This is a genomic window from Bradyrhizobium sp. 521_C7_N1_3 (assembly GCF_052075975.1).
GTDB classification, from domain to species: Bacteria; Pseudomonadota; Alphaproteobacteria; order Rhizobiales; family Xanthobacteraceae; genus Bradyrhizobium; species Bradyrhizobium japonicum.
Genome location: NZ_CP197232.1, coordinates 4,911,536 through 4,967,282, shown reverse-complemented (window position 1 = coordinate 4,967,282; position 55,747 = coordinate 4,911,536). Strand labels below are relative to the sequence as shown.

55 protein-coding genes (2 of these 55 cut by a window edge) are annotated in these 55,747 nt (G+C 64.2%); 25 read left to right on the top strand and 30 right to left on the bottom strand.

Annotated features, from left to right (window positions below):
* From AB7008_RS22820 to AB7008_RS22805, 4 genes are all read right to left on the bottom strand, one after another.
* Window positions 1-153, bottom strand: the start of a protein-coding gene (locus AB7008_RS22820; RefSeq protein ID WP_028157690.1) for a TadE/TadG family type IV pilus assembly protein. The gene continues 501 nt to the left of window position 1, outside the view; the window shows 153 of its 654 coding nt (coding positions 1-153); its start codon is at window positions 151-153; the stop codon falls past the left edge of the window.
* Window positions 153-710, bottom strand: coding sequence for a TadE/TadG family type IV pilus assembly protein (locus tag AB7008_RS22815; RefSeq protein ID WP_028157691.1), 558 nt, complete (start codon window positions 708-710; stop codon window positions 153-155). The genes AB7008_RS22820 and AB7008_RS22815 overlap by 1 nt, the downstream gene beginning before the upstream one ends.
* Before the next feature lie 10 nt (window positions 711-720).
* Window positions 721-2,148 carry a TadE/TadG family type IV pilus assembly protein gene (locus tag AB7008_RS22810; RefSeq protein WP_304493922.1) on the bottom strand — a complete coding sequence of 476 codons (1,428 nt, stop codon included), beginning with the start codon at window positions 2,146-2,148 and terminating at the stop codon, window positions 721-723.
* Between the two features lie 379 nt (window positions 2,149-2,527).
* Window positions 2,528-3,322 carry an IclR family transcriptional regulator gene (locus AB7008_RS22805; RefSeq protein ID WP_304493921.1) on the bottom strand — a complete coding sequence of 265 codons (795 nt, stop codon included), beginning with the start codon at window positions 3,320-3,322 and terminating at the stop codon, window positions 2,528-2,530.
* Between the two features lie 237 nt (window positions 3,323-3,559).
* Here AB7008_RS22805 and AB7008_RS22800 point away from each other — a divergent pair, with 237 nt between their 5' ends.
* From AB7008_RS22800 to AB7008_RS22770, 7 genes are all read left to right on the top strand, one after another.
* Window positions 3,560-4,720: an aminotransferase class V-fold PLP-dependent enzyme gene (locus AB7008_RS22800; protein WP_304493920.1), complete on the top strand. Its 1,161-nt coding sequence runs from the start codon at window positions 3,560-3,562 to the stop codon at window positions 4,718-4,720.
* A 29-nt stretch (window positions 4,721-4,749) separates the two neighbouring features.
* Window positions 4,750-5,646, top strand: a complete 897-nt coding sequence (locus AB7008_RS22795) for an amino acid ABC transporter substrate-binding protein (RefSeq protein WP_304493919.1) — start codon at window positions 4,750-4,752, stop codon at window positions 5,644-5,646.
* 61 nt (window positions 5,647-5,707) lie between these two features.
* Window positions 5,708-6,502 (top strand): amino acid ABC transporter permease, encoded by a 795-nt coding sequence (locus AB7008_RS22790; RefSeq protein ID WP_304493918.1) that lies wholly within the window; start codon window positions 5,708-5,710, stop codon window positions 6,500-6,502.
* The gene (locus AB7008_RS22785) at window positions 6,499-7,191 is read left to right on the top strand and encodes an amino acid ABC transporter permease (protein ID WP_248882864.1); all 693 of its coding nucleotides are present in this window, start codon (window positions 6,499-6,501) and stop codon (window positions 7,189-7,191) included. Before AB7008_RS22790 ends, AB7008_RS22785 begins: the two co-directional genes overlap by 4 nt.
* A 40-nt stretch (window positions 7,192-7,231) precedes the next feature.
* Window positions 7,232-7,999: an amino acid ABC transporter ATP-binding protein gene (locus tag AB7008_RS22780; RefSeq protein WP_028157698.1), complete on the top strand. Its 768-nt coding sequence runs from the start codon at window positions 7,232-7,234 to the stop codon at window positions 7,997-7,999.
* 163 nt (window positions 8,000-8,162) lie between these two features.
* On the top strand, window positions 8,163-9,638 hold the full coding sequence (locus AB7008_RS22775) for an FAD-binding oxidoreductase (protein WP_248882862.1): 1,476 nt from the start codon (window positions 8,163-8,165) through the stop codon (window positions 9,636-9,638).
* 219 nt (window positions 9,639-9,857) lie between these two features.
* The gene (locus AB7008_RS22770; protein ID WP_014495965.1) at window positions 9,858-10,133 is read left to right on the top strand and encodes a DUF3303 domain-containing protein; all 276 of its coding nucleotides are present in this window, start codon (window positions 9,858-9,860) and stop codon (window positions 10,131-10,133) included.
* Window positions 10,134-10,265: 132 nt separating this feature from the next.
* Here AB7008_RS22770 and AB7008_RS22765 read toward each other — a convergent pair whose 3' ends face one another.
* From AB7008_RS22765 to AB7008_RS22755, 3 genes are all read right to left on the bottom strand, one after another.
* On the bottom strand, window positions 10,266-10,442 hold the full coding sequence (locus tag AB7008_RS22765) for a hypothetical protein (protein WP_304493916.1): 177 nt from the start codon (window positions 10,440-10,442) through the stop codon (window positions 10,266-10,268).
* A 143-nt stretch (window positions 10,443-10,585) separates the two neighbouring features.
* Window positions 10,586-12,145 (bottom strand): acyl-CoA carboxylase subunit beta, encoded by a 1,560-nt coding sequence (locus tag AB7008_RS22760; protein ID WP_441259564.1) that lies wholly within the window; start codon window positions 12,143-12,145, stop codon window positions 10,586-10,588.
* On the bottom strand, window positions 12,075-13,049 hold the full coding sequence (locus AB7008_RS22755; RefSeq protein WP_014495967.1) for an IclR family transcriptional regulator: 975 nt from the start codon (window positions 13,047-13,049) through the stop codon (window positions 12,075-12,077). Before AB7008_RS22755 ends, AB7008_RS22760 begins: the two co-directional genes overlap by 71 nt.
* A 94-nt stretch (window positions 13,050-13,143) precedes the next feature.
* Here AB7008_RS22755 and AB7008_RS22750 point away from each other — a divergent pair, with 94 nt between their 5' ends.
* From AB7008_RS22750 to glsA, 4 genes are all read left to right on the top strand, one after another.
* Window positions 13,144-13,365, top strand: a complete 222-nt coding sequence (locus AB7008_RS22750; RefSeq protein ID WP_028157702.1) for an acetyl-CoA carboxylase biotin carboxyl carrier protein subunit — start codon at window positions 13,144-13,146, stop codon at window positions 13,363-13,365.
* Between the two features lie 167 nt (window positions 13,366-13,532).
* Window positions 13,533-14,699 carry a TAXI family TRAP transporter solute-binding subunit gene (locus AB7008_RS22745; protein WP_028157703.1) on the top strand — a complete coding sequence of 389 codons (1,167 nt, stop codon included), beginning with the start codon at window positions 13,533-13,535 and terminating at the stop codon, window positions 14,697-14,699.
* Between the two features lie 36 nt (window positions 14,700-14,735).
* Window positions 14,736-16,808 (top strand): TRAP transporter permease, encoded by a 2,073-nt coding sequence (locus tag AB7008_RS22740; RefSeq protein ID WP_304493915.1) that lies wholly within the window; start codon window positions 14,736-14,738, stop codon window positions 16,806-16,808.
* Between the two features lie 21 nt (window positions 16,809-16,829).
* Window positions 16,830-18,677: a glutaminase A gene (gene glsA, locus AB7008_RS22735; RefSeq protein WP_441259563.1), complete on the top strand. Its 1,848-nt coding sequence runs from the start codon at window positions 16,830-16,832 to the stop codon at window positions 18,675-18,677.
* A 155-nt stretch (window positions 18,678-18,832) separates the two neighbouring features.
* Here glsA and AB7008_RS22730 read toward each other — a convergent pair whose 3' ends face one another.
* Entirely contained in the window at window positions 18,833-19,135 is a 303-nt protein-coding gene (locus AB7008_RS22730; protein ID WP_014495972.1) for a nucleoside triphosphate pyrophosphohydrolase family protein, read from the bottom strand.
* Between the two features lie 26 nt (window positions 19,136-19,161).
* Window positions 19,162-19,689, bottom strand: coding sequence for a carboxymuconolactone decarboxylase family protein (locus AB7008_RS22725; RefSeq protein WP_028157706.1), 528 nt, complete (start codon window positions 19,687-19,689; stop codon window positions 19,162-19,164).
* A 42-nt stretch (window positions 19,690-19,731) separates the two neighbouring features.
* On the opposite strand from AB7008_RS22725, the gene AB7008_RS22720 reads away from it, so the two are divergent.
* The gene (locus AB7008_RS22720; protein WP_152621283.1) at window positions 19,732-19,929 is read left to right on the top strand and encodes a hypothetical protein; all 198 of its coding nucleotides are present in this window, start codon (window positions 19,732-19,734) and stop codon (window positions 19,927-19,929) included.
* A gap of 253 nt (window positions 19,930-20,182) precedes the next feature.
* On the opposite strand, the gene AB7008_RS22715 is transcribed toward AB7008_RS22720, so the two are convergent.
* From AB7008_RS22715 to AB7008_RS22660, 12 genes are all read right to left on the bottom strand, one after another.
* Complete coding sequence (locus AB7008_RS22715) at window positions 20,183-20,545, bottom strand: Zn-ribbon domain-containing OB-fold protein (protein ID WP_028157707.1); 363 nt, start codon at window positions 20,543-20,545, stop codon at window positions 20,183-20,185.
* Complete coding sequence (locus tag AB7008_RS22710) at window positions 20,542-21,678, bottom strand: thiolase family protein (protein WP_304493912.1); 1,137 nt, start codon at window positions 21,676-21,678, stop codon at window positions 20,542-20,544. The genes AB7008_RS22715 and AB7008_RS22710 overlap by 4 nt, the downstream gene beginning before the upstream one ends.
* 150 nt (window positions 21,679-21,828) lie before the next feature.
* Window positions 21,829-23,028 (bottom strand): CaiB/BaiF CoA transferase family protein, encoded by a 1,200-nt coding sequence (locus tag AB7008_RS22705; RefSeq protein WP_304494631.1) that lies wholly within the window; start codon window positions 23,026-23,028, stop codon window positions 21,829-21,831.
* A 119-nt stretch (window positions 23,029-23,147) separates the two neighbouring features.
* Window positions 23,148-23,354 (bottom strand): hypothetical protein, encoded by a 207-nt coding sequence (locus tag AB7008_RS22700; protein ID WP_014495977.1) that lies wholly within the window; start codon window positions 23,352-23,354, stop codon window positions 23,148-23,150.
* Between the two features lie 123 nt (window positions 23,355-23,477).
* On the bottom strand, window positions 23,478-24,647 hold the full coding sequence (locus AB7008_RS22695) for an acetyl-CoA acetyltransferase (RefSeq protein WP_028169791.1): 1,170 nt from the start codon (window positions 24,645-24,647) through the stop codon (window positions 23,478-23,480).
* Window positions 24,648-24,704: 57 nt separating this feature from the next.
* Window positions 24,705-25,355: a bifunctional 4-hydroxy-2-oxoglutarate aldolase/2-dehydro-3-deoxy-phosphogluconate aldolase gene (gene eda, locus AB7008_RS22690; RefSeq protein WP_028157711.1), complete on the bottom strand. Its 651-nt coding sequence runs from the start codon at window positions 25,353-25,355 to the stop codon at window positions 24,705-24,707.
* Window positions 25,356-25,368: 13 nt separating this feature from the next.
* Entirely contained in the window at window positions 25,369-26,355 is a 987-nt protein-coding gene (locus tag AB7008_RS22685; protein WP_248882846.1) for a sugar kinase, read from the bottom strand.
* A gap of 29 nt (window positions 26,356-26,384) precedes the next feature.
* Entirely contained in the window at window positions 26,385-27,371 is a 987-nt protein-coding gene (gene denD / locus AB7008_RS22680; RefSeq protein WP_014495981.1) for a D-erythronate dehydrogenase, read from the bottom strand.
* A gap of 66 nt (window positions 27,372-27,437) precedes the next feature.
* Window positions 27,438-28,313 (bottom strand): carbohydrate ABC transporter permease, encoded by an 876-nt coding sequence (locus AB7008_RS22675; RefSeq protein ID WP_014495982.1) that lies wholly within the window; start codon window positions 28,311-28,313, stop codon window positions 27,438-27,440.
* Between the two features lie 2 nt (window positions 28,314-28,315).
* Window positions 28,316-29,263 (bottom strand): carbohydrate ABC transporter permease, encoded by a 948-nt coding sequence (locus tag AB7008_RS22670; protein ID WP_014495983.1) that lies wholly within the window; start codon window positions 29,261-29,263, stop codon window positions 28,316-28,318.
* Window positions 29,264-29,330: 67 nt separating this feature from the next.
* The gene (locus AB7008_RS22665; protein ID WP_028157714.1) at window positions 29,331-30,644 is read right to left on the bottom strand and encodes an ABC transporter substrate-binding protein; all 1,314 of its coding nucleotides are present in this window, start codon (window positions 30,642-30,644) and stop codon (window positions 29,331-29,333) included.
* A gap of 71 nt (window positions 30,645-30,715) precedes the next feature.
* Window positions 30,716-31,777: an ABC transporter ATP-binding protein gene (locus tag AB7008_RS22660; protein ID WP_014495985.1), complete on the bottom strand. Its 1,062-nt coding sequence runs from the start codon at window positions 31,775-31,777 to the stop codon at window positions 30,716-30,718.
* A 201-nt stretch (window positions 31,778-31,978) separates the two neighbouring features.
* On the opposite strand from AB7008_RS22660, the gene AB7008_RS22655 reads away from it, so the two are divergent.
* The 6 genes from AB7008_RS22655 (at window position 31,979) to AB7008_RS22630 (ending at window position 38,347) form a co-directional block, all read left to right on the top strand.
* A complete protein-coding gene (locus AB7008_RS22655) occupies window positions 31,979-33,079 on the top strand; it encodes a LacI family DNA-binding transcriptional regulator (RefSeq protein ID WP_304493910.1) in 1,101 nt (366 codons plus the stop codon).
* Between the two features lie 122 nt (window positions 33,080-33,201).
* Window positions 33,202-35,031 carry an IlvD/Edd family dehydratase gene (locus AB7008_RS22650; protein ID WP_248882843.1) on the top strand — a complete coding sequence of 610 codons (1,830 nt, stop codon included), beginning with the start codon at window positions 33,202-33,204 and terminating at the stop codon, window positions 35,029-35,031.
* A 135-nt stretch (window positions 35,032-35,166) separates the two neighbouring features.
* The gene (locus tag AB7008_RS22645; RefSeq protein WP_014495988.1) at window positions 35,167-35,898 is read left to right on the top strand and encodes an SDR family oxidoreductase; all 732 of its coding nucleotides are present in this window, start codon (window positions 35,167-35,169) and stop codon (window positions 35,896-35,898) included.
* Window positions 35,899-36,016: 118 nt separating this feature from the next.
* Window positions 36,017-36,763, top strand: a complete 747-nt coding sequence (locus AB7008_RS22640; protein ID WP_014495989.1) for an SDR family NAD(P)-dependent oxidoreductase — start codon at window positions 36,017-36,019, stop codon at window positions 36,761-36,763.
* 30 nt (window positions 36,764-36,793) lie between these two features.
* The gene (locus AB7008_RS22635; protein ID WP_304493909.1) at window positions 36,794-37,951 is read left to right on the top strand and encodes a serine hydrolase domain-containing protein; all 1,158 of its coding nucleotides are present in this window, start codon (window positions 36,794-36,796) and stop codon (window positions 37,949-37,951) included.
* A 3-nt stretch (window positions 37,952-37,954) separates the two neighbouring features.
* Complete coding sequence (locus AB7008_RS22630; RefSeq protein WP_014495990.1) at window positions 37,955-38,347, top strand: GFA family protein; 393 nt, start codon at window positions 37,955-37,957, stop codon at window positions 38,345-38,347.
* A 2-nt stretch (window positions 38,348-38,349) separates the two neighbouring features.
* On the opposite strand, the gene AB7008_RS22625 is transcribed toward AB7008_RS22630, so the two are convergent.
* Window positions 38,350-39,261, bottom strand: a complete 912-nt coding sequence (locus tag AB7008_RS22625) for a DMT family transporter (RefSeq protein WP_304493907.1) — start codon at window positions 39,259-39,261, stop codon at window positions 38,350-38,352.
* Between the two features lie 87 nt (window positions 39,262-39,348).
* Between AB7008_RS22625 and AB7008_RS22620 the strand changes: the two genes are divergently transcribed.
* From AB7008_RS22620 to AB7008_RS22610, 3 genes are all read left to right on the top strand, one after another.
* Entirely contained in the window at window positions 39,349-40,221 is an 873-nt protein-coding gene (locus tag AB7008_RS22620) for a LysR substrate-binding domain-containing protein (RefSeq protein WP_441259562.1), read from the top strand.
* 70 nt (window positions 40,222-40,291) lie between these two features.
* Window positions 40,292-40,972, top strand: a complete 681-nt coding sequence (locus AB7008_RS22615) for a site-2 protease family protein (protein WP_028157720.1) — start codon at window positions 40,292-40,294, stop codon at window positions 40,970-40,972.
* A 62-nt stretch (window positions 40,973-41,034) separates the two neighbouring features.
* Window positions 41,035-41,454 (top strand): hypothetical protein, encoded by a 420-nt coding sequence (locus tag AB7008_RS22610; RefSeq protein WP_441261234.1) that lies wholly within the window; start codon window positions 41,035-41,037, stop codon window positions 41,452-41,454.
* Here the strand turns inward: AB7008_RS22610 and AB7008_RS22605 are convergent.
* The 6 genes from AB7008_RS22605 to AB7008_RS22580 form a co-directional block, all read right to left on the bottom strand.
* Window positions 41,442-42,257, bottom strand: coding sequence for an energy transducer TonB family protein (locus AB7008_RS22605; protein WP_028157722.1), 816 nt, complete (start codon window positions 42,255-42,257; stop codon window positions 41,442-41,444). The two genes, AB7008_RS22610 and AB7008_RS22605, sit on opposite strands and share 13 nt — an antisense overlap.
* Before the next feature lie 9 nt (window positions 42,258-42,266).
* Complete coding sequence (gene exbD, locus AB7008_RS22600; protein ID WP_014495997.1) at window positions 42,267-42,722, bottom strand: TonB system transport protein ExbD; 456 nt, start codon at window positions 42,720-42,722, stop codon at window positions 42,267-42,269.
* 3 nt (window positions 42,723-42,725) lie between these two features.
* Window positions 42,726-43,619 carry a tonB-system energizer ExbB gene (gene exbB, locus AB7008_RS22595; RefSeq protein ID WP_441259561.1) on the bottom strand — a complete coding sequence of 298 codons (894 nt, stop codon included), beginning with the start codon at window positions 43,617-43,619 and terminating at the stop codon, window positions 42,726-42,728.
* Complete coding sequence (locus tag AB7008_RS22590) at window positions 43,616-44,305, bottom strand: Fe2+-dependent dioxygenase (protein WP_028157724.1); 690 nt, start codon at window positions 44,303-44,305, stop codon at window positions 43,616-43,618. Before AB7008_RS22590 ends, exbB begins: the two co-directional genes overlap by 4 nt.
* Window positions 44,306-44,307: 2 nt before the next feature.
* Window positions 44,308-46,710, bottom strand: coding sequence for a TonB-dependent receptor (locus AB7008_RS22585; RefSeq protein WP_441261233.1), 2,403 nt, complete (start codon window positions 46,708-46,710; stop codon window positions 44,308-44,310).
* Window positions 46,711-46,934: 224 nt separating this feature from the next.
* Window positions 46,935-47,174, bottom strand: coding sequence for a hypothetical protein (locus tag AB7008_RS22580; protein WP_028146580.1), 240 nt, complete (start codon window positions 47,172-47,174; stop codon window positions 46,935-46,937).
* A gap of 397 nt (window positions 47,175-47,571) precedes the next feature.
* Between AB7008_RS22580 and AB7008_RS22575 the strand changes: the two genes are divergently transcribed.
* The 3 genes from AB7008_RS22575 to AB7008_RS22565 all read left to right on the top strand — a co-directional run bounded on the left by AB7008_RS22575 (window position 47,572) and on the right by AB7008_RS22565 (window position 52,515).
* Window positions 47,572-48,744: an efflux RND transporter periplasmic adaptor subunit gene (locus AB7008_RS22575; RefSeq protein ID WP_041957731.1), complete on the top strand. Its 1,173-nt coding sequence runs from the start codon at window positions 47,572-47,574 to the stop codon at window positions 48,742-48,744.
* The gene (locus tag AB7008_RS22570; protein WP_248882830.1) at window positions 48,741-51,887 is read left to right on the top strand and encodes a multidrug efflux RND transporter permease subunit; all 3,147 of its coding nucleotides are present in this window, start codon (window positions 48,741-48,743) and stop codon (window positions 51,885-51,887) included. The genes AB7008_RS22575 and AB7008_RS22570 overlap by 4 nt, the downstream gene beginning before the upstream one ends.
* A 64-nt stretch (window positions 51,888-51,951) precedes the next feature.
* The gene (locus tag AB7008_RS22565) at window positions 51,952-52,515 is read left to right on the top strand and encodes an invasion associated locus B family protein (RefSeq protein WP_441259560.1); all 564 of its coding nucleotides are present in this window, start codon (window positions 51,952-51,954) and stop codon (window positions 52,513-52,515) included.
* 148 nt (window positions 52,516-52,663) lie between these two features.
* Here AB7008_RS22565 and AB7008_RS22560 read toward each other — a convergent pair whose 3' ends face one another.
* Window positions 52,664-54,952: an arylsulfatase gene (locus tag AB7008_RS22560; protein WP_441259559.1), complete on the bottom strand. Its 2,289-nt coding sequence runs from the start codon at window positions 54,950-54,952 to the stop codon at window positions 52,664-52,666.
* 93 nt (window positions 54,953-55,045) lie between these two features.
* Between AB7008_RS22560 and AB7008_RS22555 the strand changes: the two genes are divergently transcribed.
* Window positions 55,046-55,723, top strand: coding sequence for a TetR/AcrR family transcriptional regulator (locus AB7008_RS22555; protein ID WP_441261232.1), 678 nt, complete (start codon window positions 55,046-55,048; stop codon window positions 55,721-55,723).
* Here the strand turns inward: AB7008_RS22555 and AB7008_RS22550 are convergent.
* On the bottom strand, window positions 55,705-55,747 hold the 3' end of the coding sequence (locus AB7008_RS22550; RefSeq protein ID WP_014496007.1) for an ABC transporter ATP-binding protein. The gene runs 677 nt beyond the window's last position; 43 of the gene's 720 nt are visible here — the last part of the coding sequence; its start codon lies beyond the right edge, outside the window; it ends in the stop codon at window positions 55,705-55,707. The genes AB7008_RS22555 and AB7008_RS22550 overlap by 19 nt on opposite strands.

Sequence of the window (55,747 nt, the reverse complement as noted above, 5' to 3'; positions counted from 1 at the left end):
GACCTTGACGTTCATGGCGAGCCCGTTGCCGAGCTCGACGCCGCCGACATAGAGCACCAGCATGAACGGCGTCACGATGGCGAATTCCGTCGCTGCAACGGCGCGTACATCGGTCAACATCTGCCGAGCGCGAGACGACAGGGCGGAGATCATCAGGTGGCTCCTGGCTCGTTCTGGAACGCGGCGGACGACATGAGCAGCCGGTTGCCATTGCTAAGGTTCGAGAGATTGAAGCCGAGCGGCCCGAGCACGACCGGCCAGACATACATGACGCGGAGAACGACGATATCGCCGGAATCGCCAGGATTGTATTGCCAGCTGTTGGTCACATTGCCCGAGCCGTCGAAGGTCAGCGTGGGCGTCGCCGTGTTCGCGGAAGACCAGGACGTTGCGACCTGCATGTCGACCATCAGGCCGCTGCAATTGAACAGGATTACGATCTGATCGCAGACCTTCTGCTTGAAAACCGCCTGGTTCATCTGCGCCGACTGAACCTGCCCCGTCATGACGAGACGCGCCGACTGGCGCACCACGGTTTCAAGCATCTGCTGGGCAAAGAAAACCAGAAACGTCTGGATGAGCGCGATGACGAGCGCGAGAAACGGCGCGGCAACGAGCGCGAATTCGACGGCCGTGGCTCCGCTTCTATCGCCGGCGAAGGCGGCGCAGCGGTTGCGGCGTCTCTTCGTTGTCGTGACCTGTCGGGTCATGGCCCCTTCCCTACTGCACGAGGCTGGCCGTGCTGGACGCAACCTTGATGAAGAGGTTGGTCAGCGCCGCGGAAATGTCGCCACCGGTCTGCACGCTCGCATACAGCCCGGGCGACGCGCACGATTGCAGCCGTGTCGCAATCGTGCCGGTCGACGAGGTCGGGCTGTTGAACTGCGCGATGCGGGTGTTGTACCAGCTCTCGGTCGGCAGCGGCAGATACTCGGTGTAGAGGACCGCAATGCGAATGCCGCGATTCTTGATCGTCGTGCAGATCGCCGTGTCGAGCGGTTGCTGGCATCGCAAGGTCGTCGAGTTGGCCGCCGGAAGCGCATAGGTCGCATTGGCGTCGCAGGTGCCCCCCGACTTCGGAATGAGCTTGTCCTCCACGCCGTCGGTGACCAGGAAGACCACCTCCTGCGGCGTATCGCCCGCCTGATTGGTGCCGGTGCCCGGCAGTGGCATCACGGCGTTGACGTCCGTCAGCCCCTTCGAGATATCCGTGCCGTAGTCGGTGGTGTAGGTGCAGTTGCCCTTGCTGTCGACAATGGGGCAGTTCTGGTGGTCGACCGTCAGGAGCTGAATGTTGGTGATCTTCGTGGCGGCGGTGTCCGGGGTGGTCAGCGTCTGGATCGTGTTGAGGGCATAGTCGAAGGTGTAGATGGCAGCCTTGTAGGTGGTGTTGTTGAGCGCCGACATGCACTGCATGACGCCGCCCGTCACACCCGCCTGCGGGCACGTCCAGGGTCCCTTCAACAACTGCGTAACGGCGTTGGTCACGAGATCGATGCGCAGTGTGACGCTGTTTGCGCGCGCGACGGTGAGATTGTCCTTGTTCGACGAGCTGGGAGCTGCGTTGTTGGGACGCGTCTCATGGCAGGCGAACCCGCAACTCTTCGCGTAGCTGGGCTGGTTCTTCGTGAGCGCAATCATGTTGGTGATGTCGTTCTGCGTCGCCGCGATCGCCATTGACGGCGAGTCGTCCAGCAGCAGATAGAAGTTCATGTTGGGCGCGCTCGACGCCTTCGCCGTTGCGGAGCCGGCCACTTGCCAGGTCTGCTTGCCGAGAACGCTGGGGAAATTATTGACGGACTGCGCGGTGTAGGAAACCGTGATGCTTCGTGCGAGGCCGGAATCCGTGACGGTGATGGTCGGCGTCGGCGTCGCCGTCAGACCGGGAAGATTCGCCTTCGCTGCAAAGACGGCTGCGGCGGTCGCCTGGACGACCGTCTTGTCGGTCTGGGTCAGCATCGCCGGCCGCACGGCAGCGATCGCAGCCGCGTCGGCGGCTGCGTTCAATTGCTCGCGCTTGCGGACGGCCTGCGTGTAGTCGAGCGTCATGCCCAGGAGAAAGACGATCGGGACCATCGTGAGGGCGAAGATAACGGCGATGTTGGCCTTCCGGTCTCTTGCGAAACGGAGCACTACCCGGCGGAGCATGACCTTCATCCTGATTGCCGTCGTGGCGGCAGAGAGCAATTCCTAAAGTCTTTTGATCGGGGCAACCGGTGGGATGACCGCTGCCGGTCGCCCGCCAATCGCAGGCTGGAATATGGATATGGCCCCCTTAATCAACACTTACGGGCAATCCACAAACAGGGAGTGCAACGGAGTGGGATGTTCCATATCGAGAGGACATCATTAACGTCGGTTAAACGCGATCGCAGAGATTGAGGGGTAAGCGGCCTCCGGTGAGGTCGATACGACCTCAACGCCGGCGCTTGCGGGAGCGTCCGGCGGGCTGCGCAGCATCACCGCTCAGCAGGCACGTCGGTCTGGTCAACCGCGGCTATGGTACAGACGCCAAGGCATCATGCCGTCATTGGGCATCCGCGCCATCGTCGTCTTCGACTTGCAGAATGGTCCCCGACAGCAGAGCGGCGGCCTTTTGAAGCGGCGCTATGAAGCGGTCCAACTCGGCGAAGCTCACGCGGGCCACCGGTACGGACACGCCGAGGCAAGCGATCAACTCCCGATCCGGCGACAGAATGGGGACGGCGCACCCGACCACCCCCTTGACGTACTCTTCGTTTGTCTTGGCCCAACCGCGTTGTCGCGTCTCCTCGAGAACCTTCATCAGCGCGTGGACATCGACGATCGTCGTTTCGGTGAATTTGGTCAGGGGTAGCGCGCGGCACAGCTTCGCCCGGATCCGCTCGGGCAGTCTGCTCATATAGATCTTTCCGGTCGACGTGCAGTGTAACGGCGCCGCTTCTCCCGGATTGAACTGAAGACCTTGCGGCTCCGAAACGCGAACGCTGTCGACATAGGCAACGACGTTGTCGCGCACGACGCCGATCTCACACTGTTCTCCGATTTCTCCCGCAACCGCCCGAAGCACCGCGTGCCGCCGCGCGGTGCGAAATGCAGCGCCGATGACGGTGGCCGACAGTGTGACGAGCTGGTTTCCCACAACGTACCGCTTGGTACCCAACGCCTTCTGAAGCAGTCCGCGGTCTTCGAGGTTTCCGATCAACCTGTGTGCCGTTGGAAGCGGCAACGAAAGAGCCTTTGCGATCTCCGCGGCCGAGACGGCTTTGCGTTGGTCGGCAACATGCCGAACGATCGCGAACGCCCGATCCAACGGTCCATCCTTCTCATTTCGCTTCGTCATTTCCCACCCGGCCAAAACTGGAAGTGAAATCAAGGCCAACGCCAAGTATTATCATTTTTCGGAATTAAACCTATTGAAATTCGACAAAACTGATTGTCGAAATCCTGAAAGCTCATATTCTTGGCGTCGCCGGCGATTGACCAGAAATTGTGCAATGCGGTCTCGCCGTTCCGAAAATCGCGCTCCGCCGCTTGGCCCGGAGCCAAGTTCTGCCGGCGCGCTCAACAGGAGATGTGCATGTCTCGTCATTACGACGTGGACGCTGTGAGGAAGGAATTCCCCGCGGTCGAACGGATGGTCTATCTGGATTCCGGGTTTCAAACGCCGCTCGCGCGTCCCGTGAAGGCCGCGATCGAGCTTTTCCTTCGCGAGGGCTTCGAGACAGCCGGTCCGAAGAGTGTCTGGCTCGATCGGGTCGAGCAGACCCGTGCCAAAGTCGCCCGCTTTCTCGGTGTGACGGCGGATGAGATTGCCTTCACGAAGAACACGTCGGAAAGCATGAACATTGCGGCAAACGCACTGCCGCTACAGGCCGGCGACAACGTCCTGATGATCCACGGCGATCATCCGAACAACGCCTACGCGTTCCTCAATCTGCAACGGAAAGGCGTCGAGGTCCGCTTCATCCCAATGACGGAGGTCGTCGACGCCGACAGCTTTGCTCCCTTCATTGACGAAAGGACGCGTGCGATCTCGATGTCGCATGTGACTTTTCACGCCGGGCACCGCTTTGACATCGAGAGCGTCGGCGCGCTGTGCGTCAGGAACAAACTCCACTTCGTGGTAGACGTGATGCAGGCCATCGGAGTCGTGCCTGTCGACGCCAAGGCGATCGGCGCAAGCTTCATCGGCTCCGGCAGCCACAAGGGATTACTGGTTCCGCAAGGGCTCGGACTGCTCTATTGGGACAAGACGCTCAAAGAGCTGGAGCCGACCTATCTGGCGGCTGCGAGCCTCGCCGAGATCCCGAGCGATCTCATCGCGCGTGCCGACAGGATGGCGCCCTCGCCGGCCGCCAAGCGCTTCGAGCTCGGCAACTTCAATCTACCCGCAGTCCACGCCCTCGGTGCTTCGCTCGACATGATCGAGCAGATCGGGGTGCAGAACATCCAGAACCACTGCTTCGATCTCGGCGATCACCTGATTGCGCGCCTGGACGAGCTGGGCGTCCGCCTCGTTGGCCCGCGCGAGCGCAAGCATCGCGCTCCGCACATCTACGTCATCGCCCTGCCCGCGGCAGACTGGCTCGGCCATTTCGAGGAGAACGGCGTGCGCGTGTCGCCCGAACGAGATGGCATTCGCGTCTCGCTCGGCATGTTCAACACCGCCACCGACATCGATCGGCTGATCGACGTCATCCGTCGGCGCGGGCTCAGACGCCCGTCCGTCGCGGCTTGAATTTGACAAACGATCGGAAGGCAAAAACCATGAAGAATCTCGTTCAGGTCTTGGGACTTCTCCCGGCGCTCCTGGCTATCAACGCAAGCCCGTCCACGGCAGCCGACAGCCCGACGCTCGACAAGATCAAATCCAGCGGCTCGATCACGATCGGCTACCGTGAGTCTTCGATACCGTTCTCATACCTTGGGCCGGATCAGAAGCCCGTCGGCTTCTCGCTCGATCTCTGCGCGACGATCGTCGATCGCATCAAGGATGAGCTGAAGCTGCCCAGTCTGAAGGTCAGCTACACGCCGGTGAACTCCTCGAACCGGATTCCCCTGATCCAGAGTGGGACCGTCGACATCGAATGCGGCGGCACCGCCAACGACAAGAAGCGGCAGGAGCAGGTCTCGTTCTCGGTCGCAACGTTCGTCAGCCAGCCGCGCTGGCTCGTCAAGGCCGCCAGCGGCGTGAAGACCGCCGGCGACCTGAAAGGCAAGACGGTTGTCGTCACGCAAGGCTCCAACGCGGTGGGTTTCGCGCAGAGCGTCAACGCCAAGGAGCAGCTCGGCCTCAACATCGTCCAGGCCAAGGACCATGCGGAGTCCTTCCTGATGCTGAACACCGGCCGTGCCGTCGCCTTCATGGAGGACGATATCCTCCTCGCCGGGCTCAAGGCTGCGGCGCCGAATCCGGACGCGCTCCTGTTCCTTTCCGAGGGTTACGCGAAGATCTACTATGGGCTGATGTTCACCAAGGGCGATGCCGGCTTCAAGAGGCTTGTCGACGACGTTCTCTCCAAGCAGATGGCATCCGGCCAATTCGAGAAGACCTACGCGAAATGGTTCACCAGGCCAATCCCGCCCAAGGGTGAGAACCTCGCATTCCCGCTCACCGACGAGTTGATGGAGCGGATCGCACATCCCAGCGATGCCGTCGACTGATTGACGGATCTGATCGTCCCGGAAGGTCATCCTCGTCCGCACTGCAACCCGGAGGCTCGCGATGTTCGGAGTGCTTTTTGAACAGGCGGCAGACGGCCAGCGCTATATCGACTGGCTTCTGTCGGGTCTCGGTTGGACCCTGGCTCTGGCCTTCTTCGGCTGGTGGATCGCCTTCGGCATCGGCGTGTTCGTCGGCGTCGGCCGCACAGTCCAGAATCGCTTCGTCTCGATTCCGGCCCGGCTCTACGTCGAGATATTCCGAAACATCCCCGTCCTGGTGCAGATGTTCCTCTGGTACTTCGTTTTCCCGGAGGTGGTGCCGGCCGCGCTCGGAAATGCCATCAAGCAGATGCCGCCGCCTTGGGCATCGTTCTTCCCGGCACTCCTGTGCCTCGGACTCTACACCGCGTCTCGAATAGCCGAGCAGGTCCGGGCCGGCATCGAAGCGCTTCCGAAGGGGCAGATCGAGGCCGCCAACGCTCTCGGCCTCAGCGGCTACCTCACCTATCGATACGTCGTCGTGCCGCAGGCTCTGCGCCTGATCGTGCCGAGCCTCACCAGCGAGGTGATGGGAATATACAAGAACACCTCCGTCGCACTCACGATCGGCTTGATGGAGCTCACCGCACAGGCGCGCCAGATCAGCGAGGCAACGTTCCAGACATTCTCGGCGTTCGGCGCAGCGACGATCATCTATCTTTGCCTGGCGCTGGTTGCGTATCAGATCATGACGCTCATCGACAAGGCCATCAGGATTCCGGGCAGCGCCCCGGTGAAGCTCACTGCTGAACAGGATCTCGCCGCCGACATGCAGCAAGGCAGCGCTCTGCCCGGCGCCATGGAGACCGTGAAATGAATACCCTCGATTTCTCGATCGTCGCGCAGTCGTGGCCTTATCTCTGGTCTGGCCTGCTCTTCTCGCTTTCGCTCACGGCGGCCGCATTCGCCATCGGCATGGTCCTCGGGACCTGCCTTGCGCTGGTACAGCACTTCGAGGTCCCGGTGTTCGCGCAGATCGTCCGCGGCTACGTTGCGATCATCCGGTCAATCCCGTTGATCCTGGTCCTCTTCTGGTTCTTCTTCCTGGTACCGATCGTGCTTGGGCACCTGAGCGGCAACGGCCGCCCGATTCCGATCGGGGCTACCTACACGGCGTTCATCACCTTTGGCTTGTTTGAAGCCGCCTACTACTCCGAGATCATCCGCGTCGGACTGCGGGCCGTGAACAAGGGGCAGTTCGAGGCCTCACAGGCGCTCGCGCTGTCGACCTACGACACCTACCGCCATGTCGTTCTGCCGCAGGTCCTTCGCGTGGCGAGTCCGATCATCCTGAGCCAGACGATCATCCTGTTTCAGGACACGTCTCTCGTTTACGTGCTGTCGTTGACGGATCTTCTGGGCGCGGCTTCCAAGCTCGCACAGCTCAATGGACGTCTCGTCGAGATGTACCTCTTCGTCGCGGTGGCCTACCTCGTCATCAGCTCGGTGGCCTCCCAGTGCGTCGCCACCCTTCGCAGGCGATACGGCCTTGCGACGGCACGATGATCATCGGGATACCAAACGGCCCCGTATTTGGGAGACGAACATGCCTCAAGCGACTGTCAGCAATGCCACACAGCCCGGTGCAATCGTCCTCGTCGAGAACGTGATGAAGCGATTCGGCGCATTCAATGCGCTGAACGACGTCAACCTCAGGGTCGGCAAGGGCGAGAAGATCGTCCTCTGCGGCCCTTCGGGCTCCGGCAAGTCGACGCTCATCCGGTGCATCAACCACATCGAGAAACACGACGCCGGCAGGATCGTCGTCGACGGCGTCGAATTGAGCAACCGCATGGCCGACATCAACAGCGTGCGCTGCGAGGTCGGAATGGTCTTTCAGAGCTTCAACCTCTTTCCGCACCTCACGGTCGCCGAGAACTGCATGCTGGCTCCGATCAAGGTTCGCGGCATCTCGCAAGCGGAAGCGCGCGATCGCGCACTCGGCCTGCTGCGGAAGGTCCGCATCCAGGATCAGGCGGACAAGTATCCCGCGCAATTGTCGGGTGGCCAGCAGCAACGCGTCGCCATCGCGCGGGCGCTGTGCATGCAGCCCAAGATCATGCTGTTCGACGAACCGACATCCGCTCTCGACCCCGAGATGGTCAAGGAGGTGCTGGACACCATGGTCGAGCTGGCGCGAGATGGAATGACGATGGTCTGCGTGACGCACGAGATGGGATTCGCCCGCGAGGTCGCCGACCGGGTCGTCTTCATGGATCGCGGAAGCATCGTTGAGGAGGCGGATCCGGAGACATTCTTCCGGGCCCCGCGCACGGAGCGGGCGAAGGGTTTCCTGAACCAGATCATCCACTAGGATCCCGCTCGACCGAGACCAAGCTGACGGGCCCTGCTCGACGCGTTCCTCCCGGGTCCCCAGCTTCGAGACATATTGCCATTAGACTCCCCGCCGCAAACGTGGAGAATGTCCCCGCACGTCACGTGCGCAGTGCACACCAAGATGCGCCAGGGGAAACAAAATGCCGGCTGCCTTCCCGTCGTCCCTACCCACCATCCCGACCGCTCCTTTGACCGCCCCGATGCGCGATGCGTTGCGCGCGATCGTCGGCGAGAAGGGCCTCATCGAGGACGAGCACGGCAAGCAGCCGTTCGTGACGGACTGGCGTGGATCGCTGGTCGGCGGCGCGGGCGCCGTCGTTCGTCCCGGCAGCACCGAGGAAGTCTCCAAAGTCGTCCGGCTTTGCCATGAGCACGGCGTCGCGATCGTGCCGCAGGGTGGCAACACCGGCCTGATGGGCGGCGCCACGCCCTGGCCGGCGCATACCGGCATCGTGCTGTCGCTCGGCCGCATGAACCGCGTGCTGGACGTCGATGCCGTCGGCTACGCGATGACGGTCGAGGCCGGCTGCGTTCTCCAGACGCTTCAGGAGACCGCAAGCCGTCACGACAGGTTCCTGCCGCTCAGCCTTGGCGCCCAGGGCTCATGCATGATCGGCGGCAATCTGTCGACGAACGCCGGCGGCGTGCAGGTGCTCCGCTATGGCAATGCCCGCAATCTCGTCTTGGGACTCGAAGTCGTGCTGGCCAACGGGGACGTCTGGGACGGACTGCGCGCGCTCAAGAAGGACAACACGGGCTACGACCTCAAGCACCTTTTCATGGGCGCCGAGGGAACGCTGGGCATCATCACGAAGGCCGTCCTCAAGCTGTGGCCGGCGCCGAAGGACGTCTGCACGGCGTGGCTGGCGGTCCGCGATCCGCGCGCAGCGCTGGAGATCCTGTCCGAAGCCCATGCCGCATCAGGGGACAATGTCGGCTCCTGCGAGCTGATGAGCCGCAGCGCCATCGACATGGTGCTGCGCCATATCCCCGGCACCCAGGATCCTCTCAAGGCGGACACGCCATGGTACCTCCTGCTCGAATGGTCGTCCTCGCGGGCCCGACAAGACGGGACCGAGGGCATGACCGAGAAGCTGGAGCAGTTTCTCGCCGACCAGCTCGAGGCCGGCCGCGTGCTCGACGCGGCGATCGCGCACACCGGAAATCAATCGCGCAACATGTGGCGCATCCGGGAAAGCGTCGCCGAGGCCTCCCGTGCCGAGGGGCCGGGACTGAGCTACGACGTGTCGGTGGCCATCTCCAGGATTCCCGGATTCATCGACCAGGGGCTCAAGGCCGTGCTCGACATTCTCCCGACCATCCGCCCCTATCCTTTGGGGCACATCGGCGACGGCAATCTGCATTTCTCGTTCATGGGTCCCAAGGGCATGGATCAGCAGACGCTGACCCAATATTCGTCCGCCATCACGCGGGCCGTGAACGATCTCATCACCTCCATGGGCGGCTCGATCTCGGCGGAGCACGGCATCGGCATCGACAAGCTCGACGAGCTCAGTCACTACCGGTCGAAGACCGAGCTCGACATCATGCGCACCATCAAGCGCGCGCTCGATCCGCAGAACATCATGAATCCGGGCAAGGTGCTGCGGCTGTGATGAGGTGACGCTTCGCCGCCTTGTCCTCGGCTACGTCGATGTCGGAGCGGTAGCAGAACACGAACACTCGCCTTGGACACACGACCAAGTCCGTTTCGGCTTCCGCATCGCGCTAACCCACGGCTTCATTCGCCGTTGTTATTCGACACGCCAGCGCTATTGTGCGCGGGCGGCGCAGCCGCGGCATTCATCCAATAATTCAGATTATGGGAGAATCGCATGAAATTCATTACAAGCTGGAGCGTACCTCAAGGCACCTTCAATGCGGCCGTCAGCCGCTTTCTGGAAACCGGCGGAGCGCCACCCGAAGGCGTCAAGATGCTGGGCCGGTGGCATGGCATGAACGGACAGGGATTTGCGATCTCTGAATCGAGCGATCCAAAGGCGATGTATCGCTGGCACGCTCAGTGGGCCGACCTGCTCCCATTGACCGTCACACCCTGTCTGGAGGATGGCGACGCGGGCGAAGTGATGGCCTCGCTGCCCAAGCGCTAATCGTCAATCCTCATGCCATTGCCGCCGAAGACCGGCGGCAGTGGCATCCCCGGCAGGCTTAAAATGTCGATCTGTCCGGTGGAAGTGTTTGCGGGTATTTCGATAGGGCCGTCAGTGACGGCCGCGATGCCTTCAGCGCTCAGGTGGCGAGCGCGGAATCACCCATTGCTCGAGGCGATCGATTGATGCCTCCCGTTCATGCTGGCCCAGCCAAATCGTAAAGAGAACCAGCGCGGCGGCGAGAGCCCCGATGCCGAAATACAGGTTCCTCATGCGCGTTTGAATGCGCGGCGCCGCGAATGGTTCCATCCATCACGACTTTCGCCGCGCCACGAGGAGCGGAGCGACGAAGCAATCCAGACGGCCTGCGCGGGTAATGTCAGGATTGCTTCGCGGAGCCTGTCATCGGGGCCTCGCTTCGCGCGCACCCGGTTGCTGGCAGTGACCGCAGCCTACGGTCTGATCGAAAAGTTCTCCGGCGGCCCCGGCTTCCGCAACGGCTCGGCGAGCCTCGCGAACTCGCACAGCAGCGACCTCGTCTTCCTGGGATCGATGATCTCCTCGACCCAGAACTTCTCGGCCGAGCGGAACGGCGAGCGCAGCTTGTTGAGACGTTCCTCGATCTCCCTCAGCTTGCCCGCCTTGTCCTCGGCCGCATCGATGTCGGCGCGGTAGGCGGCTTCGATGCCGCCCTCTAGCGGCAGCGAGCCCCAATAGGCCGAGGGCCAGGCGTAGCGGATCGAGAAGCGGTCGGCGGGCTGATGCACCACGCCGGCGACACCGAAGGCGTTGCGCAGGATCACGGTGCACCAGGGCACCGTGGTCTGGTTGACCGCAGCCATGGCACGGACGCCGTGGCGGATGGTGGCCGCCTTCTCGGCATCGAGGCCGATCATGAAGCCCGGGCAGTCCATGAGATAGACGATCGGCAGGTGGAAGGTTTCGGCGAAGTCGACCCAGCGCACCACCTTCTGGCATGCATCCGCGGTCCACGAGCCGCCATAGTGGAAACTGTCGCTCGCAAGCACCATCACCGCCCTGCCCTCGAGCCGGGCGAGACCGACGATGATTGGCTTGCCGAAATTCTTGGCGACCTCGAAGAACGAGCCCTTGTCGACGACCTGCTCGACGATCGGCCGCATCTTGTAGACCTGCTTGCGGTTGCGCGGCACCGCGTTCATCAGGGCTTCTTCGGTGCGTTCCGGATCATCGGTGCAGGGCAAGGTCGGCGGCAGCTCATAGACCGATGACGGCAGATAAGAGAGGAAACGCCGCGCGCAGGCGAACGCCTCTTCTTCCGTATCGACGGCGTGATCGACCGCGCCGGCGCGGGTCTGGATGTCGGCGCCGCCGAGCTCCTCCTTGGTGAGGTCCTGCCCGAGCGCCTTCACCACCGGCGGGCCCGCAACGAACATCGCGGACTTCCGGGTCATGATGGAATAATGGCTGGCGGCCAGGCGCGCCGCGCCAAGGCCTGCGACCGAGCCGAGACCGAGCGCGACGACCGGCACGCGCGACAAATTCTCCGTCGTGAAGCGATACCAGCGCGTGCCGCCGATGCCGCCCGGCAGATTGGCCGCGCCCTTGGTCTCGATGGTCTTGACCGAGCCGCCGCCGCCGGAGCCCTCGATGATGCGAACGATGGGCAGACGGAAATCGTGCGCCATCTCCTCCGCCATCAACGGCTTCGCCGAGATCGACGCATCGGCCGAGCCACCGCGGACGGTGAAATCGTCGCCGACCACGACGACCGTGCGGCCTTCGACGCGCGCGCGGCCGAACACGCAGTTCGCCGGCGTCAACTTCTGCAACTCGCCGCTGGAATCGTACTCACCGATGCCGGAGACGGCACCGATCTCGTGAAAGCTACCGCTGTCGATCAGTCTGTCGATACGCTCCCGAACAGTCAGTCGGCCCTGGTCATGCTGACGCTTGACCTTGTCAACGCCGCCCATCTCCCGCGCGAAGGCTTCGCGCCGGGCGAGCTCGTCGAGTTCCGGCTTCCAGTTCATTCACTCCCTCCGAATTGATCGGCTTGTTATTGTTATGCACGGCCATTGCGACCGGTTTGCGCGAGAGGCGGTTGCTGAAGACATCACCTTCGGCGCCTTCGAGCAGGCTGCCGAGCGAGCGGCCGAGCGCGAGCATCAGCGGCGCGACTTCGGCATGCAGGCGCTGCTCGTCATACATCGACGACAGAAGGCCGATCGTGATGACGACGAAGGTCTGGTACTGCGGCGACCAGATCGGCACCGCGAGCCCGTTGATGTGCGGGCTCCACAGACCGCAGGCCACGACATAACCGTGCTCGCGCAACGACTGCCGGTTGGCCTCGATGCGGGGCCTCAGGATTTTTGCAGCCTCGGGAGCTTCCCGCTCCATGTCCGCGATGAAGGTGTCGCCGACCTCAGGCGCCAGCGCCGCAGTGTAGGCCGCGCCTGCGGCCGTGGAGGCCATCGAGATGCGGCTGCCGGTGCCCTCATGCAGACCGAGCGCCGTCGCCGAGCGCGCGAACTGGAGATAGACCAGATGGAAGCGATCGGGGACGACGAACCCGACGGTGCCCGGCAATTGCTCGGCGACTTCCTGCAGCCGCTGCCGGATCATGCTGCGCAGCTGCGCGCCCTTCATCATCGAGGCGCTCATCGCCACCGCGCTCGGACCGATGCGATACTTCTGGTCGCGCGGCAGATAGACCAGCTGGCCCATGCGCGTCAGCGTGTGCGTGAGCCGCGACACCGTCGAACGCGGCAGGCCGCAGCGATTTGAAATCTCGAGATTGCCGAGTCGGGCCTCATGGCCCTCGAAGCATCGCAACACGTCGAACGCGCGCGACACCACCTGGATGACATCACCCTCGCCGGCATCGCCAGCGAGCGCACCTTGCCTGCTTAACCGCTCCGATCGTCGTCCCATGTTCCCTACCGTTCGTTCCGCTCTGCGGAATTAAATTCCACTTGCAGACGACGCTACCTCAGGCATTTTGCGACGACAACAAAAAGGCGATGGCATGCCAGAAATTAAGATCGTCACGGAGGTCGCGGGCCGCATCTGCTCAACTCCCGTGCAAGTTGGAGGAACCGTTGCGGATGGCGATGACGTTGTAGTCGTCGAAGCCATGAAGATGGAGATACCTGTGCCCTCGCCCGCGAGCGGCACGATCACATCGCTGCTCGTCAAGCTCGACGATGTCGTCGCCGAAGGACAGGCGATCGCGATCGTCGCGAACTGACTGCATTATTCGTGGCTTCCGCGACAATCTGTCTGCCTCATTGCCGCGTACGCGGTACGGCGTTGCCATCGCCTGATCGCGATGACATGATCTGTTTCAAACAAAAATCTGTTTCAAACAAAGAATGAAACTCTTCGCGGCAAACGCGGAGATGATTGGAGGGAAACATGCTTCGTGGGCTGACCATGCTCGCGCCTGCCTTGGTTGCGGGCATTTCTTTTGCGTCTACACGCTATGCAATCGCCGAAGACATCAAGCTGCCGGCGACATTGACGTTCACCGCCTATGACACCGGCACCGCCGGCTTCAACATCGCGGTCGGCGTCGGCAAGATGATGAAGGACAAATACGGCACCGATGTGCGCGTGCTGCCCGCAGGCAACGACGTCGCGCGGCTTGCACCACTGCGTGCCAAGCGCGCGGTGTCATCCGCGATGGGATCGGGCACCTATTTCGCGCAGGAAGGCGTGTTCGAGTTCGGCTCGAAGGAATGGGGCCCGCAGCCGCTCCAGATCATGCTCTCGAGCGTCGATTGCAATTGCGGTTCGCTTGGGGTCGCAGCCGATAGCGGCGTGAAAGATCTGAAAGACCTGAAAGGCAAGCGCGTCGGATTCGTCGTGGGCTCGCCCGCGTTGAACCAGAACTCGCTCGCGGTGCTCGCCTTCGCAGGCCTGACGCAGAAGGACGTCAAGGTCGTCGAGTTCGCGAGCTACGGTGCGATGTGGAAAGGCCTGATCAACAACGACACCGACGCCGCCTTCGGCACCACCATCACCGGCCCCGCCAAGGAAGCCGAGACCTCGCCGCGCGGCCTGGTCTGGCCGCCACTGCCGGCGAAGGACAAGGAAGGCTGGGCGCGGATGCAGAAGGTCGGCTCGTTCTTCTTCCCGCAGACCGCGACCTGCGGCGCCGGCATCACGCCGGACAAGCCGATCGAGCTCGGCAACTACCCCTACCCGATCTTCGTCGCCTATGCCTCGCAGCCGGCCGACCAGGTCTATGCGATGACCAAGGCGATGATCGTCAACTACGACGCCTACAAGGACTCCGCGCCCGGTGCCGGCGGGCTCGCCGCCGACCGGCAGACCAAGAACTGGGTGGTGCCCGTGCATCCCGGCGCGGTGAAGGCCTTGAAAGAAGCCGGGCAATGGTCTGACGCGCAGGAAGCCCACAACAACAAGCTGATCAAGCGGCAGGAGGTGCTTGGCGCGGCGTGGACCGAGTACGGCAAATCCAATCCGCCGGCGGACGACAAGGCGTTCCTCGATGGCTGGATGAAGGCGCGCGCGGCAGCGCTTGCGAAAGCCGACATGCCGAACGGGTTCGAGGACTAGTCCACAGCGGTCTATAGCCCGCGCACGGGGTCGATCATGTCTGCTTCCATCTCCACCGCCCCGCAGGACGAGGCCAAGCGGGTCGTGTTCGACGATCCGCACGGCGCCGCCGGCAACATGCAGGAAGCAGAGGTGACGCGCGTCCGCACGCTTCGCGGCGCCTGGCGCTGGACGCTGGTGGCCGCGACGGCGGCAACCATCCTGCTCTGCATCAACCAGCAATTCTCGCTGCGCTTCTTCATCGGCTACACCCAGCTCAACACGGAGTACTTTTATCTCCTGATCGCCCTGATGCTGCCGTTCACGTTCCTGATCTTCCCGGGCACGGAGCGCGCATCCCTCGACCGCATTCCATGGTACGATCTCGCCTGCTTCGTCGTGACCTTCGCGGCCGCGCTGCTGCTGATGTCGAACGTACGCAAGGCGGCCGAGGCCGGCTGGGAATTCGGCGGTGCGCCCAACACCGTGATCGCCGCAGGCCTTGTGATGTGGGTGATGCTGATGGAGGCGCTGCGCCGCACCGGCGGCTGGAGCCTGTTGCTGAGCGTGCTCCCCTTCACGGTCTATCCGCTATTCGCCGAATCCAGCTGGCTCGGGCCGTTCCGGGGCACACAATCGACGCTGGAACAGGCAACCGCCTATCACGTGCTGTCGGGTGAGAGCCTGCTCGGCATTCCAATCCAGGCCTTTGCCGACACCGTGATCGGCTTCCTCGTGTTCGGCACCGCACTGATGATGACGGGCGCCGGAAAGTTCTTCATCAATCTCGCCTTCGCGCTCTGCGGCACGTTTCGCGGCGGCGCGGCGAAGGTCTGCATCTTCGCCAGCGGCCTGCTCGGCATGATGTCGGGCTCGATCATCTCCAACGTGCTGACCGCCGGCACCATGACCATTCCGGTGATGAAGAAGAGCGGCTTTCGCGCGTCCTATGCCGGCGCGATCGAGGCCTGCGCCTCCACCGGCGCGGTGCTGGCCCCGCCGGTGATGGGCGCGACCGCCTTCGTGATCGCGCAATTCCTCAACGTCAGCTATGCCGATGTCGCGATCGCCGCGATCATTCCGGCAGCGCTCTACTATGTCGGCCTGTTCATGCAGGTCGACGCCTATGCAGCCCGCCACGGATTGAAGGGCATTCCGCGCGCCGAGCTGCCGCGGATCATGGATACGATCAGGGACGGCTGGTACTACGTCTTCGTGATCGCGCTCCTGATCGTGATGCTGCTCTACTTCAAGCGCGAAAGCCATGCGCCGTTCTATGCCACCGCGCTGCTGCTCGTGCTCAACCAGCTCTTCTCCAAGGACACGCGCTGGACGCTCGGCACGATCGGCAAGTTCCTGGAGGTCAACGGACGCACCTTCGTCGAGCTAGTCGGTATCCTCGCCGGCTGCGGCCTCCTGATCGGGGCGTTCTCGATGACCGGCGTGGTGTCGAGCCTCGCCAACGATCTCCTGCATATTGCCGGGGACAATCCCTTCCTGCTGCTGGGCATGTGCGCCCTCACCAGCCTGATCCTCGGCCTCGGGCTGACCACCACGGCCTGCTACATCTTCCTCGCCATCCTGGTCGCGCCCGCGCTTGAGAAGCTCGGGCTGAACAAGATGGCCGTGCACATGTTCATCTTCTACTGGGGCATGCTGTCGTCTATCACGCCGCCGGTGGCGATCGCCTCTTTTGCCGCCGCGGGCATTGCCGGCTCGCCGGCGATGAAGACCGGCTGGGAATCGATGTGGGTCGGCAGCATCATCTATTTCATCCCGTTCTTCTTCGTGCTCAACCCGGCGCTGGTGCTGCAGGGACCGAGTCCGTATCTCGCCGGCCTCGGCCTGATGGCGCTCGCTGCGTTCGGGACGCTGTTCATCTGCGGCGGCATCCAGGGTTACCAGCCCTTCGTTGGCGATCTGCGCGGCGCCGGGATGCTGGAGTGGCCTTTGCGGGTGCTGCTGGTGATCGGCGGTTTTGTCGTGGCCACCCCGGGCGGCGGGATCATGCCGCTGTCGCAAATGCAGATCACGCTGCTGGGCCTCGCGATCCTCGTGCCCACGGTCTTGATCGCCCTGCTGCTGGTCCGGCGGCAGGGCGTGGTGCCGGACGGGTTGCGCGCACCCTGATTGCGTTGCACAAGAGGGGCGATGACATCACTCTCGCCTCTCGCCTCCGCCTGGACCCGCTCGAAGCCGCCATTGCTGCGGTTTCTGGGCAATTGTCTCAACGAATTCTCGGCCGAGACCGCAGGCCACGTCGCCGACTACATCCCCGAGCTGAGCAAGGCCGACCCTGCCCATTTTGGCATCAGCCTCGCGACGCTGGACGGCCATGTCTACGAGGTCGGCGACAGCCGGGTGCCCTTCACCATCCAGTCGATGTCAAAGCCGTTCGCGTTCGCGCTGGCGCTGGACCTCCTGGGCGCCGGCCGCGTCGAGAGCGCGATCGGCGTCGAGCCCTCGGGCGATCCCTTCAACTCGATCCGGCTCAATTCCGACAACCATCCGTTCAACCCGATGGTCAATGCCGGCGCGATCGCCTGCACCGGGCTGATCTATGACAGCAAGGGCCCGGACGCCTTCGAGCAGATCCGGCTCGCGCTCAGCCGCTTTGCGGGGCGCGATCTCGCGGTGGACGAGGCCGTTTACAGCTCGGAGAGCCAGACCGGCGACCGCAACCGCGCCATCGGCTACCTCCTCAAGACCAACGCGGTGATCTCGGACAATGTCGCGGGCGTGCTCGACGTCTATTTCCGGCAATGCGCGGTGCTGGTCACGGCGCGCGACATCGCGGTGATGGCGGCGACGCTCGCCAATCGCGGCGTCAATCCGGTCACGGGCGAACGGGTGCTGACGCCCTACGCGATCTCGCGCACGCTGTCGGTGATGACGTCGTCGGGGATGTACGACTATGCCGGCGAATGGATCTACCGGATCGGCATCCCCGCCAAGAGCGGCGTCGGCGGCGGCATCCTGGCCGCACTCCCTGCCCGGCTCGGGCTCGGCAGCTATTCGCCGAAGCTCGATAAGCACGGCAACAGCGTGCGCGGCATCAAGGTCTGCGAGGCACTGTCCTCGCATTACGACCTGCACATGCTCAACCGCAGCGACGACGCGCGCAACGCCGTCATCGCCGACTACGACATCGGCAAGAGCCCGTCGCGGCGCGTGCGCCGGCCTCAGGAGCGCGAGATTCTGGCCGCGCACGAGCAGGAGGTGCGGATCATCGAGCTGGTCGGCACGCTGTCGCTGTCGGCGGTCGACTATGTCTCGCGCCGGCTGGCCGGACAGCGGCGGCCGCAAATCGTGATCTTCGATCTCCACCGCGTCACCTCCACCACCCGCGCCGGGGCGCGGCTCGTGGCCGAGGCCTTCGAGGAGCTGGCGGCGCTGAACGTGACTGTCGTACTGTCAGGGGTCAGGCGAGCGTCGAAGGAATGGGACAGCCTGCGGGAATGGACGGCGGAGCTGAAGAACGTCCGCGACTTCTATTTGCTCGACACCGCGATCGAATGGGCCGAAGACCAGATCGTCTACCGCTACGGCGGCTCGATCGATTTCCACGAGACCACCGAGCTTGCCGAACAGCCGCTGCTATCAGGCATGAGCGAGGAAGAGTTGACCGACTTCGCCTCGATCTGCACGATCCGGAGCTTTCCATCCGGGGCAAAGATCATCACGACAGGCGCCCCCGCCAATTCCCTGTTCTTCCTGCGCAGCGGCGCCGTGCACGTCACCCTGCCCGACGGCGTGCGGCTGGCGACGCTGACCGCCGGCATGGCCTTCGGCGAGATGGCGCTGCTGGAGCCGACGCGTTCGGCCGATGTTTTCGCGGACATGGCAGCGACCGCATTCGAGGTGCCGCTGAAGGACTTCGAGCGCTTCCGCAAGCAGCACCCGAGGGCCTCCGAGCGCATCATGCGCAATCTGGCGCAGCTCCTCGCCGACCGCCTGATCGTCGCCAACGCCAAGGTCGACATCCTGACGTCGACGTAAGGGCTGGCCGAGGTTCATTCACAAGAGGCCGTCATGCCCGGGCTTGTCCCGGGCATCCACGTTCTTTTCGCTGCGTGGCAAGGCGTGGATGACCGGGACAAGCCCGGCCATGACGCTGCGGAGAACTGTCGGTGCCCCCAGCGTACGCCTCCTGCTCAGCGGCTCGCTGCCTCGCTAAGCCGTCGCTTGATCTTGGCCGCGCTCGCCTTGAGCAATTCGGACGGCTGCTGGCCGGTCGCGGCGCACAGGCAAGCCCAGTAGTAGATGACGTCGCCGAGCTCATCGACGAGGCCCGCCTTGTCGAGCCAGTCATCGCGCAGCAGCTTCTTGATGTGGTCGGCGACCTCGCCGGACTCGCCGGCGAGGCCGAGCCCAAGATAGGACAGCCGCTCGTTGGACGGATGCTCATCGACTTTCGCAATGCTCGCGGCCCAGACCGCGTATTCATCGATCGTCATCGGCAAACCTCGCCACAGTTTTTGGATCAGCCCACCACTTCCGTGACGGGCTGGAGGTCGATTTCAAAGGTCTCCAGAAATTTCGACGTCATGATGTAGAAGCCGACCGAAAGCTGGAGCTCGACCAGCGCGGCCGGTGTCAGCTTCGATGCGATCGCCTTGAACGTCGCATCCGTCGGCTTCTTCAGCTTCACGATCTCGTCGGTGAAGGCGAGTGCGGCGCGCTGCACCTCGTTGAAGCAGGTCGCGGCCTGCCAATTCTCCAGCGCTTCGTTCTGCTCATCGGTGACGCCGACATTCTTGCCGATGCGCTTGTGCGCGACGATCTCATACGGCGCCTCGCACAAAATCCCGGTGCGGGTGATTGCGAGCTCGCGCACGATGGGATCGAGCTCGCCCTTATGGCGGATGGCTCCGCCGAGCCGGCAATACTGCTCAAAATAGCTCGGCGAGTGCGCCATCATGCGGAAGATGTTGGCGTTGCGGTTCTTGTCGAGAATTTCGCGGGTGCGGTCGGACGCCTTGATCGGGTCGCTGTAGTTGATGCGGGCCATGATTTACCTGAAGATTTCCCTGACGATTTCCCTGGGCCTTTGATGCTTTTTGTCGTTAGCGGCGAGAGTTCCGCGAAACTGTATTCTGGCGTGACCGCAACAGCAACATCATCGAGTCAAAATGCCGCCGCATTGCTGATCGACCTTGGCACAGTCGATATTCGCCGCGTGGGGACAAATCACGGTGAATACTCGCAAGGGGTGTTCCGAGTAAAAACAATTGACCGTCGGGTGCGCTAGCCGTGCAACGATGAGTCACGCCCAAGTCTAGGGAGAAAAAGGCATGAAGGAAGCCACCAAGGGGGCGGCCTCGGAAGCGCTCGCGCATATGCTGGCGGTGACGGCGATGCTCGTCATCGCCAGCATCTTGTTCTACGGGCGTTAGGAAGAGTTGCGTAGAGTGTTTTCGTCATTCCGGGGTGGCTCTCGCACAAGCCAAGCCCAGAATCCCGTTCCAGGCTCGGTCCTTTGGACCGCCCCCGAATGACGGATCCTACTCTTTCCTTTTGCTGAAGAACGGCACGAGCTTGCCGGCGAACATCGGGAAGCTCGCAGTGACCTCATCGCCGATAGCTAGATTCGTTTCGCCGTGCGCCATCATGCGAAAGCCCTCGGCACAATCGACCAGCAGGATGTTGTAGGGCACGTGCGCCCGGGTCTCGGGCGTGGCGGCGCGGCAGACCAGCGAGGTCGCATAGACCCTGCCCTTGCCGCTGGCGCGCGCATCGCGCGGATCGGGCGCGCCGCAGGCCGCGCAGAAGGCGCGATGGAAATACTGCACATGGCCGCATGCGCCGCAGGTCTGAAAGGTGATGGCCTGCTCGCCCTTGGTCCAGTCCGCGATTCGTTCGCTCATCGCACGCGCTCCAGAAACATGCTCACATGGGACGACAGCACGCCGCCGTCGCCGTGCAGCAGCGCGATCGAGGCGTCCCGCACCTGGCGGCTAGCCGCCCGCCCCGTCATCTGCAGATGCGCCTCGACCAGATGCGCCATGGCGCCGCCGACGCCGCAATGGCCATAGCTGAGCAGGCCGCCATGGGTGTTGAGCGGCATCGCGCCGTCGCGGCTGAAATGACCTGATCGCACGCGCGCAGCCGCCTCGCCGCGGCCGGCGAGGCCAAGGTCTTCCAGCAGCATGGCGAGCGTGATCGTAAAGCTGTCGTAGATCGCGGCGTAGCGCACGTCGGAGATCGCAAGGCCGGTGGCCTCCTTGGCGCGGGCGATGGAGATTTCAGCACCGAGCTCGCTGAGCGCGGGCGCGGCCGTCACGTGCTGATGGGTATGCGCCTGGGCGCAGCCGCGGATGCGCACGCCGGCCTCGCCGGTCCGCTCACGGCTGATGACGAAGGCCGCGCCGCCGTCCGACACCGGACAGCAATCGAGCAGCTTGAGCGGCATTGCCACCGGCTTCGAGGCCATGACATCGGCGACGGTGATGGGATCGTGGAATTGCGCGCCGGGATGGGTGCAGGCATGCGCGCGCATCAGCACCGCGAATTCAGCGAGGTCCTCTTCCGTCACGCCGTATTCGTGCATGTAGCGGGTGGCGACCAGGCCGTAATAGGCCGGAATGGTCGGGCCGAGCGGCACCTCATAGTCGGGATGACCGACCTGCGCCAGCGCCTGGATCGAAGCGTCGCGGCTCTGCCCGGTGAGCCGGTTCTCGCCGGCAACGACGAGGACGTTGCGCGCGACGCCCGCCTCGACGAGGTGATGGGCCAGCATGGTCATGGCAAGGCCCGTCGCGCCGCCGACCTGCACGGCATGCGCGTAAGACGGGCGGATGCCAAAATGCTCGGCAAACACCGTCGCCAGCATGATGTGCGGCGAGACGGTGGAATAGCCGCAGAGGATGCCGTCGATGTCCGAACGCTTCAGCCCGGCATCGTCGAGCGCTGTTTGCGCGGCCCGGCTCATCAGGTCGAGCGAGGATGAGCCTTCGTGCTTGCCGTAGGGCGTGAGGCCGACGCCGGTGATGAAGCTCATCGTCTCTCCTCCTCGTCATTCCGGGGCGGCCCGAAGGGCCGAGCCCGGAATCCATCGCGAGCCATGTGCGGAGGATCAATGGATTCCGGGCTCGCGACTTCGTCGCGCTCCGGAATGACGGATGAGAGAGCTGTAGCCATCGTCATCCCTCTATTCTGGTGCCGAGCGCGTCACGCCATCGCGGACCATGGCCGCGATCTCGTCCGGGGAGTAGCCGGCCTCACGCAGAATCTCCGCGCCGTGCTCGTTGAGCCGCGGCGCGAGTCGCACCGGCTCGGCCTCGGTCTCCGACCAGGCCGCCGTCACCTTCATGCTGCGGATCGGGCCTTCGGTCGGATGGTTCACGACCGGGAAGAAGCCGGTGGCTTCCAGATGCTCGTCGTGCAGGATGGACGCGAGGTCGTGCATCGGCATCACGGGCACGTCGGCCTTGGTCAAAAGGTCGATCCACTCGGCCGTGGTGCGCGTCTCGAAGATGCGCGCGAGCTCGGCATAGACGACGTCGATATTGGCGGCACGGCCGGCGAAGGTCGCGAATTTGGGGTCGATGCGCAGATCGTCGCGGCTCGTTGCCTTGAAGAAGTTCTCCCACTGCTTGTCGTTGTAGACGATGACGCTGAGATAGCCGTCCGAGGTCTTGTAGGGCCGGCGGTCGCGCGAGAGGTGGCGGGCATAGCCGCCCTTGTCGAGCGGCGGCTCGTAGGTGAGCCCGCCCATGTGGTCGCCCATGACGAAGCCGGCCATGGTCTCGAACATCGGGATGTCGACGCGCTGGCCGCGGCCGGTGCGATCCCGATGCACCAGGCTGGCGCAGATCGCGCCGACCGCAGTGAGACCGACGATGCGGTCGACCAGCGCGTTGGGCACATAGCGCGGCACGCCGTCGCCGGTCTGCGCCATCAAGGCGGGCAGCGCGGTCGCGCCCTGGATCAAATCGTCATAGGCGGGCTTGGCGGCATAGGGCCCGTCCTGGCCGAAGCCGAACACGCCGGCATAGACGAGGCGCGGGTTGATTGCGGAGACGACGTCGTAGCCGAGCTGAAGCCGTGCCATCGCCTGTGGGCGGACATTGTAGACGAGAACGTCGGCGTCCTTCAGCAGCCGCAGCACGGCCTCGCGGCCGGCGGGCTTCTTCAGGTCGAGACAGATCGAGCGCTTGCTGCGGTTGGTGTTGAGGAACACCGGGCCCATGCCGGCATGGCGCGTCGGGCCGATCAGGCGGGTGACGTCGCCGTCGAGCGATTCCACCTTGATGACGTCGGCACCGTAATCGCCGAGCATCTGGGTCGCATAGGGACCCATCAGCACGGTGGTCATATCGACGACCTTGATGCCCTTCAGCGGCCCCATCCGTTCGCTCCCGATTGCGCGGGCTCAACCTGGCCCCGCGATTTCGGTCCAGCTAAGGGCAGTGACGCCGCCCGCGCAAGGGCGGCCGGGGTATGGCCGCATGCGCCGTGCCGCGGCCGCTATTTCTTCTGGCGGGATTCGCGGATCTTGATGAGACGGTCGAGCTCATCATTCTGCTGGTTGATCCGGTCGGCGATCCGCGACTCGTTCTGCTCGCCGGAGGCGGCCGCGGCCTGCTCGATGAGCTGCCGGATATTGTCCTCGAGGATCGCGATGCGATCGTTGAGTGCGTCTATCGACAGCGAGTCTTCGTAGTCATTGCCCATGATGCATTCCCTGCCAATCACTCAACAGCCGCAGGATGGGCAATGCGTAGCGTGCCCACCTTGATCTAGCGCAACAAAAAGGTGGCCGCGGCGCAAACGCGCTTTTGCCCACCCTACGAGACCTTACTTCAGCGGCTCCAGCACCGAGACGTAGTTGGCAACTGCTGCGCCGCCCATATTGAAGATGCCGCCAAGCTTGGCGTTCTTCAGCTGCATGCCCTCGGGCGCCTGGCCGGCGAGCTGCATCGCGGTCATCACGTGCATGGAGACGCCGGTGGCGCCGATCGGGTGGCCCTTGGCCTTCAGGCCGCCGGACGGATTGACCGGCAGCTTGCCGTCCTTGAGGGTCCAGCCTTCCTTGATGGCGCGGGCGCCCTGCCCCTTCGGCGTCAGGCCCATCGCTTCGTATTCGATCAGTTCGGCGACGGTGAAGCAGTCATGGGTCTCGACGAAGGAGAGATCGGTGAGCGCAACGCCCGCCTTCTCCAGCGCGCGCTGCCAGGCGACCGTGCAGCCCTCGAACTGGAGGATGTCGCGCTTGGACATCGGCAGGAAGTCCTGGGCGTGCGCAGTGGCGCGGAAGCCGATCGACTTGCTCATGCCCTTGGCGGTCTCGGCATCGGCCAGCACCAGCGCCGCGGCGCCGTCGGAGACCAGCGAGCAGTCGGTACGCTTCAGGGGACCCGCGACGTAGGGGTTCTTCTCGCTCTCGGCGCGGCAGAACTCGAAGCCAAAGTCCTTGCGCATCTGGGCAAAGGGATTGGCGACGCCGTTCTTGTGGTTCTTGGCCGCGATCAGCGCCAGCGCATCGGACTGGTCGCCGTATTTCTGGAAATAGGAGCTGGCGATCTTGCCGAACACGCCGGCGAAGCCGCCGACGGTGTCGCCGTCTTCCGGCAGATAGGACGCCTTGAGCAGGTTCTTGCCGATCTCAGGCCCCGGGGTGCGGGTCATCTGCTCGACGCCCACGACGAGCACGATCCTGGCCGCGCCTGCGTCAATCGCACGCAGGCCCTGATGGACCGCGGCGGAGCCGGTGGCGCAGGCGTTCTCGACGCGGGTCGTCGGCTTGAAGCGCAGCTTCGGGTCGGCCTGGAGCACCAGCGAGGCGGTAAAATCCTGCGGCGAGAAGCCGGCGTTGAAATGGCCGAGCACGATCTCGTCGACGTCGGACGCGGAAATGCCGGCATCGGCAATCGCCTCGTTGGCCACGCGGGTGACGAGGCTTTCGACGGTCTCGGTGTCGAACTTGCCGAACGGCGTATGCGCCCATCCGACGATGCTGGCGGTCATGGTCATCTCCCTAGGGTCTCTTACTGACCTAAGTCTTAGCCCACCAACCGCAAGACTTCACGCGGCTTTCAGGGCCTGGAGGGTGCGCTGGCAGATGGCAGTTATGCCGGCCCAGTTCCCGGCCTTTATCTCCGCCGTCGGGCATAGCCAGGAACCGCCGACCGCGACCACGTTGGGCTCGGCGAGCCAGGTCGCCGCATTGGCCTCGCCCACACCGCCGGTCGGGCAGAACCGCACATTCGGGAACGGCCCGCCCAGCGCGCGCAGGCCCTTGATGCCGCCGGCCTGCTCGGCCGGGAAGAATTTTGCGACGTCGAGGCCGTAGGACAGCGCCAGCATCAGCTCGGACGCGGTGGCGATGCCCGGCGCGAACGGCAAGGAGCTGTCGGCGGCGACCTTCAGGAGATCGGGGGTCAGGCCCGGGCTGATGCCGAACGCGACGCCGAGCTTCTCGACGCGGACGAAATCGGCCGGATTGAGGATCGTGCCGATGCCGACCACCGCCTCGGGCACCTCGGCCATCATCGCCCTCGCCGCCTCGATCGCAACCGGGGTGCGCATGGTCACCTCCAGCGTGCGGACGCCGCCGGCCACCAGCGCTTTCGCCAGCGGCACGGCATCCTGGATCCGCTCGATGGTGAGGACGGGAATGACGGTCGCGGCCTTGAACAGCGCGACGAGGTGGTTCTGTTGGGCAGTCGTGGTCATCTTGGCTTTCGTTTCACTTGGTCGCCTGACGCGTGGTCGCCGGCCGATACCGCTTCTTTGGCGGCATGGCATAGCCCGGAATGATGGCGCCGGCATAGCAGATCACGAGGCTGGCGAGGCGGTGCCCGGCCTGGGCCGCCTCGACCGGATCGGAGCCGCCGAGCCGGGCCGCGATATAGGCCGCGGCAAAGCTGTCGCCCGCCGCGGTGGTGTCAACGACCGGTTTTGTCATGGGCTCGGCGCGGACTTCGCTGGTGCCGCCGGGAAAGCGCAACAGGCTGACGGGCTCGGCGAGACGGAACACCAGCTCGGGCGTGGGAATGCGCGCCATCAACTGCTCGTGGCTTTCGCCGGGAAAGAGCGCGAGCAGGTCCTCGGTCGAGGTCAGCACGATGTCGGCGGTCGCAAATGCCGTGGCAAAGACCTCGCGGGCGACATCGCGGTCCGGCCATCCCCGCGCGCGGAAATTGGTGTCGAACACGAACCGGGTACCGAGCAGGCGCGCGCGCTTGATCGCCGCGAACAGGCGCTCGCGCCCGGCCGCATCGTAGATCGAGAGCGTGATCGCGGAGAGATAGACGATGTCGTAGCTCATCAGCGAATTGAGCAGTTCGTCCGTCTCCGGCAGGCTCATCAATTGGCGCGCCGCCGCACTGTCGCGCCAGTGGAAGAACTGCCGCTCGCCCTTCGCATCCGTCTGGATCATGTAGAGGCCGGGCAGCTTGCCCGGCAGCCGGGAGACGCGGCGGGTTCCGACCCCCTCCGCATTCCAGGCCGCGATCATCTCGTCGCTCAGGGCATCGTCGCCGAGCGCGGTGAGATAGTCGACCTTGACCTCGAGCCGCGCCAGATACACCGCCGTATTGAGGGTGTCGCCGCCGAAGCCGCGCGAATACAGGCCGCCGCCCTGGCCATGCCCGGTGGACTGTCCCGCGGACTGTCCACCCTGGGCCTGCCGGAGCTCGACCATGCATTCACCGATGCAAGCAACGCTCGCCATCGTCATATCCACGCTGTTCATCGATTGGATCAGGCGACGAAGTTGCCGCCGAGTTCGTCTTCGATGTGAATGCGGATGATGTCGTCAAAAGTCTTTTCTTCGGTGGTGAAGCCGAGCTCGCGCGCCCGCTTCGCCTCGAAATTGCGCGGCCAGCCGCCGACGATGCCGACGATGAACGGATCCAGCTCGTGCTTGATGCGCGCGGCGACCTTGTCGCCGGCCACCCGCTTGAGCGCAGCGATCTGTTCGCCGACCGTCGCCGAAAAGCCGGGCATGGTCAGATTGCGGCGCGGACCGACCTTGGCGAGGTCCATGGTGCCGGCATGGAGCAGGAAGCCGACGGCGGAGCGCGGCGTGGCGTGCCAGTGGCGGACATCCTCGGAGACCGGGAGCACCGCTTCCTTGCCGGCCAGCGGCTCGCGCAGGATGTTGGAGAAGAAGCCCGACGCCGCCTTGTTGGGCAGACCGGGCCGGATGCAGATGGTCGGCAGACGAATGCCGATGCCGTCGAGGAAGCCGCGGCGCGAATAGTCGGCGAGCAGCAATTCACCGATTGCCTTCTGGGTGCCGTAGCTGAGCAGCGGGGTGTGGAAGAACTCGTCGCCGATCGCGTCCGGGAACGGCGCGCCGAACACCGCGATTGACGAGGTGAAGACCACGCGCGGCTTGTAGCCGCCGCCGACGAGCCTGACGGCATCGAGCAGCATCCGCGTGCCGTCGAGATTGATGCGGTAGCCCTTGTCGAAATCGAGTTCGGCTTCACCGGAGACGATCGCGGCGAGATGGAAGATCACGTCGGGGCGACCGGCGATCAGCTTTTCGGCTGCGCCCGGCACGGCGAAATCGCCTGACACGGTCTCGACGGGGAAACCGGCCTTTTCCGGCTTTTTGGGCTCGACCACGTCATGCATGGTCAGCTTGGTGATGTCGCTCTTGCCGAGCCGGCCGTCGCGCAACAGCCGTTCACACAATTTACGGCCGACCATGCCGGCGGCGCCCAGAACCAGAATGTGCAAGAGCCTACTCCTTCTTATTGGCCGGAGCGCACCGCTCCTGGTGCGCTCTCAAGGCAGGCCCCGCGATCATTCCTTCACGGCGCCGGTCATCGCCGACACATAGTACTCCACGAAGAAGGAATAAAGGATAACTACGGGGACCGAGCCAATCAGGGCCGCCGCCATCAGCGCGCCCCAATGGTAGACGTCGCCGCTGACGAGCTCGGTGATGGCGCCGACGGGAATCGTCTTGTTCTCCGACGAGGAGATGAAGGTCAGCGCGTAGATGAACTCATTCCAGGACAACGTGAAGGCGAAGATGCCGGCCGAGATCACCCCCGGGAGCGACAGTGGCAGCGTGATCTTGACCAGGATCTGGAGCCGCGTCGCACCGTCGATCAGCGCGCATTCCTCGAGCTCGTAGGGAATGGTGCGGAAATAGCCCATCAGGAGCCAGGTGCAAAACGGGATCAGGAAGGTCGGATAGGTCAGGATCAGCGCCAGATTGCCATCGAACAGGCCAAGCTGAAACACGATCGCCGCCAGCGGAATGAACAAGATCGAGGGCGGCACGAGATAGCCGAGGAAGATCGCAAGGCCGACATAGCGCGAGCCCTTGTAGCGGAGGCGTTCGATCGCGTAGGCGGCGCAGACGCTGGCGAACAGCGAGATGAAGGTGGAGGACACCGAGACGATCACGGTGTTCCACATCCAGAGCGGATAGTCGGTTTCGACCAACAGCTTCTTGATGTGCTCGATGGTCGGATTCACGATCCAGAACGGATTGTACTTCTCGTAATCGTACATCTCCGCGTCCGGCTTGAACGTCGCGACCGCCATCCAATAGAACGGGAACAGCAGGAAGAAGATGATCAGGCCGAGCGGAAAGTAGACGCGCAAGAACTTCCGCGGGAAGCTCTCGAGATAATCCATTCCGACGCTTTGGTCGTCTGCGGTGCTCATGGTCAGTCCCTCCCGCCCTGCTGCCAGCGGGAGCGCTGAAGCCCGAAGAAGCTGAGCAGGATCGCTGCGACCAGGAACGGGATCATCGCGTTCGAGATCGCCGCGCCCTCCCCGAGATTGCCGCCGGTGATGGCGCGCTGGAACGACAGCGTCGCCATCAGATGCGTGGCATTGATCGGCCCGCCCCGCGTGATGGTGTAGATCAGCTGGAAGTCGGTGAACGTCATCAGCACCGAGAATGTCATCACGACCGCGATGATCGGCGACAACATCGGCAGCGTGATGTGGCGGAAGCGCTGCATGTTGGTGGCGCCATCGAGATTGGCCGCCTCGTAGAGCGAAGGCGAAATCGTCTGCAATCCCGCCAGCAGCGTGATCGCCACGAAGGGCACGCCACGCCAGATGTTGGCGGCGACGACCGACAATCGCGCATTCCAGGGATCGCCGAGGAAGTCGATGTAGCGCGTGATCAGGCCGGCCTTGATCAGCACCCAGGAGATGATCGAGAACTGGCTGTCATAGATCCACCAGAACGCGATCGCGGACAGCACCGTCGGTACCACGAACGGCAACAGCACGATGGCACGGATCATCGACTTGAACGGCAGTCGCTCGTTGAGCAGCAGCGCGAGGTAAAGGCCGATGGCGAATTTCACGATGCTCGCGGTGAACGTGTAGAAAATGGTGTTGAAGACCGAGAGCCAGAACACCGAATCCTTAGCGAGCGACACGAAGTTCTGGAAGCCGATGTAGCGCCCGGCCCCGCCGATCTTGGTGTCGGTCATGCCGAGCCAGAAGCCCAGCGCCAGCGGATAGGCGAGAAACAGGATCAGGATGGCGATCGCCGGCACCATGAACATCGCGCCGAGACAATTCCGGCTCTCGAATGCTCTGGTCCACAGGCTGCCTTGCTTGACCTGTGCGACAGCGGACTCGGCCATGACTGCCATGTCGGATTCCCCTCGGGAGAAAGGTCACGGCGTCCGGCGAACCGGACGCCGCCCAGATTGGAGCTGATCAGACCTGATAGTAGCGCTTGGCACGCTCGGCGGCGCGCGCGGCCGCCTGCTTCGGCGTCGCCGAGCCCGAGGCGGCTTCCGCGAACATGTCGACGACGACAAAGTCGCCCATCACGGCCGCGGAGGCGTAACCGAGATCGCCGGCAAAGCCGTTGTCGCGGCAGCGCTTCAGGCAATCGCGATACGGGGTGATCTTCGGATCCGACGTCCACACCGGGTTGTCGTTATAGGCCGGCAGCGGCGGCGACACGTAGCCGTTGGAAGCGACCTCCCAGGCGTCGTAATTCTCCTTCTCCATCATGAATTTGATGAATTCCTTGACCGCCTTGGGATACTTCGAGTGCTTGTAGCCGTAATAGACCAGCACGTTCTGCTGCTCGGTCGATACGCCCACGGGGCCGATCGGCATCGGCGCGTGGTTCATGTCCTTGGCGATCTCCTGCTGCTTCGGATCGGTGGAGTTCTTGCCGACGGTCCAGATCGAGATGCCGTTCAGCGTCAGGCTGAGTTCACCGTTCAGGAACGCCTTGTTGTTGTTCGAGTCATTCCACGACAGCACGCCCGGGATGAAGGTCTCGTAGAGCTGCTTAACGTATTCGAGCGCGGCGATCGTCTCCGGGGAGTCGATCACGACCTCGTTCTTGTCGTTGACGACCTTGCCGCCGAACGCCCAGAGCGCCCACTGGCACCAGCCATTGGCATCGCCCGTGGCATGGCCGAGCGCGAAGCCGGCCGGCGTGTTGTTCTTCTTCAACGCCTGGCAGAGCTTGAGGAAGCCGGCGGTGTCCTTGGGGAATTCCTCGAAGCCCGCAGCCTTCACGTGGCTGATGCGGTAGTTCAGGCAGCCGCCGGTCGCGCCCTGCGGAATGGCGATCCAGCCGTTGCCCTTCTTGCCGTAACGTTCGGCAACCGGGTACCAGCCGCCATACTGCGCGCCGAGATAGTCGGCGACATCAGTCATATCGATCAGCTTTTCCGGGAATTTGTGGGGATCGTCGAGCGTGCCGATGATGAGGTCGGGACCGGCGCCGACGTTGGCGGCGACCGCGGCCTTCGGACGGATATCCTCCCAGCTCTCGGCCTCCAGCTTGATCTTGACGCCGGTCTTCTCGGAGAACTTCTTGGTCTGCTCGGCGAACTTGTCGAACTCGGCCTGGATGAACTGCTTCCAGCGCAAGACGCGGATGGACGCGTTCGGTTCGGGTGTGTTGGTCCACTCGGCGGCGCGGACCGGCACGATGCCCGGGCCGGCCAGCAACGCTGCGCCGCCCAGGCCGGCCTTAAGCACACTTCGCCTGTCGAAATTGCTCATCGTTCTCTCCCTGAATTTTATATTTGTATTGGGTCGTTCTTGAACAGTCGTTGGGCAATCCTTCGGCGCGGCTACATGCGTTTGCCCGTCGCCTCGTCGAACAGATGAACCAGGGACGGGTCAGGCTTCAGCTTGACCTTGTCGCCCGGATTGAACTGGTGACGCTCGCGGAAGACCGCGACGACCTGCTCGCCACCGACCTTCGCGAACACCTGCGTCTCCGAGCCGGTCGGCTCGACCACGACGATCTCGGCATCGGCGCCGTCGTCCGCGATGGTGAAATGCTCGGGTCGCACACCATAGACGACAGGGCGACCGTCGGACCCCGCCGGCGCGCTCTTGAGCGGCAGCTTGACGCCGTTCGGCCCCTCGAAGGTCGCAACGCCGTTGACGCGCACATGGCCCTTCAGGAAGTTCATGGCCGGCGAGCCGATGAAGCCGGCGACGAACTGGTTGTCGGGCTTATCGTAGAGCTCGAGCGGGGTACCCATCTGCTCGACGATGCCGTCATGCATGACGACGATCTTGTCGGCCATGGTCATGGCCTCGATCTGGTCGTGGGTGACGTAGACGGTCGTCGTCTTCAGCCGCTGGTGCAGCTCCTTGATCTCGGTGCGCATGGCGACGCGCAGCTTGGCATCCAGGTTCGACAAGGGCTCGTCGAACAGGAACACCTGCGGATCGCGCACGATGGCGCGGCCCATCGCGACGCGCTGGCGCTGGCCGCCGGAGAGCTGGCGCGGATAGCGCTCGAGCAGCGGCGACAGTGCGAGAATTTCGGCGGCGCGCTTGACGCGCTTGTTGATCTCGTCGGAGCTCGCGTTCCGCAGCTTCAGCGAGAAGCCCATGTTCTCGCCGACGGTCATGTGCGGATAGAGCGCGTAGTTCTGGAACACCATCGCAATATCCCGCTCCTTGGGCTGGATATTGTTGACGACGCGGTCACCGATCGAGATCGTGCCGGAGGTGATGTTCTCGAGGCCGGCAAGCATGCGCAGAAGCGTCGACTTGCCGCAGCCGGAGGGGCCAACCAGGACGACGAACTGGCCGTCCTCGATCGGAATCGAAACGCCGTGCAGGACTTCAAAATTGCCGAACGATTTCCGCACGTCGCGGATTTGCACAGACGACATCTAGCTCCCTCCTCGAAAGTCCACGACGCCTCACGCGCCGCGACCGTCTTGTTTTTCAGACTTCACCGAACGAAGCCCGATCTTAGCGAGCGACATTGTCGGCAGTTTGTGCGGTTTTGGCAATTTGTCTTTGGTTAGTCGTTGCTGGTAGCGCTGTCAACGTTCCTTTGTTTGCCGGACCGACTGTGATAAGAGCAGCAAATGGGTCGAAAACGCACCAAGTCAGGTAAAATCCGGCTGGCGGAAGTTGCCGAGCTTGCCGGCGTCAGCCCGATCACGGCGTCCCGGTTCTTCCGCAATCCGGAGGCCCTGTCGGTCGCCAAGCGGACGCGGGTCGAGAGCGCGGCCAACGAGCTCGGCTATGTGCCGAACCTGGCGGCGCGGGCGCTGGCCTCGCAGCGCACCGAAGTGATCGGCGTCTTGATCCCGTCACTGACCAACAACGTGTTTTCCGACGTGCTGCGCGGCATCTATGACGCCTCCGAAGGCAGCCGGTACTCGATCCAGTTGTCCAACACACGCTACAGTATTCTCCAGGAGGAGAAGCTGCTGCGCCTGTTTCTCGCGCAGAAGCCGGCCGGACTGATCGTCACCGGCATCGACCAGACCGCGGAATCGCGCGCGATGCTGGAGGCCGCCGACTGCCCGATCGTGCAGATCATGGAGATCGGACCCGATCCGGTCGACATGATGATCGGCTTTTCGCACTATGATGCGGCCCGCGCGGCGATTGCCCACCTGTTCGCGCAGGGCCGCCGCAAGATCGGCTTCGTCGGCGCGCGCATGGATCCGCGGGTGCAGCGGCGGCTGGACGGATATGTCTCGGCCATGAAGGACGCCGCGTTGTTCGAGCAGCGCCTCGTCGTCACGACGGCGACACCGACCTCGGTGACGCTCGGCGGCACCCTGTTCACCGATCTACTGGCGCGCGAACCCGATATCGACTCGGTGTTCTGCGCCAATGACGACCTCGCGCTCGGCGTGCTGTTCGAATGCCGGCGCCGGGAGATCACGGTCCCCGAGCAGATCGCGATCGTCGGATTCAACGACCTCGAATTCATGGCCTCCGCGGTACCCACCCTCACCAGCGTGCGAACCAACCGCTACGAGATGGGCAACACGGCCGCCACCATGCTGATCGAGGCGATCGACGGACGCCGCCCCGAGCACCCGGTGCTCGATCTCGGCTTCAAGGTGATCGAGCGGCAAAGCTCGTCGTCGCGGCGTTCTGACGACAGGCCTGCCGCGTCAGCCGCGGGCGCGGCGAACAAAATGATAGCGTTACCAAGTAGCCACGACTAGTATCGCACTTGTGAGGGAATGACCCGCCAACGGGCCTTTGAACCATGGATCGCGCCGTTGGGCATCGCACCAGCCGAAGCTGAGCCCCCGACGCCAGTGCGTTTGCATTGCAGGAGAAACCAATGACAAAAAAACCAACCAATGGGCATGCGCCCGCCAGCAACGGCGCTCGCCGCCACCTCCGCTCGCAGGAATGGTTCAACAATCCGCATAATCCGGGCATGACCGCGCTCTATATGGAGCGCTACCTGAATTACGGCCTCACCCGGGCCGAGCTCCAGTCCGGCAAGCCGATCATCGGCATCGCCCAGACCGGCAACGACCTGTCCCCCTGCAACCGCCACCATATCGAGCTGGCGCACCGCGTCCGCGAAGGCATCCGCGAGGCCGGCGGCATCGCGATGGAATTCCCGACCCATCCGATCCAGGAGACCGGCAAGCGCCCGACCGCGGCGCTCGACCGCAACCTCGCCTATCTCGGCCTCGTCGAGATCCTCTACGGCTATCCACTCGACGGCGTGGTGCTGACCACCGGCTGCGACAAGACCACGCCTGCCTGCATGATGGCTGCGGCGACCGTGAACCTGCCCGCGATCGTGCTGTCGGGCGGCCCGATGCTGAACGGCTGGCATGCCGGCGAGCGCACCGGCTCCGGCACCATCGTCTGGAAGTCGCGCGAACGGCTCGCCGCCGGCGAGATCGACTATGAGGAATTCATGGAGATCGTGGCGTCCTCGGCGCCCTCGGTCGGCCATTGCAACACCATGGGCACCGCCTCGACCATGAACGGGCTAGCCGAAGCGCTCGGCTTCTCGCTGCCGGGCTGCGCGGCGATCCCCGCCCCCTATCGCGAGCGCGGCCAGATCGCCTACGAGACCGGCAAGCGCGCCGTCGAGATGGTCTGGGAAGACCTCAAGCCGTCGGACATCCTGACCCGCAAGGCGTTCGAGAACTGCATCGTGATCAACTCGGCGATCGGCGGCTCGACCAACGCGCCGATCCACATCAACGCGCTGGCACGCCACATCGGCGTCGAGCTGTCGATCGAGGACTGGCAGAAATTCGGCCACGACGTGCCGCTGCTGGTCAACATGCAGCCGGCCGGCTTCTATCTCGGCGAGGAATTCCACCGCGCCGGCGGCGTGCCGGCCGTGGTGCGCGAGCTGATGAAGCACAAGCGCATCCACGAGGACGCGGTCACGGTGAACGGCCGCGGCATCGGCGAGAACTGCGCCAACGCGCCCGCGCCCGACAACGACGTGATCCGGGCCTACGACAAGCCGCTGGTGAAGGACGCCGGCTTCCTGGTGCTCAAGGGCAATCTGTTCGATTCCGCGATCATGAAGACCAGCGTGATCTCCAAGGAATTCCGCGACCGCTATCTCAGCAACCCCAAGGACCTCAACGCCTTCGAAGGCCGCGCCATCGTGTTCGAGGGTCCGGAGGACTATCACGAGCGGATCGACGATGCCTCGCTCGACATCGACGAGCGCTGCGTGCTGTTCATCCGCGGCACCGGACCGATCGGTTATCCCGGCGGCGCCGAGGTCGTGAACATGCAGCCCCCGGCCGCGCTGATCAAACGCGGGATCCTGTCCCTGCCCTGCATCGGCGACGGCCGCCAGTCCGGCACTTCGGGCTCGCCGTCGATCCTGAATGCCTCGCCGGAAGCCGCCGCCAATGGCGGGCTCGCGATCCTCAAGACCGGCGACAAGGTGCGGATCGACCTCAACAAGGGCAGCGCCAATATTCTCATTTCGGACGACGAGGTGAAGAAGCGCCACGCCGAGCTGATGGCCGATGGCGGCTTCAAGCATCCGGCGAACCAGACGCCGTGGCAGGAGATCTACCGCAACACGGTGGGCCAGCAATCGACCGGCGCCTGCATGGAGCTCGCCACGAGGTATCAGAACGTCGCCGGCACGTTTGGTGTCGCGCGGGATAATCACTAGGAAAGATCGTCATTCCGGGATGCGCCGCAAGGCGCAGGCCCGGAATCCATACTCCCGATCGTGGTTATGGATTCCGGGCTCGCGGCTGCGCCGCGCCCCGGAATGACGGCGGAAACATCAAAGGAGAAAAACAACATGGCAGACCGCCTCAAGGGAAAGCGCGCCGTCGTCACGGCTGCAGCGGCAGGCATCGGGCGCGCATGCGCCATCGCATTCGCGCGTGAAGGTGCAACCGTCATCGCAACCGACATCAACGAGGCCGGCATCGCGGGCCTGACCAAGGAAGGCATCGCCGAGGTCGCAAAGCTCGACGTCCGCAACACCGCCGACGTCAACGCCTTCGCCAAGCGCGTCGGCAAGGTCGACATCCTGCTCAACGCGGCCGGTTTCGTGCATCACGGCACCATCCTGGAGTGCTCGGAAGAGGATTTTGACTTCTCGTTCGACCTCAACGTCAAGTCGATGCACCGGACCATCCGGGCGTTCCTGCCCGAGATGCTGGCGGGAGGCGGCGGCAGCATCGTCAACATCTCGTCCTGCGCGGCGCTGCGGCCGCCGGCCAACCGCTACGTCTACAGCGCGTCGAAGGCGGCGGTCTCGCTGCTGACGCGCGCGGTCGCGCTCGACTTCATCACCAAGGGCATTCGCTGCAACAGCATCTGCCCCGGCACCGTCGAGACGCCCTCGATGCTCGACCGCGCCGCCGCACAGGGGCCGCAGGGCAAGGAGATGTTCGTCTCCCGCCAGAAGATGGGCCGGCTCGGCACCGCCGACGAAATCGCGTCCATGGCGGTCTATCTCGGCAGCGACGAAAGCGCATTCACCACCGGCGTCGACCTTGTCGTCGACGGCGGCTACATGCTCTGATCGCTCCTCATCCCGAGGAGGCGCGACAGCGCCCTCTCGAGGGATGGGCCACGGGCTCATGGTGAGACGCGCGCAAATGCGCGCTCCTCACCATGAGGGATAGATAAGGGAGTTCTCGATGAACAAGATCGATCTCAACGGCCGCATTGCCGTCGTCACCGGCGGCGCGCAGGGCTTTGGCCGTGCCATCACCCGGCGTTTCATCGACTCCGGCGCCAAGGTCGCGATCTGGGATTTCGACTCGGCTCTCGCCGAGAAAACCGCGAATGAAGTCGGCGGCGAGACAAAAGTCTTCAAGGTCGACGTCACCGACCCCGCCGCCGTCGAGCAGGCGCGCGATGCGACGCTTGCCGCTTTCGGCAAGATCGACATCCTCGTCAACAATGCCGGCATCGCCGGCGTCAACAAGCCGGTCTGGGAGACCGATCTCGAGGAGTGGCGCAAGGTCCTGCGCATCAATCTCGACGGCCCTTTCATCGTCTGCAAGGCGATCGTGCCGACGATGCTCAAGCAGAAATACGGGCGGATCGTGAACATCGCCTCGATCGCCGGCAAGGAAGGCAATCCCAACGCCTCGCATTATTCGGCCTCCAAGGCCGGGCTGATCGCGCTGACGAAATCGCTCGGCAAGGAACTGGCGGCACATGACATCCTCGTGAATGCGGTGACGCCGGCCGCGGCAAAGACCGCGATCTTCGACCAGATGACGCAGCAGCATATCGATTTCATGCTGTCGAAAATCCCGAAGGCACGCTTCGTGCTGGTGGAAGAGCTCGCCGCGATGGTGAGCTGGCTCGCATCCCAAGATTGTGCCTTCTCCACCGGCGCGGTGTTTGATATTTCCGGCGGACGGGCGACCTACTGAGGCATTGGCCGCCCTTGAAAGGGGCGGACCATGCGGATTGGACGTCGGGATTTCGTGAGGCTCGCAGCGGGCGCAGGCGCGCTGCCGCTGCTGTCGCGTGTTGCGCTCGCGCAACTGGCGCCCAACCCGCCGAGCATCCGTCCCCCCTCGCCGGCCGAACGCGGCGCCATGGCGCGGCTTGCGCGCAGCTTCATGGACAAGTACGACGTGCCGGCGCTCTCCTTTGCGATCGGCTATGCCGGCACTGTTATCCACGAGGACGCGTTCGGTCTTGCCGATCGCGAGCGGAACGAGACCGTAACGCCGCGGCATCTGTTCCGGATCGCCAGCGTCAGCAAGATGATCACCTCGGTCACGATCTTCCGCCTGATCGAGGAGAACCGGCTCAAGCTCACGGATCGCGTGTTCGGCCCCGGTGCACTGCTCGGCGCCGATTACGGGCCACCGCCCTACTCTGCCGGCATCGACCAGATCACGCTCGAGCATCTGCTGACGCACACTGCGGGCGGCTGGAGCAATGACAACCGCGATCCCATGTTCACGCATCCGCGGATGGATCATGCCGAGCTGATCGCCTGGACGCTCGCCAACCGGCCGCTGGACCGGCCGCCGGGCCAGCACTACGCCTATTCCAATTTCGGCTATTGCGTTCTGGGCCGCGTGATCGAGAAGCTCACCGGCCAGGCCTATGCCGAGCATGTCCGCACTGAGGTGCTGACGCGCTGCGGCGTCACCGACATGACCATCGCGGGTAATACCCGCGACCAGCGTCAGGCCGGCGAAGTCGCCTATTACGGTCAGGGCGAAAGTCCGTATGAGATGAAGGTGAGGCGGATGGATTCCCATGGCGGCTGGATCGCGACGCCGGCGGATCTCGTCCAGTTCCTGATGCATGTCGACGGCTACACGAGACCGGCGAACATCCTGCGGCCGCGCACCATCGAGGTCATGACCACCGCGCCCAGTTACAGCCCGAATTACGCCAAGGGCTTCTGTGTCAACAAATTCGACAATTGGTGGCACAATGGCAGCCTGCCGGGCACGAGCACGATTGCCGTGCGCACCCATGGCGGCTTCTGCTGGGCCGCCTTCACGAACACCAGACGCGGGAATTCCAACATGGATGGCGATCTCGACAATCTCAACTGGAGCATGGCGCGCCAGGTCGGCGAATGGCGGGTGGCCTGAGCCATGATCCGGGAAGGTGGATGCCTGTGCGGCGCGGTGCGGTTCAAGGCGGAGGGTGAGCCGCTCAACGTCCGCATCTGCCATTGCCGCCTGTGCCAGAAGGCGATGGGCTCGCCCTACTTTGCTCGCGCGCAATTCGACCAGCGCGCGCTGACCGTCGAGGGCGACACCGGCCGCTATGCCTCGTCCGAGAACATCGACCGCGTGTTCTGCAAGCGCTGCGGCACGCGCCTGTTCTCCTGGCGGCGCAACGGCACGCTGGCGGGCGTTTCGCTCACGACCTTCGACGATCGCAACGCCTTCGCGCCGACCGAGCACATCTGGGTCTCGGAGAAGGTCGCCTGGCTGAAGCTCGACGACGGCCTGACGCAATATCAGGGCACTATCCCGGCGTGACGTCAGGCTTGCCCTGACGCAGGCATTCTCGCCGCCTGAGCGCGCCGTCCCGTCGTCGTCGCGATCCAGATCCCGGCAAACACCGCGACGATGCCGGCCGCCAGATTCCAACGCAGCGGCTCGTTCAGCAGCCAGGCGCCGACCAGCGAGGCCGTGATCGGATTGACCGTCACCGAGATCGCGACGCGCGTCGGCGTGGTCCGCTCCAGCGCGAAGGCCCAGAGATAGAAGGTCAGCGCTGCCCCGAAGGCGCCGAGATAGAAGGCCGCCAGCCATTGCGGCGCGCCGAAGCCGGCGACGGGCGCAAAACTGCCGCGGATATAAGAGAGCAGGATGAGGCAGGCCGCCCCCGCCGCCATGCTCATCGTGGTGAAGGCGATCGGGCCGGAGCGCCGGATCAGCGGCTTCGACCAGATGCCGTACAGCGCCATGCACAGCGCAGCCGCCATCATCAGGAGATCGCCGCGCCAGGCGCCAGATGGTGCCGAGGTCAGGTCGGAGAGCAGCGCGACGGCAACGCCAAATGTCGCGATCACGACACCGATCGATTTGCGCCAACTCAGGGCCTCGGCGCCGAGCGCGGCGCCGATCACGAGCGACAGCAGCGGAAGCGTCGACAAAGCCAGCGCGCCGCGCGCGGCGGTCGTAAAGATCAGCGATGCGTTGAACAGGATCGGAAACAGCGCGAAGAACAGGATGCCAAGCCCGGTCGCGGCGGCCCAGTCCCCTCGCCCCGGCCAGCGGTCACCGCGGAGCAGCGTCAGAGGCAACAGCAGCAGGAAGCCGATGCCGAACCGGAACGAGCCGATCGCCAGCGGATCGATACTGCCCACCAGATAGCGCGTGGCGCCGATCGAGGTGCCGCCAAGCGCACTCGACAGCACCGCGGCCAGAACGCCGAAAATCTCGCCCACGATTCCTCTCAACTGCTTTGCGAGCAGCATACGAGGCGCGCCGAAACAGGGAATGGAATTTCCGTCATGCTGGGATAAGCTTTTGTCATGACCGCAGCTGTTCTCGACCCCGACCTGCTGAGGGCCTTTGCCGCCGTTGCCGAGCATCGCTCCTTCACGCGAGCGGCCGTCTCGCTCAACCGCACGCAGTCCGCGGTCAGCTTCCAGATCAGACGCCTGGAAGAGCGGATCGGCACCAAGCTGTTTCAGCGCACCAGGGCCGGTGTCGCGCTGACCGCGGCGGGCGATGAACTCCTCGTTTATGCGAGACGGCTTCTCGACCTCAATGCAGAGGCGATCGATGTGCTCCGCGCACGCAAGCGCGACGCCGTTGTCCGCCTCGGCGCGATGGACGATTACGGCACGATCGTCATTCCGCCCTTGCTGGCGCGCTTTGCCCAAAACCATCCGGAGATCCGGGTCGAGATCGAGACGGGGCTGACCGCGACGATGCCGGCGCGGCTCGGCGAGGCCTATGACCTCGTCATCGCCATGCATCCGGAGGGACGCGGCGGCGGCGAGCTGCTCCGGCGCGAGCAGGCGGTCTGGGCCGCGGCCAAGTCCTATCCAGCCGCGGCACAGGATACCCTGCCCGTTGCGCTCTACCCGCCGGGCTGCCTGTTCCGGCAATGGGCTGCCGAGGCCCTCGAAGCCGCGGGCCGGCCGTGGCGCCTCGCTTTCGTCAGCCGGACGCTCGCCGCGGTCGAGGCGGTCGCGGCGCAGGGGCTCGCGATCACGGTCGTGAAGGCCGGTACCCTGCCCCCTCGCCTGCAAATTCTGTCGGAGCGCGAGGGCCTGCCGCCGTTGCCGGGAGCGGACATCCGCCTCCACCGCGCGCGCAATCTGTCGCGGCCGGCGGCGCTGCTGGCCGATCATTTACAGCTTGGGATTTCGGAACCGGCGTCCCATATCCTGACCTGACGCGTTGGCCCACCACCGGATTGGCCGGGTTGGCTGCAAGGCCACGAGGCACAAACCGGGACGACGAGCCGTGAACGTTTCCTTTTATGACATTTCGGTGTGGGTACTGCCGCTGGTGCTCGCCATCACCTTCCACGAGGCCGCGCACGCTTTCGTCGCGTACCGTCTCGGTGACAACACGGCCTGGCAACTCGGCCGCGTCAGCTTCAACCCTATCAAGCATATCGACCCATTCGGCACCCTGATCCTGCCGGCGATGCTGCTGTTCGCGCACTCGCCGTTCCTGTTCGGCTACGCCAAGCCGGTTCCCGTCAATTTCCGCAAGCTCAACCATCCCAGGCTCGACATGGTCTGGGTGGCCCTTGCCGGGCCCGCCACCAACATCCTGCTGGCGCTGGCGGCGGCTCTTGCCCTCCATGCCGTGCCTTTTGCACCGGCCGGCTCGGCCCAGTGGATTTTCGACAACCTCAAGAACGCGCTGGTCATCAACGCGGTGCTGGCGGTGTTCAACATGATGCCGATCCCGCCGCTCGACGGCGGGCGCGTCGCGGTCGGGCTGCTGCCCCGGCCGCTCGCTTTGCCGCTGGCCCGGCTCGAGCCATTCGGGATGCTGATCCTGATCGGCCTGTTGATCCTGCTGCCGCTCGCGGGCTCGCAGTTCGGTCTAAATCTTGATGTTATTTCAGGAATACTGCGAACGTTGACCGGTTATGTGATTCAGGCTGTTCTCTTCCTGACCGGCAATGGGTAGTTGGATAGAACACCCGAACACAAGCCGAATGGCTCGAGGCCGACTTGGTCAAAGCTGCCGATATGCTGATCGCGCGACGCGCGGACACCCGCGCCCGCGCCGATTTTGCCACCTGGAAGATGATGGCCAAGCTCAACGGGGCCTCCGCGCTGCCTGCCGAGGCACAGGAGTTCCTGGTCAGCTACAAGAACCTGCTGGCGCGGATGAGCGAGGGCGAGGCCAGCGAGGCCACGATCGGGGCGATCTACAAGGCATACTATGCCGAGATGGGCGGCGCGGGAACTCCGCCCGACGTCCGCACCCGTCCGCCCGAGCCGGCAGCGGACAATGTTACCGCTTTCCGCCGCCCGCCTCCGAAGCCGACGAAGACGGCCTCCTTCACGGCGGCGTTCGGCGGAGCCCAGAAACGGCCGCTCCCGGTAGCGCTGATCTTCGTCTGCCTGGTCGTCGTCTATGTCGGCATCCGGCTCTACTGGCGCTGAGCGGATTTCTTCTTTTTCTTCTCGTCCGGCGGCGTGAAGATGATGTCGACGGTACGCTCGAACCGGTCTTCGGTCAGTCCGGCCGGGGGCTGCGGGATGGGATCGGACTTGCGGACAATCGAGAGCGCGGCCGCATCATAGGCCGCATCCCCTGACGACTCCACGACGTCGACGGACAGCACGTTGCCCCTGCGGTTGATCGCGAAGCTGACTTTCACCTTCTGATTATTGGGCTGCTTGCCCTCCGGGTTGACCTTGTGGGCGGTGAGGTGCGCGCTGATCTTGCGATTCCAGTCGGTCGTAATCCTGAGGATGTCCTTGCCGAGGCCAAGCACCGGCGCCAGGGCCTTCTCGGCCTCGCGCGCGTCCTCGTCGAGCGTCTGCCGCGCCGTTGCAACCGACTGCGGCGAAGCTTCGGCAGCGGGCGTCTCGACCGCCGCGATCTTGGGATCCTCGTCCTGCGGCTTCTTCGAGATGTTTTCGGTGACGACTCGATCGGGATCGTCGACCTGTTGCGACTGGTCCTTTGGAAGCTCGGTTTCCTTGGTCTCGGCCTTTTGCTCGGGAAGCGCCTGCTGCTCCTGCATCGCTTCGCTGTCCGGTCCCGGCGGAAGGTCGGTCTCGGGCGCCTTGGGCGAGGCCATCTCGACGGCGAACTCCGCGCCGGACGCGCCCAGGCCGTCGTCGTCGTCATCGGTCCGCAGATGGGCCAGGGCGAGCGCGGCACCGCCCAGATGGAGCGCGAGCGCCGCCACCGCGGCCAAAATCCAGAGCTTCCGGGATGGTCTGACTTCGTCCGACATCGTGCGCCTCTAAGGCTGACCGGCGCCTGCCGCGGGTGCTCCGGGAGCGCCTTCCAGCGCGACTAGCTTCACCCGGGAATAGCCGCCTGAGCGCAAGAGCTCCATCACACTCATCAATTCGCCATAGGGCACCGAACGATCGGCGCGCAGGAAGACATACTTGTCCTTGCTCATGTCGGACAGGCCGTCGAGGGTCCCGATCAACTCGGCGCGGTGGACCGGGTTCTCGCCGATCGCAAGCGTCAGATCAGGCTTGATGCTGAGATAGGTCGGCTTGTCCGGCTTCTTCTGCGGGGTCGCGCTCGAGGTCGGCAGATCGATCGGCAGGTCGACCGTGGAGAGCGGAGCTGCGACCATGAAGATGATCAGCAGCACCAGGATGACGTCGATGAACGGCGTGACGTTGATGTCATGCGTCTCGCCGAAATCGTCGTCGTCATCATTGTCTGCGAGCGAAACGCCCATGGTTCACTCCGCCGCGCGCGAATGCGCGCTGCCGTGGCTGCGGTCCAGATCGCGCGAGAGCAGCCGCGCCGCCGCGCCCGAGGCACGGCTGACGAGCTCGAGATAGCTTTTCGTCATGCGCGAGAAGTGGTTGTAGATGATGACGGCGGGAATGGCGGCGACCAGGCCGATCGCGGTCGCGAGCAGCGCCTCGGCGATGCCGGGTGCGACGACGGCGAGGTTCGTGGTCTGCGACTTCGAGATGCCGATGAAGCTGTTCATGATGCCCCAGACCGTGCCGAACAGGCCGACGAAGGGCGACGTGGAGCCGATGGTCGCGAGCACACCCATGCCGACGCGGATGCGCCGCGCCTCCGCGCGCACGATTTCGGAAAAACTCGAGGCTGCGCGCTCCTTGATGCCGGCATCGCTGGACAGGCCGGCCGACATCCGCGCCTCACGCAGCGCTGCCGCCAGGAAGGACGGCAGAATGCCCTGCTTGGCGCCGAGCGCCATTTGCGCTTCCGCGAGCGAGCGCGCCTCCGAGATCTTCTTCAGTGCCGAACGAAGCTTGCCGGATGCGACCGACAGCTCGATCGACTTGGCGATGAGGACGGTCCAGGTCATCAGCGATGCGAAGGCGAGCCCGATCATCACCGCCTTCACGATGACGTCCGCCGACATGAACATCACCCAGGGGGACAGCTCCTTCATGGACGGCGCGATAGCGGCCGCGTCGGGCTTCGCCGCGGGCGCCGCCGCCGGAACGGCAGCTGGAGCCGGGCTGGCTGCGGCCGGCTGAGCCGTCGCCTGTGCCGCCGGCTGGGTCTGTGTCTGGGCAGAAACAGGGGATACGAGCCAGGCGGCCACCAGCATCAAGGCGGCGGCAAGGCTTGCTTGGTAGGACATGATCTTCATACTTCGGCCCAGTAGCGAATGAGATTGTGATAGATACCCGTCAATTTGACCGTTTCGGGATCGTCACGCCCGAGCCGTTCCACCAGCGCCTGAATCGCGGTGTCGAGGTCAAAGATCATGCTCCGGGCTTGCTCGTCCCGTATCATGCTCTGAAGCCAGAAGAAAGACGCAACCCGCGTTCCCCTCGTCACCGGCGTGACGAGATGGAGGCTGGTCGAGGGATAGAGCACGCAGTCCCCGGCTTGCAACTTGACTTCGTGCGAACCGTAAGTGTCCTCGATCACAAGTTCGCCACCGTCATACTCTTCCGGCTCGGCCAGGAACAGCGTGACCGACAGGTCTGTGCGGATGCGAAGGCCGGTCAGGCGGTCGCCGCGGATCGCGTTGTCGACATGCAGGCCGAAATGGTGGCCGCTGCTCGCCGCATAGCGGTTGAACAGCGGCGGGAAGATCTGGAGCGGGATCGCCGCCGCGATGAAGCGTGGGTTCGAGGTCAGCGCCGAGATGATGTGGTTGCCGAGCTTGCGCGCAACCTCGCCATCCGGTGGCAATTGCTCGTTGCGCTTGACCATCGCCGACTGCGAGCCGGCGGTGGAGCGCCCGTCCTCCCATTCGCTGGCGTCCATGATGCGGCGGAAATCCGCCACATCATCTTTGCTCAGGACACCAGGCAGGCATGTCAACATGATCAGAACTTCGCCGACGTTACGATGTAGAACGCCCTGCCCGGCGCGACCGCCACGAACGGCGTCGCGCTGCGATAGAGCGTATCGTAATAGAGCTTGTTGGTAAGGTTCTGCGCGTAGAACTTCATGGTCCAGTTCTTGTCGATCTTCTTCTCGATGAACGCGTCGAAGCGCCAGTAGCTCGGGATCAGCGTGCCGGTGTTGGCGCCGAAGGTGCCGCCATAGACCTTGGAGCGGAACACCGCCTGGCCGCCGAGCTCCCAGTCACCGTCGAACTTGTACTTGGTGAGCAAGCTGAACGACTGATGCGCGACGTTGGCGAGCGGCAGACCGACATTGCCCGGGATGTTGCTCTTGGTGACCTTCGAGTCCATCAGCACGATGCCGCCGAAGATGCTCCAGCGATCGGTCAGCTTGCCGCTGGCCTCGATGTCGATACCCTGGATCCGGTAGGCCGCCCCCGAGGTCAGCGTGGTGCCGACGGTCTCACGGGCATTGTCCTTCGTCGTTTGGAACAGTGCGCCGGTCACCAGCAGGTGACGGTCGAACAGCTCCCATTTGGTGCCGACTTCCGCCCCCTTGTTCTGCTCGGGCCCGAGGATCGTGGTGCCGGTCGGCGGAGACGAGCCGTAGTCCGTCCCGGTTGCGTCGAGCTCGGAGCCGAACGGATTCGTCGAGGTCGCATAGGCCGCATAGAGGCTGCCGATCGGAACGGGCTTGTAGACGATGCCGGCGTTGTAGTTGACGAAGTCGGAGTCGACGCTGCTCGAAGCCGCCGCAATCGACGATTTCAGCTTGTAGCTGTCCCAGCGCACACCACCGTTCACGATGATGGTGTCTTCCCAGTTCGCCGTGTCCATCACGTAGACGGCGCCGCTATCGACGTTGTAGCGGGTCGGATCGCCGCCGAGCACCGGGTTGAACGGGCCGGGCGTGTTGGTATAGCCCGGCGAATACATGTTCTGTAGGGTCAAAGCGCCACTGCTGTTGAAGCCGGCGCCGAACGCTTCCGACGAGAGGCCGGTGTAGCGGCCGATTCCGATGCGTTCATTGGACACATCGAGCCCGGTCACCGCGGTGTGCTTGACCGATCCCGTATTGAACTTGAACGCGGCTTCTTCCTGGTTGGCGATGACGTCAACCCACTGGTTGCGGCTCTGTGCGCTCGCAGTGATCGTCCACTTGGTCGGATCGGGATTGGTCGTGATCGGCGACTGCGGCAACGTGCCGATATATTCCAGCGTCGACTGTTCCATGCGGGTCCGGCTGGTCAGGGTGATGTTGTTGGTCGGCTTGTATTCGCCGGTCAACGTGCCGAAATCCTGCCGCGCGGTCTGGAAGTCGCGATTGAGGAAGCCGTACCAGGTCCCACGCGGAATGCCCGCTTCGGTGGCCGGCACGTTGCCCTGCTTGTAATAGGGCACGCCGAAATCGGGATAGCCGCTGAGGTCGGTGTGGACGTAGTTCGTGGTGATCTTGATGTCGTTGGTCGGGGTGTACTTGGTCGAGATGAAAGTGCCCCAGCGATTGTCGGTCACGAAGTTGCGGCCGGCAACGTTGGCGTCCTGGAACAGGCCTCCGACACGTACCGAGAAGGTCGGGTCGACGACCTGGTTGACGTCGATCGTGACGCGCTTGGTCATGTCGGTGCCGAACGTCGTCTCGGCGTTCTGGAAGTTGCGATCGGTCGCCTGCTTGGTGACGATGTTGATCGCACCGCCCGCGGTGCCGCGGCCCGCAAAGGACGAGGCCGGGCCGCGCAGGATCTCGAGCTGTTCGGTGAAGAAGTTCTCGCGGATGGAGACCGCGGGATCGCGAATGCCGTCGATGAAGACGTCGTTGCGCACGTCGAAGCCGCGGATGAAGAAGCGGTCGCCGAACGCGTTGCCGCCTTCACCCGAACCCAGCGTTACACCCGCGGTCGAGCGCCCGATCTCCCTCAGCGTCGTGGCGTTCTTGTCTTCGAGGACCTCCTTGGTGAGCACGGTGATGGTCTTGGGCGTATTCAGAAGCGGCTCGGGAAACTTGCCCGAGGCCTGGACACGGTCGACCTTGTAGGGCGCGGTCGGATCGGCATAGGGATTTGCGTCGGCCGGGCCGGAGGGCGTCGTCGGAGCCGACTGCTGAGCCTGCTGGCGCTGCGCGGCACGACGAACCGCGTTGCGGGCGCGGACCTGCTCGGGCGAAGGCTTCGAGGCCGCCGGACGCGGACGCTGGACCGGCGCGTCGACCGTCACCGGCGGCAGGTTCGACTGCTGTGCCTCCGCGCCGCTCGATACCGACGCGACCGCGATCAAGCTCGCGACGGCCGAGACCTTCTTGCCGGAAATTCCCGCGGACTTCTCATCCATCCCATTGAACGCTGCGACCGAACGCAACGACTTCGGTGCGACCACCTGCCCCATTACCAAACGCCCCATCTTCTTGTTCGCTCATTCACTTCGACGAACGATGGGTGTTGGTATCGGCCGCAAAATAGCGGGTCAATGCGAGTACACCGCGAGAACGCTTGAATAAGTCCAGATCAAAACGATTCTAAACTACAGTTTGAAATCGTTCTAAAATCAGATTGGACTCGTTCTAAAGAAAGCGCAAAATTATCGCGCGCTTGTCGGTCTCGCTCACAGCATCAATCGCTGCTCGGGGGCTTCATCAGCGAGAACAATTCGTCGACGGTTTTCTGCGCGACGGCGCGCACGCGATCGGAGTTGTCCATGCCGGCGATGTTGACGCCGTTGACGACGGCTTTGATCTCGTCGCGAAAGTCGGTCAGGAACCGCAAGGGATCGCGCTGCTCGTTAGCGACGCGCGCGATCAGTCCCGTGATCAGAATCTGGCACGCGATCAGCTTGCCGTTCAGTTCGTCCATCCTGCGCTCCCGTTGTGGCCGGGCCGATATGACCGATGCCGAATTTCCTGACAACCGAAACGCCGCGCAGGCGAATTAGAACCGTTCTCACGGGGCTTGATTCCGGCTCACTTCGCAGCTCAGCCGGGGCGGCCTTGCGGACAGCTCTGCAAGGCACCCACACCGGCTCCGGGCATTGCCCAAGATTTGCGCGCGGATCGTTCGCGCCGGGAAAATGCAGCACTGCACACCGTAGTGTCACGGAGCTGCCTAGACAGTGCAAAGCTTTCCAATTGTTTAGGATTCCGAACGGATAGTGCTGTTTACACTGGAACTTGGCGTGTATTATACAAGCGCGCTGGAACCCTATGATTGCTCCACAATTCGTAGTTTTGGGCGTACGAGCCAACGAGCCGACATGAAAAAAACACGGCCGATCCTCTGGATACTGATCATCGCGGCCGTGGCCTCCGCGTGTTACTATGGCTGGCAGAAATTCGGCTCGCCCGAGGCCGGAAAAACCCAGACGGCTCAGAAGGGTCCGCCGCGCCCGGCCGCCATCCCCGTCAGCGTTTCGCCGGTCCAGAAGGCCGACTTTCCGGTTTATCTGACCGGTCTCGGCACGGTTCAGGGCTTCAACACCGTACAGGTCCGGAGCCGGGTTGACGGCCAGATCGACAAGATCGCCTTCAGCGAGGGCCAGATGGTCAAGCAGGATGAGCTGCTGGTCTCGATCGATCCCCGCCCCTATCAAGCCACGCTCGACCAGGCCAAGGCCAAGAAGGCGCAGGACGAGGCCAATCTGGCCAACGCCAATCTCGAACTCCAGCGTGCCATGAAGCTGGGCGAATTCGCGACCGCGCAGCGGGTGGATACCCAGCGCTCGACGGTCGCCCAGCTCAACGCCCAGATCGCCGCCGACGAAGCCGCCATCGACAACGCCCAGACCCAGCTCGACTACACCCAGATCAAGGCGCCGATCACCGGCGTGGCCGGGCTGCGCCTGGTCGACATCGGCAACATCGTCAACGCCTCCACGCAGACGGGAATCGTGACGATCTCGCAGGTCGAGCCGATCTCGGTGATCTTCACCGCGCCGGAAGACCAGCTGCCCTATATCAGCGAAGGCCAGAAGGCCGGTGCGCTCAAGGTGATCGCGTTCACCACCGACGGGAAAAAGACGCTTGCCGAAGGCAAGCTTGCGGTCATCAACAACCAGGTCGACACGACCAGCGGGACTATTCGGCTCAAGGCGGTGTTCGACAACAAGGAACACACGCTGTGGCCGGGCCAGTCGGTTTCGACGCGCCTTCTGGTACGCACCCTGAAGGATGCGACCGTGGTTCCGGATGACGCGGTTCAGCATTCGACCAACGGCCTCTACGCCTATACCGTCAATCAGGACAACAAGGCGGAAGTGCACAAGATCAAGGTCAGCTACGCCATCGACGGCCGTTCGGTCGTCGACGAAGGCTTGAGCCCGGGTCAACAGGTGATCACCGGCGGCCAGTTCAAGGTCCAGCCCGGAAGCCTGGTCTCGACGGCCGTAGCAAGCTCGGATCCGAGCCAGAACAAGGTACGACAGGAATGACCGAGGGCGGGATTTCGGCACCCTTCATCCGTTATCCCATCGGCACCTCGCTGCTGATGGCCGGCATCCTCTTCGTCGGTCTCGTCGCCTATCCGCTGCTGCCGGTCGCGCCGCTGCCGCAGGTGGACTTCCCGACCATCCAGATCACGGCCAATTTGCCCGGCGGCAGCCCCGAGACGATGGCCTCGTCGGTGGCCCAGCCGCTCGAGCGGCAATTCGCCCAGATCCCCGGCATCGCCCAGATGACCTCGACGAGTTATCTCGGCACCGCCTCGATCACCATCCAGTTCGACCTCAACCGTAGCATCGACGGCGCCGCCAACGACGTGCAGGGCGCCATCAACGCCGCAAGCGGCCAGCTGCCGAAGAACCTGCCCTCGCCGCCGACCTACCGCAAGGTCAACCCGGCCGACGCGCCGATCCTGCTGCTCTCCGCGACATCCGATACACTGCCGCTGACCACCGTCAGCGATGCCGTCGACGCCCAGCTTGCCCAGCAGATCAGCCAGCTCTCGGGCGTCGCGCAGGTCTTCATCGGCGGCCAGCAGAAGCCCTCCATCCGCATTCAGATCGACCCGGCGAAACTCGTCGCCAAGGGCCTGTCGCTGGAGGACGTGCGCAGCCAGATCGCGATTACCACGGTCGACAGCCCCAAGGGCAATATCGACGGGCCGAAGCGCGCCTACACGATCTACGCCAACGACCAGCTCACCCAGTCCAAGGACTGGAACGACGTCATCATCGCCTATCGCAACGGCGGCCCGTTGCGAATCCGCGACATCGGCCAGGCGGTCAGCGGGCCCGAGGACGCCAAGCAGGCGGCCTGGGCCAACGGCAAGCGCGGCGTGTTCCTGGTGGTGTTCAAGCAGCCGGGCGCCAACGTCATCGAGACCGTCGACCGGATCAAGGCGACCCTGCCTCGCCTCGTCGCGGCGATTCCGCCCGCGATCAAGATCGAGCTCATCAGCGACCGTACCACGACGATCCGCGCCGCGGTCGAGGACGTCCAGTTCACGCTGCTCCTGACCATCGCCCTCGTGGTCATGGTCATCTTCATCTTCCTGCGCAGCTTCTGGGCGACGGTCATCCCCACCATCACGGTTCCGCTGGCGCTATTGGGCGCCTGCGCCCTGATGTGGGTCGTCGGCTATTCGCTGGACAATCTATCGCTGATGGCGCTCACCATCGCGGTCGGCTTCGTCGTCGACGACGCCATCGTGATGCTAGAGAACATCACGCGCTACATCGAGGAAGGCGAATCGCCCATGGCGGCCGCCTTCAAGGGCTCCAAGGAAATCGGCTTCACCATCGTCTCGATCAGCATCTCGCTGGTCGCGGTGCTGATCCCGCTGCTGCTGATGGGCGGCATCATCGGACGCCTGTTCCGCGAGTTCGCCGTCGTGCTGGCAATGACCATCTTCGTCTCGATGTTCGTGTCGCTGACGCTGACCCCGATGATGGCCTCGCGCTTCCTGCGCGCCCATGGCGAGGTGAGCCACGGCAAGTTCTACCAGTGGAGCGAACGCGCCTTCGACGGCATGCTGCGCGGCTACGAGTACGTTCTCGATCATGCCCTGGCCTGGCGCCGCACCACGCTCCTGATCTTCTTCGCCACGCTCGGCCTGTCGATCTATTTGTTCATCCTGATCCCGAAGGGCTTCTTCCCGCAGCAGGACGTCGGCCTGATCACCGCGACCTCGGAAGCGTCCCAGGACATCTCCTTCGCCGAGATGCAGCGGCGCCAGGTCGAGCTCGGCAAGATCGTGATGGACGATCCCGACGTCGCCACGATCGCGATGAACATCGGCGGCAGCGGCCGCGCCGGCAACAACGGCAACATGTTCATCACGCTGAAGCCGCGTAACGAGCGCAACGCGTCGGCCCAGGAGATCATTGCCCGGCTGCGTCCCAAGCTCGAGAAGGTGCCCGGCGCCCGCCTCTACATGCAGGCGGCCCAGGACGTACGGCTCGGCGGCCGGCCGACGCGCACGCAGTTCGAGTTCACGCTACAGGATGCCGATCTCACCGAGCTCAACGACTGGGCGCCGAAAATCCTCGCCAAGATGCAGACGCTGCCGCAACTGCGCGACGTCGCGACCGACCAGCAGACGCAGGGCACCACGGTCCAGCTCAAGATCAACCGCGACACCGCATCGCGCTACGGCATCCAGCCGCAGCTGATCGACGACACGCTGTACGACGCCTTCGGACAGCGGCAGGTCACGCAGTATTTCACCCAGCTCAACACCTACAAGGTGATCCTCGAGATCCTGCCGGAGATGCAGGGCAGTCTCGACAGCCTGAACAAGCTCTATCTGAAGTCGCCGCTGACCGGCGATCAGGTGCCGCTGTCGACCTTTGCGACCTGGACCACCGATCCGGTCCGCCCGCTCTCGATCAGCCACCAGGGCCAGTTCCCGGCGATCACGATCAGCTTCAACCTCGCCCAGGGCGTCGCGCTCGGCCAGGCCACCGAGGCCGTGCAGAAGGCGATGGCCGATCTCGGCGCACCACCGACGCTGAATTCGAGCTTCCAGGGCACCGCGCAGGCGTTCCAGCAGTCGCTCGGCACCGTGCCGCTGCTGATCCTCGCAGCCCTCGTCGTGGTCTATTTGATCCTCGGCATCCTGTACGAGAGCTACATCCACCCGATCACGATTCTGTCGACCCTGCCCTCAGCCGGCGTCGGCGCGCTCCTGATCCTGATGGCGGCCGGCTTCGACTTCAGCCTCATTGCATTGATCGGAATCATTCTCCTGATCGGCATCGTGAAGAAGAACGGCATCATGATGGTCGACTTCGCCATCGCGGCCGAGCGCGACGAGCACAAGACGCCGGAGGAATCGATCCGTCAGGCCGCGCTGCTGCGATTCCGGCCGATCATGATGACGACGATGGCCGCCCTGCTCGGCGGCGTGCCGCTGATGCTCGGCCACGGCACCGGCGCCGAGATCCGCCAACCGCTCGGCTACGCCATGGTCGGCGGCCTGATCGTCAGCCAGGCGCTGACGCTGTTCACCACCCCGGTGGTCTATCTCTATCTCGACGAGCTCAACAACTGGTTCTCGGGCTGGGGCCGTTCGGGTGACGGCGACGGCCACGAGGTCGCCGAGCACGGCACCGTCAAGCAGGCCGCCGAGTAAGCTTGCGCCGCGGCTTCCGCGACGCTACAGCGAGGCCCTCGGTTCACGCCAACGCGGTTTCGCCATGTCCATGCAATCCAGACTTGTCGCCCTCGCCGCCGCCCTTCTGCTGTCGACAGGCGGCGCGTATGCCCAGCAGAGCGCCAAGAAGAACTCCCCGGCGCCGGCTGCACAACCCGCGCCTGCCCCGACGCAGCAGCCCCAGGCTGACGGTGCGCAGCAAGCCGGATGGGTCGTGCGCTGCACCAGCGTCAGCCGCGATGCGCCGCTCGAATGCGCGATGGAGCAGAACGCGGTGCTGACCAAGACCGGCCAGACCATCGTCCTGATCAACATCCGCATCGCGCCCGACACCCGCACGCCGGTGGCGCTGCTGCAATTGCCGCTCGGCCTCAACCTGCCCGTCGGGGCCAAGCTCCAGGTCGACGAGGGCAAGACATTCGACCTCCAGATCCAGACCTGCGAGAACCGCGGCTGCTACGCCTCGACGCCGATCGCGGCGGACCTGCTCGCGGCCTTGCGGTCGGGCAAGCAGCTAAAGGTCTCCTTCCAGAACATGGCCAAGGAGGCGATCGCGATCCCGATGCCGCTGGGCGATTTCGCGGCGGCCTACGACAAGATCAAGTAAGGGCCACACTGTCATCGCCCGCCTTGTGCGCAATTGCGCACTGGGACGGGCGATCCAGTATTCCAGAGGCAGCGCGACTAGAACCGAGGGGCCGCGGCGTACTGGATGCCCCGCCTTCGCGGGGCATGACACCACACCGTTTTCTCTATCATTGCCGCGCCATCTGCGCGTTGCCGACGGCATCGCCGTCGAGCTTCTGGTCGTCATGCATGGTGACGGTGACGCGCAGCAGCCGCCCCTCGAACTCGAACGGCGCCTCGTAATGCGACACCGGGCTGCCGCGGTCGCGGCCGATGTCGAGGCCGGACCACGAGATCAGCGTGTGGAAGCCGAGCTGGGTCTGGAGCGCCCCCGCCGGCTCGCCGTCGATCAGCAGCGTGTATTCGGTGACGCCGGTGCGCGAACCCTTGGCCGGCGCCTCCTTGCGCACGAGGCGCTCGACATGCACGCCGAGCCGCCGCGCGCCTGACGGCACCTTACGGTCCGACCGCACGATCTGGTGGCTGCCGCCGATGTTGAGGTCGTGCACGAGATGGCCGTCCCTGACGTAGAGGCTGTAGCCCGACGTCGCATCGCCATGCGAGATCAGCACGCCATTGGCGCATTGCCCGTCGATCTCGACATGCGCCTCGATCGTGTAGCTGCGGCTGCGCACATCGGGCGCGACATCGGTCGGCACGTGGCCCATGCCGGCGTGGAAGACGAAATGGTGGCGCGCACCGTGGAAGCGTGCGGCGTTCTCGGCGAAACGCGGCCCGAAGCGATCGTCGAGCGGCAGCACCTTGTGCCTCTCGGCCTCAGCCCACCAGGTCGCGACCATCTTTGCAAGGCGCTCCGGCTCCTTCGCGGCGAGATCGTCGGTCTCGGAGAAATCCTGGTCGAGATGAAACAGCTCCCATTTGTCGTTCTCGAACGGCGTGCCCGAGGGATGGAAGGCGACCGCCTTCCATCCGTCCTGCCAGAGGCCGCGATGGCCGAACATCTCGAAATATTGCGGCGAGCTCTTTGAGGGCGCGGACGCATCAATGATCGAGCGCGCAAAGCTCTCGCCTTCCAGCGGCATCTGCGGGCAGCCCGCGATCGTGCTGGGCGCCTCGATGCCGATCAGCTCGAGCAGCGTCGGCGTGAGGTCGCAGGCGTGGACGAACTGGTGCCGCAGTTCGCCTTTGCCTGCGATCTTCTTCGGCCAGTTGATGACGAAGGGATCGCGGATGCCGCCGCCATGGGTGTTCTGCTTATAGCGCCGCAGCGGCGTGTTCGAGGCCATCGCCCAGCCATGCGGGAAATTGCTGTGGGTGTCGGGCCCGCCGATATCGTCGATACGGCTGAGCTTTTCCGCGATCGGCTCCGGCTTGAAGTTGAACGGCCCCATCGCGTTGACGAAGCCGAGCGGCCCGCCCTCCTGGCTCGCGCCGTTGTCGGACATCACGATGATCACGGTGTTGTCGCGAATGCCGGCCGTTTCCAGGAACGAGACAAGCCGTGCAAGATGCCGATCGGAATGATCGAGCATGCCGGCGAAGGCCGCCTGCAGGCGGGTGAAGACGCGGCGCTCATCGGCCGAATGCTCCTCCCAGGCTTTCACGCCATCGTTACGCGCCGGCATCCGCGTTCCCTCAGGCACCAGCCCCATCGCCTTCTGGCGTGCCAGACGCCGTTCGCGCTCGATGTCCCAGCCGTGCGCGAATTCGGCGTCGTAGCTCCTGATGATGTCGGCCGGGGCCTGATGCGGCGCATGGCAGGCGCCAAGTGCGACCCAAGTGAGCCAGGGAACGTCAGGACGGTCGGCGACATGGTCGCCGATGAAGCGGATCGACTGGTCGATCAGGTCCTCGGTCAGATGATAGCCGTTCGCATACGTGCCCGGTGGATCGATATGCGCGTTGTCGGAGACGAGCTCCGGCGCGTACTGGTCGGTCTCGGCGTCGAGGAAGCCGTAAAAGCGATCAAAACCGCGTCCCAGGGGCCAGCCGTCGAACGGGCCGGTGGCTCCGCTTTCGGTCAGCGGCGTGACGTGCCATTTGCCGACCATGTAGTTGCGATAGCCATGTAGGCGCAGCATCTCGGCCAGCGTCCCCGCCTCACGCGCGATCTTGCCGCGGTAGCCGGGATAGCCGGAATCGAAATTGGCAAGGCAGCCGACGCCGACCGAGTGATGGTTGCGTCCTGTCAGCAGCGCGGCGCGCGTCGTCGAGCACATCGCCGTGGTGTGAAATCCTGAGTAGCGGAGCCCTTCCGCAGCGAGCCGGTCGATGGTCGGCGTCTTGATTGCCGAGCCATAGCAGCCGAAATCGGAGAAGCCGACGTCGTCGAACAGCACGACCAGGATGTTCGGCGCCCCCTCGGGCGGCTTCGGCGCATCCGGCCACCAGGGTTTTGACTCCGCGACCGTCTTGCCGATGGTGCCGCGGAACGGCGTGCCGCTGTTTGCGCTCATCTGCTCCTCCCGATGTTGCACGGCGGCCGCGGTTGACCCGCGGCTCGGCCACGTCTAAATTATAACTAGAATTATGATTATGAATTGAAGCAGATGCAAGCGCGGATGCGGCCAAGCGCGGACGAACCCGATTTCAACCTTCCCGGCGTTGCCCCGTCGCGGCAGAAGCGCAGCCGCGAGACGACGCTGGCGCTGCTGCGCGCCGGCGCCGACATGCTGCGCACGCGCAGCCTTGCCGAGCTGTCGATCGAGGCGCTCTGCACCGAGGTCGGCGCCACCGTCGGCGCCTTCTACAGCCGCTTCGAGAGCAAGGAGGCCTATTTCAACGCACTGATGGCGCTGGCTGCGCGCGACGGCGAGCAGCGGCTCGGCGAAATGCGGCGACCGTCACCGGATACCGACCTCGACAAGCTCTGCCACATCATCGTCAGCGGCATCATCGTCTGGATGCGCAACCACGAGGGTGTCCTGCGCGCCGCGCTTCAGCACGACGACACGCGCCCGGACAAATGGACGCCGTTCAAGGCCCTCGCGAAGGCGACGACTGAACGCGCGACCCCTCTCCTGCTCCCGGCCGTGGGCAAGGGCCGCAAAGCCGCCAAGACCCGCACCATCGCCTTCGGCTTCCAGGTCGTTCTGGGCACGCTGGTGAACGCGATCCTCAACGACCCCGGGCCGCTATCGCTCCGCGCGAACGAGATGGAGACGCGGCTGGCCGGTTGCCTGTTGCTGTTGCTCCAGGCGGAGATCGATCAGTCCACCCCGAGATAGGCCTTCTGCACCTGCGGGTCCTGT

Excerpts from the sequence above, each read along its gene's own strand:
- AB7008_RS22815 (WP_028157691.1), bottom strand. The coding sequence starts at position 710 with ATGACCCGACAGGTCACGACAACGAAGAGACGCCGCAACCGCTGCGCC.
- AB7008_RS22810 (WP_304493922.1), bottom strand. The coding sequence starts at position 2,148 with ATGCTCCGCCGGGTAGTGCTCCGTTTCGCAAGAGACCGGAAGGCCAAC.
- AB7008_RS22805 (WP_304493921.1), bottom strand. The coding sequence starts at position 3,322 with ATGACGAAGCGAAATGAGAAGGATGGACCGTTGGATCGGGCGTTCGCG.
- AB7008_RS22800 (WP_304493920.1), top strand. The coding sequence starts at position 3,560 with ATGTCTCGTCATTACGACGTGGACGCTGTGAGGAAGGAATTCCCCGCG.
- AB7008_RS22795 (WP_304493919.1), top strand. The coding sequence starts at position 4,750 with ATGAAGAATCTCGTTCAGGTCTTGGGACTTCTCCCGGCGCTCCTGGCT.
- AB7008_RS22790 (WP_304493918.1), top strand. The coding sequence starts at position 5,708 with ATGTTCGGAGTGCTTTTTGAACAGGCGGCAGACGGCCAGCGCTATATC.
- AB7008_RS22785 (WP_248882864.1), top strand. The coding sequence starts at position 6,499 with ATGAATACCCTCGATTTCTCGATCGTCGCGCAGTCGTGGCCTTATCTC.
- AB7008_RS22780 (WP_028157698.1), top strand. The coding sequence starts at position 7,232 with ATGCCTCAAGCGACTGTCAGCAATGCCACACAGCCCGGTGCAATCGTC.
- AB7008_RS22775 (WP_248882862.1), top strand. The coding sequence starts at position 8,163 with ATGCCGGCTGCCTTCCCGTCGTCCCTACCCACCATCCCGACCGCTCCT.
- AB7008_RS22770 (WP_014495965.1), top strand. The coding sequence starts at position 9,858 with ATGAAATTCATTACAAGCTGGAGCGTACCTCAAGGCACCTTCAATGCG.
- AB7008_RS22765 (WP_304493916.1), bottom strand. The coding sequence starts at position 10,442 with ATGGAACCATTCGCGGCGCCGCGCATTCAAACGCGCATGAGGAACCTG.
- AB7008_RS22760 (WP_441259564.1), bottom strand. The coding sequence starts at position 12,145 with ATGAACTGGAAGCCGGAACTCGACGAGCTCGCCCGGCGCGAAGCCTTC.
- AB7008_RS22755 (WP_014495967.1), bottom strand. The coding sequence starts at position 13,049 with ATGGGACGACGATCGGAGCGGTTAAGCAGGCAAGGTGCGCTCGCTGGC.
- AB7008_RS22750 (WP_028157702.1), top strand. The coding sequence starts at position 13,144 with ATGCCAGAAATTAAGATCGTCACGGAGGTCGCGGGCCGCATCTGCTCA.
- AB7008_RS22745 (WP_028157703.1), top strand. The coding sequence starts at position 13,533 with ATGCTTCGTGGGCTGACCATGCTCGCGCCTGCCTTGGTTGCGGGCATT.
- AB7008_RS22740 (WP_304493915.1), top strand. The coding sequence starts at position 14,736 with ATGTCTGCTTCCATCTCCACCGCCCCGCAGGACGAGGCCAAGCGGGTC.
- glsA (WP_441259563.1), top strand. The coding sequence starts at position 16,830 with ATGACATCACTCTCGCCTCTCGCCTCCGCCTGGACCCGCTCGAAGCCG.
- AB7008_RS22730 (WP_014495972.1), bottom strand. The coding sequence starts at position 19,135 with ATGACGATCGATGAATACGCGGTCTGGGCCGCGAGCATTGCGAAAGTC.
- AB7008_RS22725 (WP_028157706.1), bottom strand. The coding sequence starts at position 19,689 with ATGGCCCGCATCAACTACAGCGACCCGATCAAGGCGTCCGACCGCACC.
- AB7008_RS22720 (WP_152621283.1), top strand. The coding sequence starts at position 19,732 with ATGCTTTTTGTCGTTAGCGGCGAGAGTTCCGCGAAACTGTATTCTGGC.
- AB7008_RS22715 (WP_028157707.1), bottom strand. The coding sequence starts at position 20,545 with ATGAGCGAACGAATCGCGGACTGGACCAAGGGCGAGCAGGCCATCACC.
- AB7008_RS22710 (WP_304493912.1), bottom strand. The coding sequence starts at position 21,678 with ATGAGCTTCATCACCGGCGTCGGCCTCACGCCCTACGGCAAGCACGAA.
- AB7008_RS22705 (WP_304494631.1), bottom strand. The coding sequence starts at position 23,028 with ATGGGGCCGCTGAAGGGCATCAAGGTCGTCGATATGACCACCGTGCTG.
- AB7008_RS22700 (WP_014495977.1), bottom strand. The coding sequence starts at position 23,354 with ATGGGCAATGACTACGAAGACTCGCTGTCGATAGACGCACTCAACGAT.
- AB7008_RS22695 (WP_028169791.1), bottom strand. The coding sequence starts at position 24,647 with ATGACCGCCAGCATCGTCGGATGGGCGCATACGCCGTTCGGCAAGTTC.
- eda (WP_028157711.1), bottom strand. The coding sequence starts at position 25,355 with ATGACCACGACTGCCCAACAGAACCACCTCGTCGCGCTGTTCAAGGCC.
- AB7008_RS22685 (WP_248882846.1), bottom strand. The coding sequence starts at position 26,355 with ATGGCGAGCGTTGCTTGCATCGGTGAATGCATGGTCGAGCTCCGGCAG.
- AB7008_RS22675 (WP_014495982.1), bottom strand. The coding sequence starts at position 28,313 with ATGAGCACCGCAGACGACCAAAGCGTCGGAATGGATTATCTCGAGAGC.
- AB7008_RS22670 (WP_014495983.1), bottom strand. The coding sequence starts at position 29,263 with ATGGCAGTCATGGCCGAGTCCGCTGTCGCACAGGTCAAGCAAGGCAGC.
- AB7008_RS22665 (WP_028157714.1), bottom strand. The coding sequence starts at position 30,644 with ATGAGCAATTTCGACAGGCGAAGTGTGCTTAAGGCCGGCCTGGGCGGC.
- AB7008_RS22660 (WP_014495985.1), bottom strand. The coding sequence starts at position 31,777 with ATGTCGTCTGTGCAAATCCGCGACGTGCGGAAATCGTTCGGCAATTTT.
- AB7008_RS22655 (WP_304493910.1), top strand. The coding sequence starts at position 31,979 with ATGGGTCGAAAACGCACCAAGTCAGGTAAAATCCGGCTGGCGGAAGTT.
- AB7008_RS22650 (WP_248882843.1), top strand. The coding sequence starts at position 33,202 with ATGACAAAAAAACCAACCAATGGGCATGCGCCCGCCAGCAACGGCGCT.
- AB7008_RS22645 (WP_014495988.1), top strand. The coding sequence starts at position 35,167 with ATGGCAGACCGCCTCAAGGGAAAGCGCGCCGTCGTCACGGCTGCAGCG.
- AB7008_RS22640 (WP_014495989.1), top strand. The coding sequence starts at position 36,017 with ATGAACAAGATCGATCTCAACGGCCGCATTGCCGTCGTCACCGGCGGC.
- AB7008_RS22635 (WP_304493909.1), top strand. The coding sequence starts at position 36,794 with ATGCGGATTGGACGTCGGGATTTCGTGAGGCTCGCAGCGGGCGCAGGC.
- AB7008_RS22630 (WP_014495990.1), top strand. The coding sequence starts at position 37,955 with ATGATCCGGGAAGGTGGATGCCTGTGCGGCGCGGTGCGGTTCAAGGCG.
- AB7008_RS22620 (WP_441259562.1), top strand. The coding sequence starts at position 39,349 with ATGACCGCAGCTGTTCTCGACCCCGACCTGCTGAGGGCCTTTGCCGCC.
- AB7008_RS22610 (WP_441261234.1), top strand. The coding sequence starts at position 41,035 with ATGCTGATCGCGCGACGCGCGGACACCCGCGCCCGCGCCGATTTTGCC.
- AB7008_RS22605 (WP_028157722.1), bottom strand. The coding sequence starts at position 42,257 with ATGTCGGACGAAGTCAGACCATCCCGGAAGCTCTGGATTTTGGCCGCG.
- exbD (WP_014495997.1), bottom strand. The coding sequence starts at position 42,722 with ATGGGCGTTTCGCTCGCAGACAATGATGACGACGACGATTTCGGCGAG.
- exbB (WP_441259561.1), bottom strand. The coding sequence starts at position 43,619 with ATGAAGATCATGTCCTACCAAGCAAGCCTTGCCGCCGCCTTGATGCTG.
- AB7008_RS22590 (WP_028157724.1), bottom strand. The coding sequence starts at position 44,305 with ATGTTGACATGCCTGCCTGGTGTCCTGAGCAAAGATGATGTGGCGGAT.
- AB7008_RS22585 (WP_441261233.1), bottom strand. The coding sequence starts at position 46,710 with ATGGGGCAGGTGGTCGCACCGAAGTCGTTGCGTTCGGTCGCAGCGTTC.
- AB7008_RS22580 (WP_028146580.1), bottom strand. The coding sequence starts at position 47,174 with ATGGACGAACTGAACGGCAAGCTGATCGCGTGCCAGATTCTGATCACG.
- AB7008_RS22575 (WP_041957731.1), top strand. The coding sequence starts at position 47,572 with ATGAAAAAAACACGGCCGATCCTCTGGATACTGATCATCGCGGCCGTG.
- AB7008_RS22570 (WP_248882830.1), top strand. The coding sequence starts at position 48,741 with ATGACCGAGGGCGGGATTTCGGCACCCTTCATCCGTTATCCCATCGGC.
- AB7008_RS22565 (WP_441259560.1), top strand. The coding sequence starts at position 51,952 with ATGTCCATGCAATCCAGACTTGTCGCCCTCGCCGCCGCCCTTCTGCTG.
- AB7008_RS22560 (WP_441259559.1), bottom strand. The coding sequence starts at position 54,952 with ATGAGCGCAAACAGCGGCACGCCGTTCCGCGGCACCATCGGCAAGACG.
- AB7008_RS22555 (WP_441261232.1), top strand. The coding sequence starts at position 55,046 with ATGCAAGCGCGGATGCGGCCAAGCGCGGACGAACCCGATTTCAACCTT.